This is a genomic window from Streptomyces sp. NPDC059679 (assembly GCF_042734105.1).
Lineage (GTDB): Bacteria > Actinomycetota > Actinomycetes > Streptomycetales > Streptomycetaceae > Streptomyces.
Genome location: NZ_JBHWES010000063.1, coordinates 1 through 54860, shown reverse-complemented (window position 1 = coordinate 54860; position 54860 = coordinate 1). Strand labels below are relative to the sequence as shown.

At 68.0% G+C, this 54860-nt stretch carries 60 protein-coding genes; 44 read left to right on the top strand and 16 right to left on the bottom strand.

Translation table 11 applies throughout. From position 1 onward, the window contains the following. The first annotated feature begins 700 nt into the window (after positions 1–700). From ACFV2X_RS43140 to ACFV2X_RS43115, 6 genes are all read left to right on the top strand, one after another. Complete coding sequence (locus ACFV2X_RS43140; RefSeq protein ID WP_385626942.1) at positions 701–1030, top strand: hypothetical protein; 330 nt, start codon at positions 701–703, stop codon at positions 1028–1030. 197 nt (positions 1031–1227) lie between these two features. After that, a complete protein-coding gene (locus tag ACFV2X_RS43135) occupies positions 1228–1533 on the top strand; it encodes a hypothetical protein (RefSeq protein ID WP_385626940.1) in 306 nt (101 codons plus the stop codon). Positions 1534–1645: 112 nt separating this feature from the next. Continuing rightward, positions 1646–1936: a hypothetical protein gene (locus ACFV2X_RS43130; RefSeq protein WP_385626938.1), complete on the top strand. Its 291-nt coding sequence runs from the start codon at positions 1646–1648 to the stop codon at positions 1934–1936. Positions 1937–2190: 254 nt separating this feature from the next. Further along, entirely contained in the window at positions 2191–3393 is a 1203-nt protein-coding gene (locus ACFV2X_RS43125; RefSeq protein WP_385626936.1) for an AAA family ATPase, read from the top strand. A 21-nt stretch (positions 3394–3414) separates the two neighbouring features. Continuing rightward, positions 3415–5046 carry a VWA domain-containing protein gene (locus ACFV2X_RS43120; RefSeq protein WP_385626934.1) on the top strand — a complete coding sequence of 544 codons (1632 nt, stop codon included), beginning with the start codon at positions 3415–3417 and terminating at the stop codon, positions 5044–5046. Positions 5047–5111: 65 nt separating this feature from the next. After that, positions 5112–6200, top strand: coding sequence for a DUF6744 family protein (locus ACFV2X_RS43115; RefSeq protein WP_385626933.1), 1089 nt, complete (start codon positions 5112–5114; stop codon positions 6198–6200). Between the two features lie 183 nt (positions 6201–6383). Here the strand turns inward: ACFV2X_RS43115 and ACFV2X_RS43110 are convergent, their stop codons facing one another. Both ACFV2X_RS43110 and ACFV2X_RS43105 read right to left on the bottom strand, forming a co-directional pair. After that, on the bottom strand, positions 6384–6716 hold the full coding sequence (locus tag ACFV2X_RS43110) for a hypothetical protein (protein ID WP_385626931.1): 333 nt from the start codon (positions 6714–6716) through the stop codon (positions 6384–6386). A gap of 112 nt (positions 6717–6828) precedes the next feature. Beyond that, positions 6829–8100 carry a hypothetical protein gene (locus ACFV2X_RS43105; RefSeq protein ID WP_385626929.1) on the bottom strand — a complete coding sequence of 424 codons (1272 nt, stop codon included), beginning with the start codon at positions 8098–8100 and terminating at the stop codon, positions 6829–6831. 339 nt (positions 8101–8439) lie between these two features. Here ACFV2X_RS43105 and ACFV2X_RS43100 point away from each other — a divergent pair, with 339 nt between their 5' ends. Together ACFV2X_RS43100 and ACFV2X_RS43095 are read left to right on the top strand one after the other, a co-directional pair. Continuing rightward, complete coding sequence (locus ACFV2X_RS43100) at positions 8440–8859, top strand: hypothetical protein (RefSeq protein WP_385626927.1); 420 nt, start codon at positions 8440–8442, stop codon at positions 8857–8859. Between the two features lie 266 nt (positions 8860–9125). Beyond that, on the top strand, positions 9126–10307 hold the full coding sequence (locus ACFV2X_RS43095) for a hypothetical protein (protein WP_385626926.1): 1182 nt from the start codon (positions 9126–9128) through the stop codon (positions 10305–10307). Positions 10308–10470: 163 nt separating this feature from the next. Here the strand turns inward: ACFV2X_RS43095 and ACFV2X_RS43090 are convergent, their stop codons facing one another. After that, on the bottom strand, positions 10471–10695 hold the full coding sequence (locus tag ACFV2X_RS43090; protein ID WP_385626925.1) for a DUF397 domain-containing protein: 225 nt from the start codon (positions 10693–10695) through the stop codon (positions 10471–10473). Next, on the bottom strand, positions 10685–11518 hold the full coding sequence (locus ACFV2X_RS43085; RefSeq protein WP_385626924.1) for a helix-turn-helix domain-containing protein: 834 nt from the start codon (positions 11516–11518) through the stop codon (positions 10685–10687). The genes ACFV2X_RS43090 and ACFV2X_RS43085 overlap by 11 nt, the downstream gene beginning before the upstream one ends. Positions 11519–11781: 263 nt before the next feature. On the opposite strand from ACFV2X_RS43085, the gene ACFV2X_RS43080 reads away from it, so the two are divergent. The 4 genes from ACFV2X_RS43080 to ACFV2X_RS43065 all read left to right on the top strand — a co-directional run bounded on the left by ACFV2X_RS43080 (position 11782) and on the right by ACFV2X_RS43065 (position 13492). After that, positions 11782–12192: a hypothetical protein gene (locus ACFV2X_RS43080; RefSeq protein WP_385626923.1), complete on the top strand. Its 411-nt coding sequence runs from the start codon at positions 11782–11784 to the stop codon at positions 12190–12192. Between the two features lie 385 nt (positions 12193–12577). After that, positions 12578–12781: a hypothetical protein gene (locus ACFV2X_RS43075; RefSeq protein ID WP_385626922.1), complete on the top strand. Its 204-nt coding sequence runs from the start codon at positions 12578–12580 to the stop codon at positions 12779–12781. Beyond that, positions 12778–13029, top strand: coding sequence for a hypothetical protein (locus ACFV2X_RS43070; RefSeq protein ID WP_385626920.1), 252 nt, complete (start codon positions 12778–12780; stop codon positions 13027–13029). Before ACFV2X_RS43075 ends, ACFV2X_RS43070 begins: the two co-directional genes overlap by 4 nt. Before the next feature lie 172 nt (positions 13030–13201). Further along, positions 13202–13492, top strand: a complete 291-nt coding sequence (locus ACFV2X_RS43065; RefSeq protein WP_385626918.1) for a hypothetical protein — start codon at positions 13202–13204, stop codon at positions 13490–13492. Between the two features lie 146 nt (positions 13493–13638). Here the strand turns inward: ACFV2X_RS43065 and ACFV2X_RS43060 are convergent, their stop codons facing one another. From ACFV2X_RS43060 to ACFV2X_RS43045, 4 genes are all read right to left on the bottom strand, one after another. Beyond that, the gene (locus tag ACFV2X_RS43060) at positions 13639–13974 is read right to left on the bottom strand and encodes a hypothetical protein (RefSeq protein ID WP_385626916.1); all 336 of its coding nucleotides are present in this window, start codon (positions 13972–13974) and stop codon (positions 13639–13641) included. A 69-nt stretch (positions 13975–14043) separates the two neighbouring features. Beyond that, positions 14044–15141, bottom strand: coding sequence for a tyrosine-type recombinase/integrase (locus ACFV2X_RS43055; RefSeq protein WP_385626914.1), 1098 nt, complete (start codon positions 15139–15141; stop codon positions 14044–14046). Further along, complete coding sequence (locus ACFV2X_RS43050; RefSeq protein WP_385626912.1) at positions 15141–15455, bottom strand: hypothetical protein; 315 nt, start codon at positions 15453–15455, stop codon at positions 15141–15143. The genes ACFV2X_RS43055 and ACFV2X_RS43050 overlap by 1 nt, the downstream gene beginning before the upstream one ends. 181 nt (positions 15456–15636) lie before the next feature. Continuing rightward, complete coding sequence (locus ACFV2X_RS43045; RefSeq protein WP_385626910.1) at positions 15637–17091, bottom strand: transcriptional regulator; 1455 nt, start codon at positions 17089–17091, stop codon at positions 15637–15639. Between the two features lie 531 nt (positions 17092–17622). On the opposite strand from ACFV2X_RS43045, the gene ACFV2X_RS43040 reads away from it, so the two are divergent. The 7 genes from ACFV2X_RS43040 to eis are packed head-to-tail and all read left to right on the top strand — an operon-like array spanning position 17623 to position 23708. Beyond that, positions 17623–18387, top strand: coding sequence for an NUDIX domain-containing protein (locus ACFV2X_RS43040; RefSeq protein WP_385626908.1), 765 nt, complete (start codon positions 17623–17625; stop codon positions 18385–18387). A 3-nt stretch (positions 18388–18390) separates the two neighbouring features. Then, entirely contained in the window at positions 18391–19227 is an 837-nt protein-coding gene (locus ACFV2X_RS43035; protein ID WP_385626906.1) for a 2-keto-4-pentenoate hydratase, read from the top strand. Positions 19228–19245: 18 nt separating this feature from the next. Continuing rightward, on the top strand, positions 19246–20121 hold the full coding sequence (locus ACFV2X_RS43030; RefSeq protein ID WP_385626905.1) for an acetylating acetaldehyde dehydrogenase: 876 nt from the start codon (positions 19246–19248) through the stop codon (positions 20119–20121). Further along, complete coding sequence (gene dmpG, locus ACFV2X_RS43025) at positions 20121–21137, top strand: 4-hydroxy-2-oxovalerate aldolase (protein ID WP_385626903.1); 1017 nt, start codon at positions 20121–20123, stop codon at positions 21135–21137. Before ACFV2X_RS43030 ends, dmpG begins: the two co-directional genes overlap by 1 nt. Then, positions 21134–21994 carry an HpcH/HpaI aldolase/citrate lyase family protein gene (locus tag ACFV2X_RS43020; protein ID WP_385626901.1) on the top strand — a complete coding sequence of 287 codons (861 nt, stop codon included), beginning with the start codon at positions 21134–21136 and terminating at the stop codon, positions 21992–21994. The genes dmpG and ACFV2X_RS43020 overlap by 4 nt, the downstream gene beginning before the upstream one ends. Continuing rightward, positions 21991–22527, top strand: coding sequence for a MaoC family dehydratase (locus tag ACFV2X_RS43015; protein ID WP_385626900.1), 537 nt, complete (start codon positions 21991–21993; stop codon positions 22525–22527). Before ACFV2X_RS43020 ends, ACFV2X_RS43015 begins: the two co-directional genes overlap by 4 nt. 11 nt (positions 22528–22538) lie before the next feature. Continuing rightward, positions 22539–23708 carry an enhanced intracellular survival protein Eis gene (gene eis, locus ACFV2X_RS43010; protein ID WP_385626899.1) on the top strand — a complete coding sequence of 390 codons (1170 nt, stop codon included), beginning with the start codon at positions 22539–22541 and terminating at the stop codon, positions 23706–23708. A 32-nt stretch (positions 23709–23740) separates the two neighbouring features. Here eis and ACFV2X_RS43005 read toward each other — a convergent pair whose 3' ends face one another. Further along, positions 23741–24067: a hypothetical protein gene (locus ACFV2X_RS43005; protein ID WP_385626897.1), complete on the bottom strand. Its 327-nt coding sequence runs from the start codon at positions 24065–24067 to the stop codon at positions 23741–23743. 167 nt (positions 24068–24234) lie between these two features. On the opposite strand from ACFV2X_RS43005, the gene ACFV2X_RS43000 reads away from it, so the two are divergent. Further along, positions 24235–24681, top strand: coding sequence for a hypothetical protein (locus ACFV2X_RS43000; protein WP_385626895.1), 447 nt, complete (start codon positions 24235–24237; stop codon positions 24679–24681). 224 nt (positions 24682–24905) lie between these two features. Then, complete coding sequence (locus ACFV2X_RS42995; RefSeq protein ID WP_385626893.1) at positions 24906–25259, top strand: hypothetical protein; 354 nt, start codon at positions 24906–24908, stop codon at positions 25257–25259. A gap of 129 nt (positions 25260–25388) precedes the next feature. On the opposite strand, the gene ACFV2X_RS42990 is transcribed toward ACFV2X_RS42995, so the two are convergent. Beyond that, a complete protein-coding gene (locus tag ACFV2X_RS42990) occupies positions 25389–25928 on the bottom strand; it encodes a hypothetical protein (RefSeq protein WP_385626892.1) in 540 nt (179 codons plus the stop codon). A 210-nt stretch (positions 25929–26138) separates the two neighbouring features. Between ACFV2X_RS42990 and ACFV2X_RS42985 the strand changes: the two genes are divergently transcribed. Together ACFV2X_RS42985 and casA are read left to right on the top strand one after the other, a co-directional pair. Beyond that, positions 26139–26465: a hypothetical protein gene (locus tag ACFV2X_RS42985; RefSeq protein WP_385626890.1), complete on the top strand. Its 327-nt coding sequence runs from the start codon at positions 26139–26141 to the stop codon at positions 26463–26465. A gap of 27 nt (positions 26466–26492) precedes the next feature. After that, a complete protein-coding gene (gene casA, locus ACFV2X_RS42980; RefSeq protein ID WP_385626888.1) occupies positions 26493–28679 on the top strand; it encodes a type I-E CRISPR-associated protein Cse1/CasA in 2187 nt (728 codons plus the stop codon). 189 nt (positions 28680–28868) lie between these two features. On the opposite strand, the gene ACFV2X_RS42975 is transcribed toward casA, so the two are convergent. Beyond that, positions 28869–29039 carry a hypothetical protein gene (locus tag ACFV2X_RS42975; RefSeq protein WP_385626886.1) on the bottom strand — a complete coding sequence of 57 codons (171 nt, stop codon included), beginning with the start codon at positions 29037–29039 and terminating at the stop codon, positions 28869–28871. Between the two features lie 31 nt (positions 29040–29070). On the opposite strand from ACFV2X_RS42975, the gene ACFV2X_RS42970 reads away from it, so the two are divergent. After that, the gene (locus tag ACFV2X_RS42970; RefSeq protein ID WP_385626884.1) at positions 29071–29373 is read left to right on the top strand and encodes a hypothetical protein; all 303 of its coding nucleotides are present in this window, start codon (positions 29071–29073) and stop codon (positions 29371–29373) included. 148 nt (positions 29374–29521) lie between these two features. On the opposite strand, the gene ACFV2X_RS42965 is transcribed toward ACFV2X_RS42970, so the two are convergent. Further along, the gene (locus ACFV2X_RS42965) at positions 29522–29746 is read right to left on the bottom strand and encodes a hypothetical protein (RefSeq protein WP_385626882.1); all 225 of its coding nucleotides are present in this window, start codon (positions 29744–29746) and stop codon (positions 29522–29524) included. Between the two features lie 526 nt (positions 29747–30272). Here ACFV2X_RS42965 and ACFV2X_RS42960 point away from each other — a divergent pair. From ACFV2X_RS42960 to ACFV2X_RS42905, 12 genes are all read left to right on the top strand, one after another. Beyond that, positions 30273–31016 carry a hypothetical protein gene (locus tag ACFV2X_RS42960; protein ID WP_385626880.1) on the top strand — a complete coding sequence of 248 codons (744 nt, stop codon included), beginning with the start codon at positions 30273–30275 and terminating at the stop codon, positions 31014–31016. 464 nt (positions 31017–31480) lie between these two features. Then, positions 31481–31756 carry a hypothetical protein gene (locus ACFV2X_RS42955; RefSeq protein WP_385626878.1) on the top strand — a complete coding sequence of 92 codons (276 nt, stop codon included), beginning with the start codon at positions 31481–31483 and terminating at the stop codon, positions 31754–31756. Next, positions 31753–32145, top strand: coding sequence for a hypothetical protein (locus ACFV2X_RS42950; RefSeq protein WP_385626876.1), 393 nt, complete (start codon positions 31753–31755; stop codon positions 32143–32145). The genes ACFV2X_RS42955 and ACFV2X_RS42950 overlap by 4 nt, the downstream gene beginning before the upstream one ends. A 203-nt stretch (positions 32146–32348) precedes the next feature. Beyond that, positions 32349–33032 (top strand): plasmid partition protein, encoded by a 684-nt coding sequence (locus ACFV2X_RS42945; RefSeq protein WP_385626874.1) that lies wholly within the window; start codon positions 32349–32351, stop codon positions 33030–33032. Next, the gene (locus ACFV2X_RS42940; RefSeq protein WP_385626873.1) at positions 33029–33943 is read left to right on the top strand and encodes a hypothetical protein; all 915 of its coding nucleotides are present in this window, start codon (positions 33029–33031) and stop codon (positions 33941–33943) included. Before ACFV2X_RS42945 ends, ACFV2X_RS42940 begins: the two co-directional genes overlap by 4 nt. Before the next feature lie 348 nt (positions 33944–34291). Beyond that, the gene (locus ACFV2X_RS42935; protein ID WP_385626871.1) at positions 34292–35863 is read left to right on the top strand and encodes a DUF2637 domain-containing protein; all 1572 of its coding nucleotides are present in this window, start codon (positions 34292–34294) and stop codon (positions 35861–35863) included. Positions 35864–36135: 272 nt separating this feature from the next. After that, positions 36136–37380, top strand: coding sequence for a helix-turn-helix domain-containing protein (locus ACFV2X_RS42930; RefSeq protein ID WP_385626869.1), 1245 nt, complete (start codon positions 36136–36138; stop codon positions 37378–37380). Positions 37381–37705: 325 nt separating this feature from the next. Beyond that, a complete protein-coding gene (locus ACFV2X_RS42925) occupies positions 37706–38143 on the top strand; it encodes an ATP-binding protein (protein ID WP_385626983.1) in 438 nt (145 codons plus the stop codon). Further along, the gene (locus ACFV2X_RS42920) at positions 38113–39006 is read left to right on the top strand and encodes a helix-turn-helix domain-containing protein (RefSeq protein ID WP_385626868.1); all 894 of its coding nucleotides are present in this window, start codon (positions 38113–38115) and stop codon (positions 39004–39006) included. Before ACFV2X_RS42925 ends, ACFV2X_RS42920 begins: the two co-directional genes overlap by 31 nt. Then, entirely contained in the window at positions 39003–39890 is an 888-nt protein-coding gene (locus ACFV2X_RS42915; RefSeq protein ID WP_385626866.1) for a Scr1 family TA system antitoxin-like transcriptional regulator, read from the top strand. Before ACFV2X_RS42920 ends, ACFV2X_RS42915 begins: the two co-directional genes overlap by 4 nt. 634 nt (positions 39891–40524) lie before the next feature. Further along, a complete protein-coding gene (locus tag ACFV2X_RS42910; protein ID WP_385626864.1) occupies positions 40525–40962 on the top strand; it encodes a hypothetical protein in 438 nt (145 codons plus the stop codon). 204 nt (positions 40963–41166) lie between these two features. After that, the gene (locus ACFV2X_RS42905; RefSeq protein ID WP_385626862.1) at positions 41167–41532 is read left to right on the top strand and encodes a hypothetical protein; all 366 of its coding nucleotides are present in this window, start codon (positions 41167–41169) and stop codon (positions 41530–41532) included. A gap of 80 nt (positions 41533–41612) precedes the next feature. Here ACFV2X_RS42905 and ACFV2X_RS42900 read toward each other — a convergent pair whose 3' ends face one another. The 4 genes from ACFV2X_RS42900 to ACFV2X_RS42885 form a co-directional block, all read right to left on the bottom strand. Next, positions 41613–41975, bottom strand: coding sequence for a hypothetical protein (locus ACFV2X_RS42900; RefSeq protein WP_385626861.1), 363 nt, complete (start codon positions 41973–41975; stop codon positions 41613–41615). Between the two features lie 134 nt (positions 41976–42109). Further along, entirely contained in the window at positions 42110–43312 is a 1203-nt protein-coding gene (locus tag ACFV2X_RS42895; protein WP_385626859.1) for a hypothetical protein, read from the bottom strand. A 323-nt stretch (positions 43313–43635) separates the two neighbouring features. Continuing rightward, positions 43636–44253 (bottom strand): hypothetical protein, encoded by a 618-nt coding sequence (locus tag ACFV2X_RS42890; protein ID WP_385626857.1) that lies wholly within the window; start codon positions 44251–44253, stop codon positions 43636–43638. Between the two features lie 10 nt (positions 44254–44263). Next, positions 44264–45331, bottom strand: coding sequence for an NlpC/P60 family protein (locus ACFV2X_RS42885; RefSeq protein WP_385626856.1), 1068 nt, complete (start codon positions 45329–45331; stop codon positions 44264–44266). 606 nt (positions 45332–45937) lie between these two features. On the opposite strand from ACFV2X_RS42885, the gene ACFV2X_RS42880 reads away from it, so the two are divergent. Genes ACFV2X_RS42880 through ACFV2X_RS42845 form a run of 8 tightly spaced genes read left to right on the top strand, consistent with a single transcriptional unit; the run spans position 45938 to position 54802 of the window. Continuing rightward, the gene (locus ACFV2X_RS42880; RefSeq protein ID WP_385626854.1) at positions 45938–46561 is read left to right on the top strand and encodes a hypothetical protein; all 624 of its coding nucleotides are present in this window, start codon (positions 45938–45940) and stop codon (positions 46559–46561) included. A gap of 50 nt (positions 46562–46611) precedes the next feature. Next, entirely contained in the window at positions 46612–46944 is a 333-nt protein-coding gene (locus ACFV2X_RS42875; RefSeq protein WP_385626852.1) for a hypothetical protein, read from the top strand. 10 nt (positions 46945–46954) lie between these two features. Beyond that, positions 46955–47719, top strand: a complete 765-nt coding sequence (locus ACFV2X_RS42870; RefSeq protein WP_385626850.1) for a hypothetical protein — start codon at positions 46955–46957, stop codon at positions 47717–47719. Beyond that, positions 47712–49487 carry a hypothetical protein gene (locus ACFV2X_RS42865; protein ID WP_385626848.1) on the top strand — a complete coding sequence of 592 codons (1776 nt, stop codon included), beginning with the start codon at positions 47712–47714 and terminating at the stop codon, positions 49485–49487. Before ACFV2X_RS42870 ends, ACFV2X_RS42865 begins: the two co-directional genes overlap by 8 nt. Before the next feature lie 3 nt (positions 49488–49490). Then, a complete protein-coding gene (locus ACFV2X_RS42860) occupies positions 49491–51023 on the top strand; it encodes an SCO6880 family protein (protein WP_385626846.1) in 1533 nt (510 codons plus the stop codon). Beyond that, positions 51023–52567, top strand: a complete 1545-nt coding sequence (locus ACFV2X_RS42855; RefSeq protein WP_385626845.1) for a type VI secretion protein — start codon at positions 51023–51025, stop codon at positions 52565–52567. The genes ACFV2X_RS42860 and ACFV2X_RS42855 overlap by 1 nt, the downstream gene beginning before the upstream one ends. Next, a complete protein-coding gene (locus tag ACFV2X_RS42850) occupies positions 52567–54270 on the top strand; it encodes a type IV secretory system conjugative DNA transfer family protein (protein ID WP_385626843.1) in 1704 nt (567 codons plus the stop codon). Before ACFV2X_RS42855 ends, ACFV2X_RS42850 begins: the two co-directional genes overlap by 1 nt. Continuing rightward, positions 54263–54802, top strand: a complete 540-nt coding sequence (locus ACFV2X_RS42845) for a hypothetical protein (protein WP_385626841.1) — start codon at positions 54263–54265, stop codon at positions 54800–54802. The genes ACFV2X_RS42850 and ACFV2X_RS42845 overlap by 8 nt, the downstream gene beginning before the upstream one ends. The last annotated feature ends 58 nt before the right edge of the window (positions 54803–54860 follow it).

Here is a 54860-nt window from a genome sequence, read left to right as displayed (position 1 = left end):
TCGAGGTGCGCAGCGGCGGGCCGGGGCGATTTTCGGTGGTGCGAGGACTCGTTATCCCCCTCAGGAGAGAGAGCGCGCCGGAGGCGCGGAAGAGGGGCGGATGGGTGGGGCGGGGCTGGGCAACGCCCGTGGGCACCCCTCCCCGCCATACGGGGCTGAGCAGGCCCCGCCCCACCCATCCGCACTGCATCTCGTCCGTGCTCCCCCACCCCACCGTCGGCAGCTTCCCCCCGTGGAAGGGATACAGAAAGGGCGCGCTTCGCGCGGCGACCTACAAGAACAAGGCGCCTAGCTCTGAAGGCAGTACGGCATCCTCGGGCCTCAAACCCCCAAGAAGGGTCCTGGCATGGGCATTCGCGGACGCTCAGCGCCTCCGGGCCCGATTCCTCGCACCACCGCCTGCCGGGCGCTCAGCGGGGCTTGTGCGGCTTCTGGCTATGGTGGGGCGGGAGTTGACCTCTTTGGCCTGTCCCGGGAGCGGGGAGGGACGACTGGACATCGCCCCGGGCACCGTCGCCAGGCGGCCGCGTCTCGACCAGGCTCGCGGGTACCGTCAAGCGTCAGGCTGGCCAGACGGTCGGCCTGGTCACCAGCGCCACCGTCCAGAACTGACGAAGGAGGAATGCCGTGCTCGACCAGTTCGCCATCGACGATGGACGTCACCTGCCGGCGGTCGTCATCGACGAGGACGCCTCCACCGTTGCCGGAACGGCCCGTTTCCGGGCCACCTCGCCCAGGCGGGCCTGCCGGCCAGGCCCTGGCCGCCCACATCGCCCACGTCAACACCAAGATCGGCCCCTCCAAGGGAGCGGAATGGCTCCCCGTCGGCGCACGCGTCGTCATCCTGGCCGTGACCATGCTGATCATCTGGGGCGCCTGCTACGCCACCGGTCAGACCATCACCCACAGCCAGGACCTCACCGGCACCACCGCCATGGCGGTCGTCGGCGGCTCCCACATTGCCGGGCTCTTGCTGGCCTTCGCCCTCATGGTCGGCATGCGCCGCTACATCGCACCCACCCGCACCTGACAACGACGACTACCGCGCCCTGCCCCCGCTGATTTGTGCGACATCCCGAAGCTACAGCGAGGTGACCAGTAGCCGAGGGTGACGCTCTGGGGATGATTCCCCTGGAGGGGTCGGGTCCCGATAACGTGCCGCCGGACTGCGTAATGCGAAGGGCGGGGCTGGTGGCAAAACGGTGGGTCCGGTACGTGATGCCGATCATGGTCGAAGTCGACTGCGACGACGACAGGGTGACCCGGGTGGTCACCCTGCCCGAGGAGGTCCGCGAGGACCGCGACGACATGGGCCACTTCCTCATCTACGACGAGGAATTCGTCCGCCGGAACAGCGACGACCAGCCCGAGGTGCACGCGTTCTGCGTGGGCGAGCCGCGCTGGGAGTCCCAGTTCCGGGCTGGCGGCCCGGTGAACTGGCTGAAGACCGAGGAGTGGGAAGAGGGTTTCGACCTGACAGAGGCCGACGACCAGTACGGGGAGATCAATCCGTACGAGCTGCGCGAGCGGTAGACCCCGTCAAGGACCCCGTGCTCCCAAAGCTGCGGCGAAGTGCGGCTCAACATGAACAACTGCCTGAAGTTCATCCAGGCTCGTGCAGCAACAGAGAAACCAGGAGTCCGCTGTGCCCACCACGTACCCGGTGACCCTCCCGTCAGTCCCCAACGATCCCGAGACTGCCTGGAGCGCCGAGCGCGTCGGCGAGACGGTTCTCGAGCATCCGGATGAGGGCTGGGCCTCGGCAACCACCACCTACGCGATCGACGCCGGCAGCAGGTCCGAGGCCGAGCTGCGGGTCCTCGCCTGGATCGACCACAGTTACGAGGACGACCTTCGCCAGGCCACAGCCACAGCAGTGGAGCAGGTAGACCCCAACCGCTGGCATGTCTCCCTCCGGATCCTCGGTGAGTTCTGAGGACCCACCCGAACCGCGTACCTGACGCAGGGCTCGGCAGCGATCGGCCTCTCGCAGACGCGGCCGCGGTGGCCCTACTGGATGTGCACCCGGCCGTACGCAGGATCCCTCTGCGGGACGATTTCCATGGACGTAAGTTGACATGCTCGATCTGGACACGGCACGGTCCAAGCAAAAACGTCCGTTTTTGTTTCTCTCCCATTACTGTGCTGTCCCTCACCGTGAGTCTGGATTGTGTGACGGAGGAGTTGGCGATGGCCGCAGAGACCGACGCGCTCGATACGGCGAAGCGGCTGCGCGCGATCACGGAGGAGGTCACCGGGCGCTTCTACGAGCGTGATGATGTCGTGCGGACGCTGGTCGTGGCGATGCTGGCTGGCCAGCACTCTTTGGTGCTCGGTCCTCCGGGGACGGCCAAGAGCGAGCTCGCGCGGGAGCTGACGGGCCGGATCGAGGGCGCGAACCTGTGGGAGATCCTGCTGAGCAAGTTCACGGCGCCGACGCGCATGTTCGGCCCGATCGATGTCGCGGCGCTGAGCCAGGGAGAGTACCGCCAGGTCTACGACGGCCGCGCGACGACGGCGCATGTCGCGTTCATCGACGAGATTTTCAAGTGCTCCGCCGCCGCGCTGAATGAGACCTTGGGCCTGCTGAACGAGCGGCTCTACCACCCGGAGAACGGCGGCGCCCCGATCTGCTGCCCGCTGATCAGCGCCATCACTGCGTCCAACGAACTGCCCTCCGGCGAGGAGTCCGCGGCCATCTACGACCGGCTCCTGGTGCGTATGGAGGTGGGCTACCTGGCCGACCCGTCGAACTTCGCCGCCCTCATCCGCTCCGCCGTCGCCGCAGAGGCCGCGCTGTCACGGACCACGATCACTCTGCCGGAGCTCCAGCACGCGGTGACCGCGGACGTCCCCGCCGTGGACGTCCCCGACCTGATCGTGGATGCCCTGTGCACCCTGCGGGCCGCCCTGCGCCGCAAGGAACTGGTCTCCTCAGACCGGCGATGGCGTCAGTCCGTCCGGCTGCTCCAGGCATCGGCGTTCCTCGACGGCCGGGACGCGGTCGGCGAGAGCGACCTCACCGTGCTGACCCACGTGCTGTGGGACTCCCCCGCCCAGCGCCCGCTTGTCGAGCGCGAAGTCCTCCAGATGGTCAACCCCGATGCCCGGGAGGCACTCGACCTCGCCGACGCCATCGAGGAGCTGGAGGCACAGCTGGACGCGAAGGCAGGCCAGTCCAAAGAGGCCCTGTCCAACTGGGCGATCAAGGAGGCCAACGGCAAACTCGCGCGGGCCGGCAAGAAGCTGGCGAAGCTCCACAAGGAGGCACAGGCCAGCGGGCGCTCCACCATCTCGATCGACCGGGTCATCACCCGGCAGCGCGCCGTCCACGCCCGCGTGCTGACCGAGGCGCTCGGGGTCGACGCATCCATGGTCCAGGCCCAGCTCTGAGCAGCGGAAGGAACGAGCACCATGGGCAAGACCCTGAGCAAGCTCAAAGACCTGGCGAGCAGGGCCGGGAGGTGGCTGGGCCTGGCCCAGTCTCCCCCCGAGCCGAAGGCGACCGGCGCGGTCGTCGCCGACCGCTTCGATCAGATGGCCTGGCACGAGACACACGACCAGGCGCCCGCACTGCAGGAACTCGCTGAGGAGCTGAACGAGCGGTACGACTACACCGACGACCTGCTGCGCGATGTGTTCCTCGCCGCCTACAAGGTCACCCCCCAGGTCCGCGGCCGCGCGGAGATGGCCCCCTCCCGGCGGGTCAACCACCAGGTCATCACCTCGATCATGACCAGCCCCGAGTTCGAAGAGCTGCACCGCGAGACCGCCGGCAACCCGTACGCCGCAGCCATGGCCGTCCTCGCCCAGGCCGACGCCCTACGCCGGACGCTGGAGGACTCCCGCACCGCCCGCGAGCAGGCCCAGCAGGCCAAGGAAACCGAGGACGCCGCACAGGAAGCGGCGCACGCCGTGGCCGAGGCGCTCCAGCAGGCCACCGAGGCCGCGGACGAGGAGGGCGCCGTGCCCGACGAGGAAGCCGACGCCGTGGGGCAGGCCATCGGCCGGGCCGAGGACGCCGACCGGGAAGCCGAGCAGGCCGCCCAGAAGGCAGCGCAGGCCCTCGCCGCGGCCGCCCCCGGAATCCGTGGGGCGGTCCGCCGGGCCCTGGCCGAGGCCGCCGACGCCACGCGCGAGGAAGCCGCGCTGATGCGGGCGTGGGGCGTGGAGCCCGGCCAGCTGGAGCGGATGCCGTTCGAGCAGCGCGCCCAGCTCGCCCAGCGGCTGCGCTCGGGACGGCTCGGGCGGTTCGCGGAGCTGATCGGCCGCTTCCGGCAGATGGCCTTCGGCGAGCGGGCCCGCCGCGTGGAAAACGCGCCCGGCGAGCTCGTCGGGATCACGCTGGGCGACGATCTTTCACGCGTCATCCCCTCCGAGCTGATCCACCTCGGCATCCCGGCCATGCGCCCGGTGTTCGCCGCCCGGTATGCCGAGGCCCGGCTGATGCTGTACGACAGCCGCGGCGAACAGCCCACCGGGCAGGGCGCGATCATCGCCTGCGTGGACTGCTCCTACTCCATGGACACCCCCGCCGACGGACAGCCAGGCGGCATCACCGGCGAAGCATGGGCCAAAGCGGCCGCCCTGGCGCTCCTGGACCAGGCCCGGCAAACCAAGCGCGACTTCGTCGGCATCCTGTTCGCCTCGCAGGACGAAGTCAGCGTCCACCGCTTCCCCGCCGACCAACCCGCCCCCATCGCCGATGTGATCGAGTTCGCCGAACACTTCTACGGCGGAGGCACGGACTACCAGGCCCCCCTCTCGGCCGCCGTCGAGCTGCTGGAAGCCGAGTTCAACGACGCGGGACGCCAGCGCGGCGACATCGTCATGATCACCGATGGGCAGTGCGACATCACCGAGGAGTGGATGCGCACCTGGACCGCGGCCAAGCACGCACTGGACTTCCGATGCTTCGGCATCGCCATCGGCAACGGACCCGCCACCGGGCCCGGCTCCGTGCTCGACGCACTGTGCGACAACCTCCGCAGCCTCGACGACCTGACAGACCCGCACGCCGTCGCCGACATCTTCCGCATGATCTGAGCGCCCGCACCCTCCCGCCCCGCACCTCCCCATCTAAAACGCCCGTTTTCGCTCTGGAGCCGTTCATGTCCGTACCCCAGCCCTCAACAGCGCAGGATGCCGAACTCAAGACCGGTGACGCGGTGTTCGACAGCTATGCCGAGTCGATGGACGCGGAAGGGGCTCCGCTCCTCGGCCACCTGGTGCTCTACTCGATCTTCGACGGCCAGGTCACGCGGGACGACCTTGCACGCTGGTTCCGCGAGCTGGACCTGGACGAGGCGCTCCTGCCGCCCCCGCTCCGCAACGTCGACGCCTTCGAGCGGGTCACCGGCCCCGACGGGGTCCGCGTGGCCTACCCCCTGGACGATCCCAGAGCCACCGGCCCCGCCAGCCGCCACGGACGCCGCCGCGGACGCAACCAGCTGGTCAACTCCGCCACGCTGATGGTCCGCCCGGTCCGGCGCGACGGCGGGCAGATCGTCCGGCACGTCGTACGGGAAGTCCGCGACGAGGAAGCAACCAGCCTGGAGTACGACACCCGCCTCGCCACCTGCATCTTCCACCGGGACAACACCGAGGGCAGCCCTGAGGGGGCCGGCACACTGGAGATCCAGCCGAACAATGCGGCCATCGCCCGCCTCCCCGAGGCCGAGCAGACCACCGTGCGGCAGATGCTCACAGACCTCCACGACACATATCAGCGCCGCTGCACCTACCTCACCAGCGACAAGCTGCGCTCCGTCGTCCGGCGGTACGTCGAGCACCTGAGCGCGATCCGCGTGCGTCCCACCGGAGGGGTCTACTTCGTCCACCGCCAGCACGCCCAGACCCTGGGAGCCCTGCGCACCCTCATCAAACGCTTCGGCCAGGACAGCCACCTGGTGCGCGTCCCGCTCCCGGACCAGGACGAGATGCGTGAAATGATCATCACCGCCTTCACGACCAAAGCAAAGGACGAACTCGACCAGCTCGCCCAGGACATCGCCGCGGCCCAGCGCAGCGGCAAGGCGAAGGAAGCGGCCAAGCTGTACGAGCGGTTCACAGCCCTGAAGCAGGCGACCGATGAGCACTCCGACCTGCTCTCGATCTCACTGGACGACACCCGCGCCGCCCTGGAACTCGTCAAAATCCAGCTCGGCGGCCTGCTCGCCACGGCAGCAGACGACGAGTAGACCGCTCCAGCAAGCCCCGACCAGCCCACCGTTTGCCTAAACGGCCGTTTTGGCAAACGGGCCGACGCCGCCGTGACGGTATCGGGCCTAGATCGTTGAGCAGAGCGAGCCGTGTGTGCCGGCCTGGCTCTGGCTGTAAACACTCGTGTCGTGGGCGTCAGTCCTAGTAGGCGATCGGGGTGGTCAGTTCTCCCGGGGGTCGCCCAGCGGGAAGGCCAGCTTCGTGCCGCAGTACTCGCACGTCTCGCCTTGGGGCAGGTGGGTGGTCCGGCCGGTGCAGGTCGGGCATTCGCCCAGCTCCAGGACCGGGCCGCGTCCGGCGGCGCAGGCCGGGCAGAGGTGCCCGAGCACGTCCGGCGCGTCCGGGTGACCGGGCAGCACCAGGACCGCCGGGCGGGAGACCCACCCGGCCGCCTCGATGGCGTCCTCGAACTCGGTGCCCTCCGGCATGTCGTCGCGCTCCAGATAGACGGCCATGCAGCCGTCGCGGTCGCAGGTCACGGCGTCGCGAATCATCGGTTCCCCTCACGGTTCTCGCGGTTGCTGAGTTGAGACGACTCGGTGTAACCAGGCCCCTGAGCTGGGCCGCTTAGCGTTGTCTTTTTCCGCGAGCAGTATGGGACCCCTCTCAGGACCGCTCCAGGGCGTCCAGCAGCTCCTCCTGGTATCCAGCGGCCGCCAGATCATCGGTGGCCAGCTTGGCCTGGCGCAGCAGCTTCAGGACAGTGGCGTGGTCCGACCGCGCCCAGGCGGCCCGGGTTGCCTCCCGTAGGGTGCGCCGGGCACGTGTCACCTTCGGGTCGGTCTCGTCCCCGGCCGCCGTGCGGGCCTGGTGGAGAGCATCGACGGCCTGGACGGCCTTGGCGAACGCGGCCGCCGTCTTCTTCCCGTCATGGAGCGGCCCGAGTACTACGGCCGGCCCCCACTTAGGGGTCTTGGCTCCCTCGCGCCGTCCGGTGGCGTACTGGCTGCGGCGCTCCTGAACGCCGCGGCGAAGCTGCTCCATCCGCTGCGGAAGCTCCCAGCCTGCCTCTCCTCGGTTCGTCACCTCGGCCTTCAGCGCCTTGACGTGGGCCCGGTAGGCGTCGGCGAGGCCGTGGGGCCGCAGCGGCATTCCCTTCTTGTAGATGCCGTGGCCGTTGGGGCCCCGATTGCCGGTCAGCACGACCAGCAGAGCCCGCGCACCGCCTTCCAGTTCCTCGGTCAGGCGCGCGCGAATGGGCAGCCAGTTCGCCACGGCGGCCTGCGTGATAGGCGACAGGGGCCAGACCTCGGTCGCCCGCGCGTCGGAGGCATCCGCCTGCGGGTTGCGGGTGATCTTCACCCAGGACAGATCCGGCGCCAGGTCCTCGATGTCCACGGAGCACAGCTCTCCGGCGCGGGCGGCGGTGTCCAGCACCAGCCCGATGACTACCAGGAGGCGGGCTCGGCCCGGGTCGGAGGGACGGGCCTCGACCTCCTTCTCCAGGCGGCTGTGCAACTCGCTGCGGGCCCAGGACGGCAGGGTCGGCTTCGGCGGCGGCTTCGGGTAGGACTTCGCGCCGCTGGGTACGTCAGCCGCGGCGGCGAGCCGCCGCAGGATGCTCGACCTGCGGCGCTGAGACGAGAGCACGTTCTTCGGGTCGGTGTCCAACTGCGCCAGCCGCAGCTCACCTTCCTCGGTCAGGCGACAGACCGCGGCCGCTCCGGGGCCGAGCAGGTCCCGCAGCGACTGCCCGTAATACGTACGGAAGTCCTCGCGGGCCAGGGCCAACATCAGGGTCTTCTCGACCCACCGGACCTGATTCGTCAGACTCTTGCTCCTGCTGATCTCTGGGTCGGCCAGAACCTTTTTCACCAGCAAATGCAGCTGTCCGACGGCCGGACAACGTGCGTCATCGACGGCGCTCGCAGGCAGCATCCGCTCTCCTTCACCTGTAGGACTCGTTATCCCCAATCCTCCCATCCTCGGAGCTGTCCCGTGCGGAGCTGGACCAGAACCAACTCAGGCACATCCCGATATCTCGTCACGCAGGATCTACATCAACTGAGATTTCCAGCTTGCCCATGTCTCAACTGGTCTGGCCGCCGCAGGTCACAGGTACGGGCCAGGGCCAGATGGTTTCAGAGGGAACAGTCGCGATAGCGCGCGAATGCGGGTCCCATACGCCGAATCAGGCCGGTTCTCGCGCATCACGGCCACGGCAGCCCCGGGGCGGTCTACGCTCGTGGAGGATCATTGAGACAAGGGGGCCCGAAGATGAAGTTGCCGGACATCTACGAGACTCGGCAGGCGAGGGCACTCCTGGTGGCTCTCCAAGCCGGAGACACGGAGCAGGCCCGGAAGATCGAGGATCATCTGCTCGCCGAGGCGGCCGACGGCCCCGGAGACCGCGAGGCTCTCAGGGAGGAACTGCGCGCCGCGTTGCTGTTCCGGGCCCATGTCGACGCCTCTGCCGCGGGGAACGAGCCGACGGCTCAGCTGTTCCAGAGCCTCCTCCTGGCCACCTGTTCGGAGCAGGTGATCAAGGCCACTATCGCGGGCGCCTACCTGCAGGTCGGGCTCGAGCACGGCAGCCTGCCCGCACAGAGCCACGACTTCCTGGCGGAGCACATGGCCGGGGCCAACGTCGGTGAAGAGATGAGGGAGCTCGCGGCCGGCATCAAACGCGTGCCGTAGACGTCTCAAAGACGCTGGCGCCCGGACAGCTGAACGTCAGCGTTTCGGCGACACTCGGGCGGCTTGTCTGCTGCTCACACTGCAACCATCGCCCTCCACCCGAGTCACGGCCCAGGACAAGCAGACCATCCCAGCAGTCCCTTGGCCTGCCCATTGCTTGCCAAAACGGCCGTTTTGGCGAAAGTCCGATGCCGGGCCGCGGGCCGGGCAGGCACGGTGCCAGGCACGCCATCCGCCCACCCCACATCGCCCTCGTGATCGCCTTCATGCCCCGGCTCTCCGGCGCACTGCTGCCACACACCGAAGATCTCGGCGTCGAACTGCTCAGCGTCGAAGGGGAGACACAGGGCGGTGCAGCATTCCGCATCGAGGCTCGCGAGGACCGGGGGCGGGGTGAACACCCCGGCCACGGCGAGGGCCGCCCTCACCATCTCCTCGGCCATCCCGTGGTCCACGTCGGGCCGGGGCCGGAACCGGTCCGCCTCGCGGCGGGCGGCGTGCACCGCGGCGTTGAACTCGGTCCAGTCGTCAAGGATGCGGGCAGGCGGGTCGAGCGGTACCGGCCCGAGGGGCCTCGACGCGGTACAAGTACCGGTATGCGGGTGCGCTGGTCTGAGGTAGAGGAACGGGCTCGGGCCGTGGTCGCCGAGTACGACGGCGGGGTCACGCTCCGCCAGGTCTGGTACCGGCTGATCTCGGCGGGAGCGCTGCCCAACCGGGCCTCGATGTACCGGCGCCTGTCCTCCCACTTGGCGCGTGCTCGCCGAGAGGGGCGGTTCCCGGACCTGGTGGACGCGATGCGGGAGATCCACCAGCCGTCGGCTTACGCGGACGTGGGCAAGCTGCTGGCGGCGGTGCCCGACCTCTTCCGCCTCGACCGCACGGCCGGCCAGGCGGAAGCCCTGTGGGTCTGCGCGGAAAAGGACACGCTGAGGGTTCAACTCGCCGGTTGGCTTGGACCGTTGGGCATCCCCGTCCTGGTGGTGCGCGGTTTTGCCTCGGAGTCGTACGCCGCGCTGGTGAGGGAGCGTGCTGCCCTTGATCCTCGGCCGGCGCGGTTGCTTTACGTCGGCGACCTGGACGCCTCCGGGGAGGCCATTGAACGAGACTGGGTGGACCGTACGGCGGGCTGCTGGGAGGTGGTGGAACGAGTGGCGCTGACCGTTGATCAGGTGAACCGGTACGGACTTCTGCCGGCGGTGGGCAAGGGCACCGATCCGAGGTGGCCGGCCTTCGCCGAGCGGCACGGGCTCGATCCGGCCCGGCCGGTGCAATGGGAGGTGGAGGCGCTGGAGCCGGCCGACCTGCGGAGCCTGGTCATGGCGGCGGTCCGGTCGCACCTCGACCGTGAGCGGCTGCGTGAGGTGCTGGCCGAGGAAGCCCGGCAGAGGGAGGCCCTGGCCGCGTTCCTGGCGACCTGGCGGCCGCCGGGCGGCCGGGAGGTGTGACGGCCCGGGTCCCGCACCGGAGAGGGCCTGACGCTGTCGAGTCCGCCCGCGTAGTCTGGTGAGGCACCGAGCGTCGCCGGACGCGGGCGGCGCGGCAGCATGCCGACACGACGACGGCCCCCGATCGGGGGCCGCTCGCTTCGGTGGCTGGTTGCTGCGTGGGTCAGGTGTCGGGGAACTCCCCGCGCTTGATGGCCGACACGAACGACGACCATTCGGACGACTCGAAAACGAGCGCTGGGCCGTGCGGGTCCTTGCTGTCACGTACAGGGACGGCGCCAGGAAAACCGTCGGCGACCTCGACACAATCCCCGTTCTCTGAACCGCTGTATGTGGACTTGCGCCACGTGCCCAGAATAGACGCTTCAGGAATACGCCTAACCTTCATTTCTGTACTCTTTCAGATATTGGTGGATTAGATCGAGAGATTCATTCTCAGGCAACGCCTTTGAGCACGCGATTTCAAAGTGCTGCACAAGCTCAGCTACCCTCTTAGGTGATTCTACCGATTCACCATTTTTGAAGCTCTCGACCAGGCCGACCGTCCCGCCCTCCTTCAAGGCCAGGAGAATCAGACTACCTCCTAGCATGGAATGCGCCCCTTGAGCAAACGGAAGTACCTGAACCGTAATATGGGGGTTTTCGCTGGCTTGGATGACAGATTCCAGTTGCGCGGACATGTGCCGACTACTCCCTATAGGGCGCTTTAGTGCCGCTTCATCCATGATCGCCCAATAAAAGGGTGGCTCTTGCGCCTCGAAAATACGCTGCCGCTTCATACGGGCATCAACGCTTGCCCTCAGCTCGTCCTCTGATTTTCCAGGCATACCGGTGCGGAACAGCTCCAGCGCGTAATCTTCAGTCTGGAGCAATCCAGGGATTACGCTACTTGTGAAAACCTGGATGCGAACGGCATCCCGTTCTTTCGTCACAACCGCTCGGCTGTAGTCCTGGATCACGCTATCCCGCGCCGCGTCCAGCAGGTCAGCCAGCACTCCATCAGTGTCGAAGAATTTATCTAATGCTTCTACCAAGGCGTCAGAGGGAAGCTGTTCCCCTAGCTCTACTCGGCCAAGGTAGCTGTGTGAGTAGCCGCCCACCCGTTCGGAGAGTTGGCGGAGAGATAGACCCTTCCGCTCCCGTAGGCGACGCAACCGATTTCCCAGCCGCACCCGTGGTGTGAGCTTTCCGCCCTCGTTGTTCAGCTCCACTCCGGTCGAACCTACTTTCGCTTAACTCGCTGTCTACACAGGTCTTTTGGTGACAGCTCAGATGTGTACCCAGTGTTCCCGACCGGGGATGGTGGTAACCACTCCCGCCCCGGGCCGGGCGACACGGTATGAGCCATCCCCACGGCTTCAACACCACCTGACGCGGCGCGGGTTCTCATACCCGACTGACCACATGCAAGACCCCCGCAACCCGCCTGCAACGGGCCCGGGGGCGTGGCCCCAACCCCGTGGAGGTTGCGAGCATGGATCACGCTATCGCGTGGATCTTCGAAAAGCTGCTGCGGCTGCTGTTGCCGTCGACCGGTCGTCACCGTGCGGCCGACGCTGCCGACGGCCGTCCTGCCGTGCGGCACCAGGACGCGCCGACGATACGCCCGGTGGGGGTGCCCGACGCGCCCACAGTGGCAGTGTCGGCGGCGCATGTGGATTCCTCCACCATCCAGTTCCGGGCGATCTCGGGGCCGTCGGACGGCCACGGGGCGGCCATGGTCCGGCCCTACCTCGTCGCGCACGAGCGGCAGCGGGGGCAGCAGCAGCGGCAGGAGCGTGCGGGGCGTCGGCTGAGGCGGCAGCGGCGGCGGGCGTTGTGGCTGGCCATGCACGGGGTCGATGTCGGACCGCGCCTGATCCATGGCGTGAGGGTGGTGGCGTAGATGAGCACGCCGACGACGCCCCCGCCACCGCAGCAGGGACAAGCGGGCGGGCAGGGCGGGCAGCAGCAGGGCAGCGACGACGGCCCTACTCTTGAGGAACTGTTGCAGCAGTCTGCCGCCCTCAGCGAACAGATCGATAAGCATCTGGGGCGGGGGTCGAGGTGAGCCACGCACCAGCCACCGGGGTCGATGCCCTGAGCCCTTGGGGGGCGGTGAACACGTCCGCAAGCGGGGCCCTTGAACCCACACCGGTCGAAGGCTGCCATATCTGTGGGGCGCTGGCGAGGCAGCGGGAAGCGGCCCGCAAGACGGGCAGCCCGGTGACGGTCCGCAGCTGCAGCCGGGAGTTGCAGAATCACCCGCACCGACGGGCAGGTGGTCGGAAGTGAACCCAGTCGAGATGGCCACGGATACGGAGGCGGCCGACCCGTACGCGGGCACCCCGTACGAGGGTTCCCCCGGAGGATGGTGGACGGAGTACGGCGGGGCGCTGGACGTGCGCTCTGGGGTCGTGTTCATCCCGCCGGGGGCCGACCTGCCGCCATGCCCCTTCCCGTGCGCCCGATGCCGCGCCAAGGGGAAGCAGTGAACGGCGCGGAGCAGGCCAGGGACCTGCCCCGTCTTGCCGTCGGCATGGTGGTCTACGACTCGCATTACGAAATGCCCGCGACCATCGCCGACTTCGACGGGCCGATGGTGTGCCTCACCCGTCCCACGGGCCTCGCATGGCGGTCGCGCTGTGTCTCGGTGCGCCCCGCTACGGAGTACGAGCGGCGGCAGCTGCGGGCCATCGCCCGGCTTCACGCCCAGCGCCAACGAGGCATAGCCCCCGCATAGGTCCCCGCCCCCGTTGCCGGATGAGCCCATGGGTTCTTGGTCTGTTCCCGTGTGGGTTCCGGCATCAGGGGGCGGGAAGTCCCCGCCTGTCTGCGCTCTCTCGCCCCCGGGCGCGGGCAGGCGGGGCATAGACGGATTTCTCAGAGCACTTCGCCGGATCGGATTCTTGCCCATGGCTGACGGACCCTGGCACGCCGAATGGACGTTCATCAGCACATCCGGCGTCACCACAGGAAAAGCCGACCACACACGGTATTTCGATATCCGCACCGCCATCTTCAAGGCGGCTGACAAGTCGCTACGCGACCTGGCGCACGATGAAGCGGCCGAAAGAGATGAGCCCTGGAAGCTCTTGGTCAGCGCCCTGTACTCCGAGGCGATGCTAACGGCCGATGAAGTCGGCGAATGGCAGTACGTGAGTGCGGACGGCTGGGCGAACGTGACGGTTCGCTTCGCCCCGTAGCGGCCACAACCGCGCCCGGAAACGTCGGCTGAACTCTGCTTCAGCACACTCCACCACCATGTGTGAAACGACTCCTGACGCTGCGTCTTGGAAGGCTCCCCAGCGAGACCTGCCTCGCTCCCACGGCTGCCGCTGAACGCAGGCGCTCAAACTGTGGCGGCCTGGGAGACGCGCGGGGCTCTATCCGAAAGAGGGACAGCCGTCTGGTCCGCGACCGCGACGGCCAGCCGGGTGTAGTCGAACGCAGTGGCCCACAGCCAGCGCGCGCTGTGGTTGTCCTGGGCTGTCATGGCGCAGGCGGCGTTGCCCGCTGCGTGGCCCCACAGGTCGCGTTGGCCAGCGCCGTGATCGGCTTCGGCGGCCCGCAGTGCAGCTGTGATCGCGGCGGTCGGTGGAGGTTCGCCGGTGTCCTTGGCCAGCCATGGGCGTACCGCTTCGGCGATGGCTACCGCGGTCTCGCACGAGAAGGCGTTCTCACTCATGACGGCACCATGCCGGAGAGCGCGCGCTCGGCGCCGCCGCTCGGCCGGGTGAGGGCGCGGCGCGGGGCATCACGCGGTGAGCGCGAGCCAGCGCCCCAGCTGGGTGCTGAACTTGTCGACTCCGTCGGCTGCGTGTCGGGCGCGGCGTGCCTGGTCGCCGCGGCGGCGGATGTAAGAGAGCGTCGTCGCTGGATCGCGGTGACCGGCGTATTCCTGGATCTCCTCCAGAGGTACCCCGTCGTCGTGCATGTGGGTCAGGCGGCTGACCCTGAGCACATGCGGGGTCAGGTCACGGCCGGGCAGGACTCCAGCCCGCTTCCCCACACGGGTCAGGATGCGGTCGACGTCGTGGCGGTCCAGGCGCCGCCCTTCGGAATCCAGGAGCAGCGGCCCCTCGGTCCTCCCGTCGATGAGGAGGACCAGGAGCTCGGCGAGCCGGGGCGGGACGCCCCACTGCCGGCCCTGGTTGCCCTTGCGGGTCAGGTCGATCACTGGGGCGCGGCCGTCACGGAAGTCAGTGACATCGGCTTCGCACCATTCGCTGACGCGGCCGGCGAAGGTGTAGACGAGGGACATCACCACGACGTCGCGCAGACACTCCGCCCAGTCGAAAAGGGCGGCAAACTCGTCGACCTCCAGCATGGGGGTGGCAGTGGTCTCGTCGTGTCGGTCGATCTTCGGCCGGTTGTGGCGGGTGACGGGGTTGGGGATGTAGGTCTGCGACTCCTCGGCGGCGAAGACGGTCAGGGAGGAGAGGGCGGACAGGCGGCGCGCGATGCTGCGGTCTGCCCGCTCGCGCTTCTCCTCGCTCAGCCGCCAGGTGGTGACATCCCCACGGGTGATGCAGCCGATGTAAAAGCGCTCGTGCCCGAGTTCCTTCGCGAACTGGTGCCAGAACCGCAGATCGTCGGCGTAGTTCCTCTTGCTGTTGATGCTGGGGATCGTGGAAGACGCCAGCCAGTTCATGACAGTGGTGAACGCTTCGGCCGTGCAGATGTCGCGCAGGATGTCCATGCGGTACCGGCGCTGGCCCAGCTCGCGGGTCACGGGATCGCGTGGGGCCACCTGGCCGAGGTCTTCCCTGATCTTCTCGAAGGCGTCTTCCGCCCTGGTCTGGGGGCGCGCAATCTCGCCGCCGGGACGTTCGGCGAGAGCTTGCCGGGGCATCACGGCTTGAAGTCCATCCGGAAATCCGGGTGCCCGGAGAAGGCCGCGAAGGCCGTGCAGCGCAGCGACCAGCCGAGCGCGTCAGCATACTCGGGAACCCCGTCCGCGCGCTGGGCCTGCGCTGCGTGCTCGAACTGGGCATCGAACGCATCCAAAACGCGCTGCACGCCGACGAGGAGCAAATGCTCGTGCTTGTCGGCGGCTTCCGCGCGTTCGGCAATGCGGGCCCGCATGAAGGCCACCAGCGCGCGGTCGCGGTCCAGTCTGGCCTCGTTCTGCACGATCATCTGAAACTTCAGGGACGGATCTTCCACTTGCCCTCTCCTCGGCTCTGGGTCACCACAAGCTACCCGCAGTCCCAGGCCTGGCAGGCCCAGGTCATTGAGCGTGTGACCGCCTTCCTCGGCTAGACAGATACAGCTGCCAGTGCCTGGCGCAGTTCCTGTACTGCCGACCGTCGGCCGCCAGTACGAGCGCGGTCAGGTCGTGGGCGCTTCATCGTCGTGGGCCTTCCGCACTGATGGCGAGGAGCTGTTCACGCAGGTCGCGCACGGCTGGAGCGGCTTCGTGGGGCGCTGCTTCGCGGGCCAGGTCCAGGAAGCGGCGGCGGACCCGGGTGGAATCCACTGCGCTGCCCACGTCGAGGGCTCGGCGGCCCGCGTCACAGGCGGCGTCGATGTCGCCGACGACGAGCAAGGCTCGCGCCGCTCCGACGGCGTCGAACGCTCGGGACCGCGCCCGGTCCGGGTCTCTTTCTGCGGCGGCTATGCCGAGCAGTTCGAGCGCTGTTGTCGCGTGCTGGTGGTGGTTGCTGGTGCGGGCGAGGAACAGCAGGACTTCGCCGAGGGTGGAGGAGAGTTCCGCGTGGTTGAGGTAAGCGACGTAGGCCGGTAGTTCGTCAGAGGTCTCCTCGTTGAAGATCTCCTGTGCGTGGCGTACGTTGCGCAACGCTTCTCTGCTCTCGTTGCGCATGGCGGCGAAGCGGGCAGCGAGGGAGTACAGGCCGGCGCGGAGTACGGGGTGGGCGCAGTTCCGTGTGCCGTACAGGGCGAGGGCGATGCAGTCGGCGGCGGTGTCGGGGTGGCCGAGGTAGCCCCAGATGCGGGCGAGGCATTGCAGGAGGTGGGCGGTGAGGTTGGCGTCGCCGCTCTCGCGGGCTGCGTGCACGGCCAGGGTCAGGTTTCGGATGGCGGCGGGCCACTGGGCGACGTCGTGGGACATCCAGCCGACGCATCCGGCGAGGTCTGCGAGTTCGCGGAAAAGGGCCCGGCCTGCGGCTTCGGTGTAGCGGCCGTCGCGGATCGTGCGGGTGGCCCAGGCCAGTTGACCAGTAGCGGAGTGCAGGGTGGAGCCGCCCCCGTGCCGGTTGTCCATGGTCCGGAACACTCGGGTGTAGTCAGCGATGAGGGCCGCGTCAGCGGCGCCCAGCCGCCGGCCGGGCGCGTCGGTCGCAGTGCCGGGGAGGCCATGGGGCTGTACGTACGCCCAGGAGTGCAGCCCGGTCAGCAGCCGCTCCGGGTCGTACGGAATCTCGAAGCGATACTGCTCGCTGTCCGGTACGGGCGGATCCGCTGGCGGGGACTCGTGTACGAGCCCGGCTGAGGCGGTACGGGCCAGGTCACCCAGGAGCTCGGCCGGGCCCCGGTAGCGGGTGAGGTCATCCAGAGAGGCCCCGGCGAACCCGAGGTCGGCCGGGGTGAGGTGGCGGCCGCAGCGGGCGGAGAAGACCTCGGCCAGCAGCTGGGGCACCGGTTCGCGCGGCTGCTCGCCGCCCAGCCAGCCGCGCACCCGGGAACCATCAGGGCGGACATGCGGAAAGCCGACGACACGAGCCCGTTCTGTGACGGCGGCCGCCAGCCCCTTCTTGGAGAAGCCGCAGATACGGAACCAGTAGCAGAACGCGGACTCCCCGGACTGCGGGAGCTGGTCGGGCACGGACTCGGACGGCATGGACAGCCTCCACCGCAGGCGAATTCTCGCTGTGAAAATGCCATAACCGACAGTAGTGCACCGGCTGGGGGCCAGGGAGCGCTTCCACGGTCCCGCCCCCTCGCGCTCCCCTCTTCCCAACCCCTCACGCTCCCCGCGACGCGCCGCGCCACACGCCGGGCAAGTACCACCGGTGCGCCCCCTGATGACACCCGCCGCCCCGGGCCCAGACTGCCGTCCCTGACTCCAGAGCGCTTCGGAGGGAGACCCGGGATGGGTGTGATGCCGCGACTGTCGTGGTGGCACTCCATGACGGCTTTACGGATACGGCCCTCGCAGCACGGCGGGCGGCGCTACCCGAGGCCCCTGGGCACGACGCGGCTGGCCCGGCCTGAGCCCTGCACACCTTCACTCGCCCCAGCCTTCGCGCCTTGCCCGTCCCGCGCCGCCGAAGCGGTAGCTTCCGGGCTCCGCGCCTCACCGGCCGCGGCCCCGATGCCGAGCGATCGAATGGTCCGCGAGTGCGGGCCCGAAGTGGAGATCACGTTGAACATGAGCCTGTCCAACCCCGCCGTTGAACTCCTCGGCGTCCCCGACCTCCACCTGGTGGAGACGGCACCGCCGGAACTCACCGGCGCCCAGAGGGCTGCGATGAACCGCAGGTGGGAGGAGATGGCCTCGGCCAACCCCACGCTTTTCGACGGGCCGGTGGTGGTGTGCACCAAAGTGGAGTGGAAGGACCCGGGGACGATGGTCCTGTCGTGGTGCCGCGCCACCTACCGGCTCCTGGTCCTGCGCCTGGACCCTGACCACGCTGTGCCGGCGCCCTCGCTGTTCGTCTCCGTCGCCCAGCCGACGAACGACGGTCACCTGTTGGTGGGGCGTATGGCGGCGTCGACCGCCGGCTCCGGGCGCTGGCAGCTGCCCGGCGGCACGATCGAGCCGCCCACCGGCAGTGCCGGGTTGGACGCGGACGCGCTGGCCCGGCATGCCGCCCGGGAGCTCGCCGAGGAAATCGGACTCGAGGTGCCGCACCGCGACCTGGAGTTGTGGGCGGTGACCCGCGGGAACCGGGGCAACATCGGCTTCCACTTCCGAGCGCCAGCCCGGCCGGCTGACACGCTCAAGGACGCTCACGCGGCGCTCGCCTCCTGCGAGGTCGAGCAGGGCCGCATCCCCGAGCTGGACAGGATCGGCTTCATCCGTTCGGAGGCTGACATCGCCGGGCTCGGCGGTCCGACGGCCGACTTCCTGCCGGTGCTCGCCGCCCTGCACGCCAAGGCAAATGCGGCCACTCGGCCCACCGGCGGGAGGTAGCCGATGCCCGCGAGCCAAGGCGCCGCCGGACGTCCGACCGCCCCGGGCGCGAGCGAAGAGGTCCTCATCCGGCTGGCCGAGGAACTGGCCCAGGCAGCACGGACCCGCATTCCCGTCCCGATGCTGTCGAGGCGCTTCCCGGAGCTGACCCTGGCGGACGCCTACCGCATCCAGCAGATCAGCACGGTGTGGCGCCTGCGGGCCGGGGCCCGGATCGCCGGCCACAAGGTCGGGTTGACCTCGGCCGCGATGCAGGAGCAGATGGGCATCCACGAGCCCGACTCCGGCGTCGTGCTGGACCACATGGTCGCGGCCAGCGGGAGCAGCTTGCGCACGGGCGACTTCATGAACCCGAGGATCGAGACCGAGATCGCCTTCCGGCTCGGGCACGATCTGACCGGGCCCGCCAACCTGGATGCCGTGCGGGCGGCGGTGGCCGAGGTGTTCCTCGCCTTCGAGATCCTCGACACCTGCTTCACCGGCTGGGACATCACGCTGATCGACAGCATCGCCGACAACGCCGCCTGCGCGGGCGTGATCACCGGCAGGCCTGCCCCGTTCGACCCGGCCTGGGACCTTGCCGCCGAGCAGATCACAACGACAGCCAACGGCACCCTCGCCGGGGCCGGGCGGGGCCGCGACATCCTCGGCGACCCGCTCCAGGCCCTGGTCTGGCTGACACACCGCCTATCCCGGCTCGGTACCGGCCTGCGGGCCGGAGACATCGTCCTGGCCGGATCGGTACACGCCAGCTTCCCCCTGACCCCGGGCACGAACTTCCGCGCCACCTCCACCTGCCTTCCCGCCATCCACCTGCACGTCTTACCCGCTGATCTTTGACCTTGGATCGGAGCACTCATGCTGACCACTGCCGTCCTGGGGACCGGACTCCTCGGTCTCGACCTGATCGAGCGGATACAGAACTCGCCGTCCTTCACGTGCGGGCTCGTCGTCGGTCGCACGCCGGGCAGCCGCGGGCTGGCCCAAGCCGTCGAGCTCGGCTGCACCACGGCGACGGGCGGCATCGACGCCCTGCTGGAAGCGGGACACTTCGACGTCGTCTTCGACGCGACCAACGCCTTCGACCACCCGGAGCACGCGCAGAAGCTCGCCGACACCGGGGCGGTGCTGGTCGACCTGACACCGACCGGCGCCGGGGCCCTGATCGTGCCGACCGTCAACGGTCACCAGGCCGCCGCGCACCAGCACATCGGGCTCGTCTCCTGCGGCGGCCAGGCCTCGATCCCCGTCCTGCACGCTCTCGCGCAGCGCTACCGGCCCTCGTACGTGGAAATGGTGGCCACGGCCGCGACCGCCAGCGTGGGCCGGGCAAGTCGGCTCAACCTCGACGAGTACGTCTCCACGACCCAGGCCGCGATCGGCCAGTTCACCGGCACCGAGCGGGCCAAAGCCATCCTGAACATCTCCGCCGCCCGGCCGGCGCCGCCGTTCCGAATCGCCATGACGCTGGTGGCAGCCGACGACGTCGAACAGGGCCCGGTCCGGACACTGGTGGAAGCCGCCGAGACGGCCGTGCGGGCCGTCATCCCGGGCTACCGGGTCACCTCGTGCACCGTCACCGAGACCACGGTGCGCGTGATCGTGGAGGTGGCCGCGACCCGCAGCCGGATCCCGGTGCACGCCGGAAACCTCGAAGTGATCAGCGCCGCCGCCATCCACGCGGCCGAACAGCACGCCGCCGCCACGATCTCCGGACTGAAGGAGCTGGCCTGATGACCGAGCCTGCCGTGATCGTGCACGACCCCACCCTGCGGGATGGCCAGCACGCCGTCCGTCACCAGCTCAACGCCCAGCAGATCCGCACCTATGCCGCAGCAGCCGACGCCGCCGGCGTCCCCGTGGTCGAGATCGGGCACGGCAACGGGCTGGGCGCCTCCTCTCACCAGGTCGGTCACGGCCGGCTCAGCGACGACGAGATGCTCACCACCGTCCGCCAGGCCCTCCCGCGCAGCAGAATGGCCGCCCTGATGCTGCCCGGCTGGGCCACCAGCCGCGACCTGCGCAACGCTGTCCGCCGCGGCGTGGATGTGGTCCGCGTCGCCGCGCACTGCACCGAGGCAACCGTCACCGAACGCCACCTCGGCGTGATCCGTGAACTCGGTGCCGAGGCCCAGGGCGTGCTGCTGATGAGCCACATGGCCAGCCCCGAGGAACTGGCCGAGCAGTGCGCGCTGATGGTCGGCTACGGCGCGCAAGGAGTCTGCATTTTCGACAGCGCTGGCCACTACCTGCCCCAGGACGTGACCGCCCGCATCACCGCCATCACCGCGGCGGTGGACATGCCGGTCGCCTTCCACGGACACAACAATCTGGGGCTGGCCGTGGCGAACTCGATCGCGGCCATCGAGGCCGGAGCTCGGGTGATCGACGCGTGTGCCCGGGGGTTCGGCGCGGGTGCGGGCAACACGCAGTTGGAGGTCCTGGTGGCCGTGCTGGAGCGCCTGGGTCACCACACCGGCATCGACCTGCGGCTGCTGGCCGACGCCGCCGATCTCGCGGAGCGGACCCTCATGCCGGCCCCGCCGACGATCGACTCCATCAGCCTGGTCTCCGGGCTGTCGGGGGTGTTCTCCGGGTTCAAGAAGCCCGTGCTCGCGGCCGCCGAGCAGGAGGGCGTGCACCCCTGGGACCTGTTCGTCGAGCTGGGCAGGCTCCGGGTCACCGCCGGGCAGGAGGACATGATCCCCGACGCAGCCCGCGATCTGGCAGCACAAGGGGCTCTGCAGTGACCCAGACCCCTGGCCCCGCCGGAACATGGATCATCACCCCCGGCCACATGTGCGCCCGGTTCCCTGCCGCGCACGGCTGCGGTGCGGATGTCGCCCTGGTCGACCTGGAGGACTCCGTACCGGCCACGGCCAAGCCGGAAGCCCGCCAGATGGCGCGCGCCTTCTTCACCAACCCGCCCACCCGTTCCGCGCTCGGCGTGCGGATCAGCTCGCCCACCACCCGCGACGGCATCCGCGACCTTGCCGCCCTCCACGGCTACCCCGCCAAGCCTCAGATCGTCCTGATCCCCAAGGTCGAATCCGCCCGCGACATCGAAGTCGTCGCCGGCGCCCTCGACACTCTCGGCTACGCCCCGCTCCTGTATGCGCTGGTCGAGACGCCCCGAGCGCTGGAGGAGCTGCCCTTGGTCGTGCGGGCCGACCGCATCGCCGGCGTCCTGTTCGGCACCGCCGACTACGCCACCGCCGCAGGGTGCGGCCGCGCCTGGGAGCCCCTCCTGCACGCCAGGGCCGCGCTGGTGACCAGCGCCGCCGCCGCGGGCATCCCCGCCATCGACTCGCCGTTCTTCGACCTGGACGACCTCGACGGACTGCGGCACGAAGCTGAGAAGGCCAAGGCCCTCGGCTTCACCGGCAAGAGCTGCGTCCACCCGGCACACCTCCCGGTCATCGACGAGGTGTTCCGGCCTTCCGAGGAGGAGATCGCCGCGGCCCGCGCCATCGTTTCCGCCGCCGAGAACGCTGGCGGGAGCATCGTCCGCGTCGACGGGCGCATGGCCGGCCCGCCCATGGTCGCCGCCGCCCGAGCCCTGCTGGCCCGCGAAGAGGCCCGCACTCCGAGCGAGGTGCGCGCATGACGGCCAGCATCCCCATGCCCGCGGGGTACCGACAGATCGCCAAGGGCCGCTACCGGGAAGTCGTCGGGCACGGCTACCACGAGCTGACGGTGGGCCTCGTCATCGAGCATCGGCCCGGACGCACCGTCACCGACGCCGATAACACCTGGCTGACCCTGCTCGGCGGTAACACGGCCCCGATCCACACCGACGCCCACTACAGCAGTCGCACCGCGTGGGGACGACCCCTGGTGTGCAGCAGCATCACCCTCCACCTCGTCGGCGGGATGACCGTCCGCAGCACCAGCGCTCTCACCACCGGCAACCTTGGCTTCGAAGAAGTCCGCTTTCGCGACCCGGTGTTCGTGGGCGACACCCTCTATGCGGAGACGGAGATCACCGGACGCCGCCTGTCCAAGAGCCGGCCGGACACCGGGATCGTCACCTGCCGCACCACCGGCCACAACCAGGACGGCAGCACCGTCATCACCTTCACCCGCAGCTTCTTCGTCCCCGTCGACGCCGACACCGTCCGCGACCACACCAACTATTAGGGGGACGCAGCATGCCCGATCCCGTCCGGATCGTGAAAGCCGACGAGACGCTGTGGCAGGAGTACAACGAACTCGCCACCCGCTCCTACGGCCATACCGTGGGAGACATCACCCGCCTGCGCGACTACGCCGACATCCGCGTCGCGGTCCGCGACGGCCGCGTCATCGCCGGGGGCCTCAGCTTCCTTCTCTCCCAGTTCTTCGGCGGCGCCCCCGTGCCATCGGCCATCATCAGCGCCGGGGCCGTCGCCCCCGAGGAACGCGGCGACCGCCTCGCCAGCCGCCTCCTCACCGAACGACTCCGCCCGCTGCGCGAGAACGGCGCGGTGATCTCCACCGTCTGGACGACCTCCAACGGCCACCTGCGCCGCCTCGGCTGGCAAGCACCGGTCCCCGTCTTCGCGTGGTCGATCGCCACCGAGGACCTCAAGCGGGCCTTCACCCGATCCGGCATGGACATTGAGCACGGTCGGGCCCAGGAAGGTGAGGAGCTGCAGCGGCGCTTGGCCCGGCAGTGGAACGGGCCCATCCTGCGCCCGGACTGGTGGCCGGCCTGGCTGGATGACAAACGAGAGCTGACCACTTACCGGTTCGGACCGTCTCGGACACCAACCGGGCTGCTGTCCATCGCCATGACGCGGCACCCGCGGCACGGCATGGACCTGGCCGTTCATGACTTCTGGGCCGCCGACACGGAAACCGTCAGCGAGATGATGGCCTTCCTCGGCGGCCACCACACCCGGGCCTCCGCCATCCACTTCCGGCGCTCCACCCTGCCCCCGTACCCCACCCTCCTCCACCACCTGCACCGATACCGGCTAACAGCGGAGGCATGGCACCCCTGGATGCTCCGCATCCTCGACCTCCACGAAGCCATCCGGCTACGCGGCTGGCCGACCGGCCTGGACATCTCCGTGCCCGTGGAGATCGAGAGCGAGACCGGCGGCACCTGGCAGTCGTACCTGCTGGAAGTGAAGGACGGCACCGGACGGATCGCCGCGGCCCCCGGCCACGGCGACGTCCGGCTCACCCGAGGACAGCTGGCCGTCTGGTACGCGGGCGGCTACCGAACAGCGGCCGCAGCGGACCTCGCTGGCGTCGCCGCCAAATCCGAGGACGCCCTGGCCCAGCTAATCCGGGCCACGGCGGACGTTGAGCCGTGGCTGCCGGACCACATCTGACGCCAACAGAACCGGCCAGGCCGGCCAGGGCGTCATCGCCTCTGCTCCCGATCGGTGTACTCCATGGCACCGTCGAGGATGGCCAGGAATGCGTCGGCATGACCAGCTCCGATACGGAACTGGTCGGCAAGATCCTTCGCCTGCTCATCACGCTGCGCGGACGTGAGGTTGGTGCGGAGCGTCTCGGCGATCTGACGATAGGCAGTAGCGGCCTGCGAAGCTTCCTCCGTCAGGGGATCCCCATCCTCGGCGCGCCGGTTGGTACGCCCCTGCCCTGTCCGCCCGGCATTTTCCGGAACGGCCTCCAGGGACTCCTGGGTGGAACGCGGTGTTCGTGCGGTGGTGTACTGCTCAGTCACTTGTTCAGCTCTCCCTTGCTTACTTCCGCCATTATTCGATCAGGTTGCATTCCAGCGCGCGACCCGATTGCATTCGAACGGCGGGCCCGCCTGTACAGCGGCGGCAAATGGTGTGCGCTGCAGGCGGCCGGGAACGACTGATATGAACTGTGGCCTACGCTTCCGCCATGGCCATCCACTTCACAGCGTTCGTCCTCCCAGCCGCTACCAGTGGTCTTTCTCACGACATGCCCGTTCTGGCTGTGGGAGCGGATACGGCCGAAGAAACGGAAGAAATCTCCCTCGTCCTGTCAATCCATCAGGCCAGAGGTATAGCCGTTCCGCTCTCGCCAGCGTTGAAGGCGCTTGCTGAGATCCCCGTATCCCAGGCATGGGTCACGGCTGTCGAGCAGCACAACCGCCGAGCCAGGGCCGTCCTACTCCGCGAAGCCATATCCGCCGATATCCCGTCCAGATACAAGGAATTCGCGGAGGAGCTGGGGCCCGATGTGCCGTCATGGGCGGGGATGCTTCTGTCGGGCCGGATCCTCGTCGCTACGCGCGACGTGCCGGTCACGTCAGGAGAGGATCCGCTGCTGATGAGCCTCGTCGACGCCAGCCGGAACAGTGCCTGAAAAGAGGGCACCAACGGCGGAGAACTAGGGCGGCGCCTCGCCGGGTCACTACTGCGTCGCCATCGGTGTGCTGCCGGCGCCGAGGACCGAAGCGTCGTTCTGGAGCAGCCAGCGACGGCGGCGTCCCGCCCGGGGAGCGGCAGTAACGGCGGGGCCCGGAAACCGGGTTCGTCTGAGTAGGCCAGCTCATGCATCCTGCGGTTCGGCGGCGTTGGATACCTGGCATGACCGAGGAGAGCCTGGAGACCCGCACCTACCGAGGGTGGAGCGCACCGCTGATGTCCACCCTGGTCACCCTGCCCATGGCGCTCTACGCCACCGCCCTTGTCGGGCTCTCGCCCATGTCCTGCGATCCCTGCGGTGATGCCGAGCACGACCGCTTCGAGAAGGACTGGGAGGCCGCTTGGACCATCTACCGGCTCGGCCTTGCCCTCCCGGTCGGCCTGCTGCTCGCCGACTACGTGGCGACGTGGCAGCGGCGCGAGGGCGCCCGGCTGTGGCTGGCCTTCATCGCCCCGATCACGGTGGTCCTCAACTACCTCCTCTTCGCTGGCATCCTCGAGGAGCCCGAGGTCTGATCACCCGGCTGGCGCTGTGCGGGGGGGACCGGCCGCACGGCGCGCGCGTGAAGCAGCCCTGTTATCTGCGGTATCGCACCGATCTGCCGTTGCCACACAATCCGGTTCGCGGGGCCCTGGAGAGGCCCCTCACCTGGAGGCTTCGGGGTTGGTTCCGGGCTCGAACTCCACAGCGCCGCCCTTGCGGTGCTGCCTGAAGCCCATGACCAGCATGCGGCTTCCGAGGCCGAACCGCTTGGGGCCGATCCACTCACGCATGCCCTTCCAGTCGTCCGCTTCGACGAGCTGGCGGCAGCGCGGACAGGCATAGAACCGGTCGCCGGACAAGAAGGTGCCGCCGGGGCCCTGGACGCCGAATTCGGTGACCTCGAAGTAGACCGTGGGGTTCAAAGCGGCGCAGAAGTCGCACTCGAGCTGTCCCTCCGCGGCCGCGCTGATGGCGAAGGGGGGCATCGTCTCCCCGCGTGCATGGGCGGCGTCACGCTCGTCGAGGGACGCCATGATCTGGTCGAACAGACGGGTCAGGGCGTCTCCGCCCTCGGCGCGGCCGTACTCCACCAGGCGGGAGGCTTCCTCGTCGTCTCCGTCGGCACGGGCGGAGCGGACACGCTGCACCAGCGTGTGTAGCCAAGGGGCGTCGGCAGGGTCAAGGTCGATGCGTTCAGTCACCTCCCCACTATGGCGCGCCGGGGTCTCCCCAAACGGTCAGGCGTACGACCGAGCGCGGACGCGTCGGCCGTCACAGCGGGGCCGACATCCGATCACATCTCGTCGGCCCACCCCACATGTTTTCGAAACAACGAACTTGTTGTGTGACTTCTTAAAGTTTGGCATGCTCGGGCGCACACAAGAGTCCGTGACCAATAGGGGAGCACAAGCATGTCGGAGATCACGCACTACACGGCGTGGCTCGTCAACGATCCGTCCTGCCTCGATCAGGGCTGCATGGACGTCACGGTCCTGCAAGACAAGCTCATTGGTGAGGACCCCTCCAAGGGCGGTGACTGGTCGACCGACAGCAGCAAGCCGCGGGCGTTCTATGCCGTGACCACGGTGGACGCTCGTGAGGGAAGCGTCGAGGATGCCATGAGCGAGGCCGAGGAGCTGATGGTGCGGGCCGGGTGGCAGACCGTCGGCAGTTGGGACGCCGTCGCCAACGCCTACATCGTGACCGTCGCCCGAGACGGCGACCGAGCCGCCAACTGACCCGCCAGCTCCTGGAGGCCCTTGCCCATGCCCCTGTTCCCATTGACGACCAGCCCGTGGATTCCCGTCTACGACCTGGACGCGCAGGCGTCCCGCAGCGTCGGCATCACCGATGCCCTGCTGCGCGCACATCGGTTGGTCTTGCCCGACAGCGCCCAGGACGGGCCGGTCCTGCTGCGGCTGCTCGCCGCGGTGTTCGATGCCGCCGCGGGCCCCACCAACTACGACGACTGGACCACCGCGTGGACGAGCCCGGCCCTGGACGCCGAGCGCATCACCGCCTACCTCGACCGGTGGCAGCACCGGCTGGACCTGTTCCACCCGGATGAGCCCGCCTTCCAAAGCGGCGCTCTCACTGAGTACCCGCGCGACGCGCGGGTATTGCACCCCTCCTACCTCGGCGGCGCCGGCGGAGCCCACTTCAATCACATTCTGTACGCCGCGGAGGAGGAGTTTCCCGCATGGGAACCCGCCGAGGCCGCCCGGAACCTCCTGATCCTCAATGGCTATGACGTGGCCGGCATCAAGAGGGCGGCGCCCGGTGATCCTGCCGCCAAGCAGAGCAAGGTCTACGGAGCGCAACTCGCCCACATCGCGCAGATCACCCATGTCAACGTACGCGGCCGAACCCTGAAGGACACTCTGCTGCTGAACCTGCCGCCGCAGCCGCGCCGCGCTGGCGACGCCCCAGTCTGGGAACGTCCCACGCCGGACGCTGCCATGGTCTCGCGGAAACCGACCGGCCGACTCGACATGCTGACCTGGCCCTCCCGCCGGATGCGTCTGCACGCCAACCCTCAGGGACAGGTCGACGTCGTCGCCTGGCACGACGGCGACCGCCTCACCGACGGCTGGCAGCAGATCGCACAGCTCGATCCGATGAGCATGTGGCGGACCGGCAAGGACGACCGGTGGATACCGCAGAACGTGACGGACCAGCAGGGCCTGATCATCCCCTGGCAGGTCGCCCAACTGGTCCTCGACCCGTCCGGCGACGAGAGCGGATGGGCGATGCACTCCGGAGCGGCTCAGCACCTCGCCCGCCTCCTGGATGACGGCGTGCTCGCCGACTACGGCCCGCTGTCCGTCGCCGTCTCCTGCGTACAGCACACCAACCCGCACAAGTCCGTCATCAGCGACGTCCCCAGCGCAACGGTGCCCCTGGCCACCGGTGAATTCCTCACCAGCCCCGAAGACCGGGCTGACCTGGCCGCGAGCGCCCGCACCGCGAGCGCCTACCTTGCCCGCATCCGCCACATCATCCGCGAGATCGCCCCACCACACACCCCCTACGACGCCCGCCTGACCTTCATGACCCTGTACGACCGCTGGCCGGAGGTTGCTTCCCTGCTGTTCGGGGAACCAGTTGACGGCCGACGGGCATGGCGGTCCATGCTCCGCGAGCACGCCGATCACATCGTCCAGGCGCTGCCCCTGCGCTCCTGGGACAAGGAGCAGGCTCTCGCCGAGATCCGGCATGCCCTGGATACCACCCGCTTCGTCGGCGAGGCCAGCCGGACCGAACGGGAATGGAAGACCGCCCCGGCCAGGAAGAAGAAGACCCGCACCGGCCGCCCGACCAGCCGCACCCTCACTGCGTTCGGCCAGACCAAGACCATCGCGCAATGGGTGAAAGACCCCCGCTGCCCCGTCTCCTACGTCACCTTGCGCCGTCGAGCCGCCGCCCTGCTCGACGGAGACGACGCCACGCACATCATCACCACTCCAGGCACCCGCGGCATGCAGCCCGCCCCTATCACACCCGATCCCGCCATAGCGCCCGAGCCCATCCCGGCACGGGAGGAGTCCCCGGCCCGGCCGCAACGCTGCGTCAACTGCGGCCGGTCTCTGTCCGAGAACGACTACCGATCCCGGTGCGAGAAGTGCCGCACCGAACGAGTCAGCCAGGACTGGGGCTACCGCAAGGAGCTCGCCGAAGCGATCTTCACCATCGACAAGCGCGGAGAGGTTCTACGACGTCTCGCCGCCGGCGACGAACTCGCAGACGTGTGCACCGACCTCGACCTCACCCCGCACCGGGTCCACGGTTTCCGCGCTTACGACGACGAGTGGGGCCAGGCCCTCGACCAAGCCCTCATGGCTGGCCGCGACCCCGACCTCGACCACGGCTCGGAACAGGCTTACCGTCACGGCCGCTGCCGGTGCCCCGAGTGCCGCGAAGCCCACGACGCCAGACGAGGTCCCCGACAGTGAATACCGCGTATGTGGCTAACGTTGTCCGCGCTGCCCCTCTCCACCGGGGCTCCGAGCCGACAAGCGCGCTCAGCGCCCTGGGCCGACCCAGGCCCGCAGCATCTACGTGACCATGCGGCCGTCTCTCCGGCACGCTTGAACCCTGTCACCAGCCGCAAATGGCGATGATCGGGCCTTTCCGTGCGGGGCTCAGAGGACGCCGCCCTTTGTGCGGAGCCGCCGGGTCTCCGCGAGGGCGATGCTCAGCGCGGAGCCGAGTTGGTCGGCCTCTTCGCCGGTGAGGTCGGCCTGCTTCTCGGCGCGGCGGAGCCGGTCCTCCAGGAGCGCGCCGCGCAGGGCCGAGGAGGCACCCGCGGGCATCACTGAGCGCGACGACCGTGCCGTAGAAGCCGTGCATCAGGTCGTCCGTGCTCTGCTGGCCGTCCGGGTCGCCCGGGACGGACACCGTCGTGCGGGCGAGGATTTCGGCGGCCGCGAGAAGGCGTCCGGCCGCGATGGCGGGGCGCTCGATGGCGCCGCCCCCTTCGGGGTCGATGTGGAGCGCCCGCAGCGCGTTGCCGATCATCTGGACCGCGCCGGGCCGCTCCGGGGCCTCGCCGGTCGCGTCGAAGGTGTCGTCCTGGTGCGTCATGGGCGGCAGCGTAGTGGCCCGGACCGGGCCGGTGAGCAGGTTCCCGGGTGTGCGGGTAAATAGATGACTTACCCGCACGCTTCGTCACAACGGCCCCAGGTTGCGGCTGGTGGCAGGGGTTCTTACCAGCACACATCGAGGTGTCGGGCCGCACCGAAGATTTCAGTCGGCACGGCTGTGACCTGGGCACTGAAATCTTCGGTGCGGTGGGTCACCTTGATCGGCATCCGGCCGTCGTTCCGATCGCGCCAGCGGGGATGAGTCCGGCGTTGATCGCCGATTCCAAGTAATTGCGGGCTTCGGGCAGCCCGGCGGCCTGCTCCTCGTCGGTCAGCTCCTCCCACGTCGGGAGGTGGGTGCAGTCGTGGGCGAACTGCTGGCGGGCCTTGGCCAGGGCCAGCACGCGGGGATCGTCGAGTGGGATCTGGGGCAGCACGGCGTTCTCCTCGGCGAGGCGGGGGCTGGTCGATGGTGCTTCGTCTTGAGGTACTGAAGTCTTCACTGCGGCAGTGAAGAAGCTACTGAAGTCTTCCTGGCGGCACTGAAGTCTTCGGTGCGGTCCGATACGAGTCTCATTTTCAAGATCATCAGAGCCGCGCATAATTCCGGTTATGCGCGAGTCTCAAAATGGCGTGGCCATGCCATTTCCTAGTAGGAAAAAATCGCGGAGAAGTAGGTAAGCTACCGAATGTGACCACCCGGCAACCTGATCAAGACCGGAAAGTCGCAGGTCAGAGCCCACTTCTCAGAAGTACGACGCGCGGGACGGCCCCCCGCGTCGCCGACACCGGAGGGCGTACGAGTGCACGCCAGCGACGAACTGCCCCAGTCCGCCCTCGCGCACAAGCCCCTGTGATCCGCTGACGGAACGACGACCGATGCGACGCCCCCGCAAGACCATGCCGCCACCGACATCACGGGAAACGCGCCCCGCGCGGCAGGCCCCAGTGGAGCCGCCGCGCGTGCTGGCCTCCCAGTTGTACGACCTGCACCGCAAGGTCAGCAGGGGCGAGCAGTATCTGGAGCGCTGGCCCGGCGATGCGGAGCTGTTCGGGGTGCTCCAGTTCGCCCAAGAGCACGCTGACCGGCTGAACGGCGAGGCGTACCAGGAGGCGGCGGTTCTCCGGATGCAGCTGGCCGAGTGGCTGCGCCTCGCCGCCGACCCCTTCCAGCTGTCCGCGATCGACGATGCCCGTGCTGGCGGCACCTCCTGGAGGGAGATCGCCCTCAAGCTCCGGTACCTCGACCGGCTGGGGGAGCCGAACCCCGGCAGTGCGATGAACCTGCGCAAGCGGCTGTACGTCGCCGTCAACGGCCGCCCCGGCGACAGGCGGCAGCCGCAGGTCGCGCACCTCATCGACAGGCGGGCCATGGAGGCACGGATCGCAGAAGCTCGCCTCATCGAGGTCGGAGAGGCGCACTACCCGGAGGCAGATGTGGCCGCGCGGGCCTTGCTGGAGTACTACAGATCCGGGGAGATCCCCGTCGACCCCGACGACGATGGGTTCTGGTGGGAGGAGCTCGCCGGGGCGGTTGACGACCGCCGAGATGCCTCCGAGCGCGCCAACCTTCTGGTGTACGTTCGCGGCGTGGTACGCGAGACGTACGCGTACGCCAAGCGCTCCGGTCAGCCCCCAGCAGTCACCGATCGAGCAAGGCAGGTCCTGAAAGAGGCAGCCTCGCTCGTCAATCTCGACGCTGGTTGACGCGCAGGCAATCCCCGCCGAGGCTGGCTGCGGCCAGATCGAGCCGCCAGCACAGGAATGAGGCACCTCACCACGCCTCAGGTCCGCCACCGCGCCACTCGATCATCGGCCCTTCCAAGTCCACATCGTCCGGGTTCAGGCCAGCCCGGCGCAGGAACTCCAACAGGTCAGCCGCACCGTAGGCGACCCCCAGAGCTTCCCCGCTTACGCGCACTCTTCGCCCACCGCCCTCCGCGGGCGGGTACACGACGACCGGGGCACGAGCCATGGAACCAGGCTCCGACGCGCCGCTCGTGGCCGCATCTCGGCCCGGCTCACCAGTTCTACCTGCGCGACCAACATCCACCCTGCGCCCGACAGCTGCGACCCGGGCCCGTGGTCGCACAGCCACATCGCCAGAAGGCACACCAACGAGTGCACCCAAACACCTCGCATGCCACACCGGAATGCGGTATGACTCTGGTATGACCGAACCCAAGGCGTCATCCAAGGCAGCAAAGATCGGTATCTCTCTCCCGCCCGAGGTGCTTGAACAGCTCAAAGCCCGAGAGACCGCAGGTGAGATCCCGAGCGTCTCCGGGCACATCACGACCCTGCTCCAGCGTGAGCAGGAAGCCGCCGAGGTGGACGCCGTACTGGCGCGCCTCTTCCCTGCCGGGCGCCCCGGGGATGAGCACCTGGAGTGGGCCGCCAAAGCGCTCGGCGTCGGCGACAGCACCGGACAGAGCAGCGCCGCGTGATCGGCGGCCGCATCCTCGACACCACGGCGCTCACGGCCGCCGCCCGCGGCAGCCTCTACATGCAGGCCCTGCTGTCCATCGCCCACCAGCGTGTGATCCCGCTCCTGGTACCGACGACCGCGCTGTCCGACGCGTACGCCGACCTGAAGCCGGACGCCGCTCACGCCCTGTCGACCATCGTCCAGTTCCCGCTGCTGACCGTCGCCTCACTGGATGAGGCAGATGCACGAGGGGCGGGGATCCTGCGCGCGAACGTCAACAACGAGGCCAGCACCACGGCCGGCCACGTCGCCTACCTGGCGGCTGCCCGGCAATGGCCCGTGATCACGGGCCATCCCGAGAGACTGCGCGCCCTGTACCCGGACATCGAGACCGAGGCGCTGCCGTGAAGGTAAGGCCCGACCACCCCAAGGGGTTACGCGGTCAACGCGGCATCGTGCCCATCCAGGCGGCCCTTCCGTGACAACCAGACCGCGAAACGAGGAGGACCAGCGGGAACTCCCATGGAGCTTCTCCACCTTTCCTCCGGACTACCTTGCTGCCGGTGTTTGGTCATCGACCGGCTGGGGGAGCCGGGCATATGGTGGCGCGCATGCTGATTGCCAGCCTAAAGCCGCGAACTATGGGCGGTACAACCAACACGGGGCTACTGGCTTATGCGCTGGCACGGGCTGGCCACCCCGTCACCTGCTACGACGCAGACGAATCCCTCCAGCTGGCCGCGTGGGCCCGCGACGTCGACGACTTCCCGTGCAAGGTGTACGAGGCCGACACCCCCGCCTTTGCCGAAACCGTCTACTCCACCATGGACCACAGCCGCATCAACCTGGTCGACGCCGGCCACGCTGAGAATCACCCGGACATCGTGGACAGCGTCCTCGAAGTCGCGGACCTTGCCATCGTGACGGTATCTCCGACGAAACCTGACTACGATCGCCTCACGCGCCCGGAACGGGGAACACCCCTCGCAAAGCTGATCAAGCGCAGTGCTGCCCTTCGTGATTCCGGGCAGCCGCCCACGACCGTCGTCCTCCTGAACCGCTGCCAGGCCAGCTCCGCCAGCCCGGCCAAGTACGCCGAGCTCCTGCGCAGCGGAGGCGAGACCGGCGCAGAGCCCCGGTGGGTCGTACTGACGACCCGCATCCCCCGGCGAGAGGGCATCGCCTCCGCAGTCGGAGCTCTCTGTGACAAACCTGAGCGTAGGGCGCCGTACGACACCCTGGTCACCGAACTTGCCCAGATGGGACACCTGCCCGGCCTGCAGAGCACCTCATGACCTCCGGAGATGTCGGCCGGCGGCGGGACCGGGCCCATGCTTTCGTACCCGAACTCATCCCCGAGCCCGCGGACCTCGACCGTACGGGCCCCCTGGACACCCGCGAACAGCGGGATCTGGAGCGTATCCACGCCGCCCGCGACAACCACCAGAACGCGCGGTGGATGCGCGGCAAGGCGCTGGAGGCCGCCTTCCGTCGGCGCCTGTTCCGAGGCGAGGACGGGACCCGCACACGCCAGGAGTATCTGAACGACGAGTGGGACGGCATCAGCGAGTCCGCCGCCTACCTGGAGATCAAGGAATGGCGTCTGGCCGCGCAGATCGCCCAGACTTGCGACCGTCCTGCCCCGGATTCCCACGTCCGCGCCCTGGTCGACGTCGCCCAGCAACGAGGCCACGAAGTGGCAGCGCTGCAGTACCACGAGCTACGCCTGTACGGGGCTGAGCGCGGGCTCAAGGTCACGGCCATCGTTGTCCAGAACCTCGCCACATACCTCGCCACGGGCGAAACTCCCGCCACAAAGGCGCCAGAGCTGCAAACCCTCTTCACGCCCCGGCAACTACTGCCACCGGCCAAGCGGAAGGACCCCATCGAGCCCACGGACTCATCCCCCAGGGAGGGAGTCCTCACCGGGGAGGCATCCGATAGTGCCCCCGAGGACGGATTCCAAAATTTTGGAATCCCTGAGAGCCGCCAAGCGTCCGCGGCAACAGACGGCGACCAGGGCCAGAGCACCCTCGACCTGTCCGCCGAGCAGGCAGCCCAGGCATCCGACATGCTCGACGGAATGTGCGTGGGTTTCGTGGAGGGTGGCCTGCTGCCTCACGCTCGCACGGACACGCTCAGGGCCATCCTTGCTTCGGCGCAGGCCATCGCCACGGCCGCTGAGGAAGAACTGAAGAAGCGGTAGCTCGTGTTGACGTGCGGAGGGGAGTCACGCAGATTGGCGTGCCTCCCCTCCGCGTCACTTGCGTGATGCGCTTGCATCTAGCCGGTCGGGTCAGTTCAGACCTGTCTCCGTTCTCCTCCGAAGGAGCCAGAGGTCGACGAAGCGATCCGCCTCGGGGCTGGTGGGGGTACAGAGCTGGAAGAGGATGCTGCGGTATCGGAGGCTGGAGGTGCGACCTCCTAGGGTTATGACACCTGAGCTCCAGAGACCGATGATCGGAGAGTCCATGCGTCACCAGGCGGCGGCCGCCAGTCGCAAGCCCAGCAGGCCCGAAGGCGCGGCCGCATGCTGGGGGAAGGGGCCCCGCTGATGAGCGTCGAGAAGTTCATGCTCCCCGCCGGCATCGGGTTTGCCGCGCTCTGCGTCCTCGCCACAGTGGGGCTCGTCCTGCGCTCACGCCGCAGCCGCGAACAGGACAAGATGTCCGTCGAGGATCGCGAACGGCTGGCCGAGGAACGACGCAAGACCTGGCGTCGGCGCCTGGCCGTGATCAGCCTTGCGGTGGCCTTCGTCATCATCTTCTGTATCGCAGGGATCGCGGCGTGGCTGAGTTTCGGCGCGCAGAAGGCATACGCCTTCGACCGCAACGGCGGTTCGTGGTCTGCTGCGACCGGCTTCGCCCTTCTCCTGGACGCAGGAGCGCTCGGCCTGTCGCTGCTGCGACTTTTCGAGGCGCTGACAGCCAGGTCCAGCCAGCTGACGCGCTTCTATCTGGTCGCGTTCATCGTGGCGAGCGCGACGATGAACCTGCTGCACGCCCCGCATGCCCCGGGTGAGACCGCCTCGCTCGGCGGGCGGCTCGTCGCGGTCATCCCGCCGCTGGTGTACGCGGTGTTCCTCGAGACGCTGTTGAAGAAGGTGGAGCAGCTGGTCCTCGGGAAGTACCCGAAGCGGAAGGAAAAGAAGAGCGTCGAGCGCGGGTACAGCCTGCTCCTGTGGGTGCCGTTCGTCGGCTACCCCTGGCAGATGTGGAAGAAGTGGCGTGCCGACCTGCATGGCACTCTCCAGTACGTGCGGGCCCCCGGCTCCAGGGCCCCACTCCCTCCGCTCCCCCAGCGGCAGGAGTTGCCTGCCGCCCAGCCGAGTGCCCCCGCACCGGACTCGGCCACTGCGGAGAGGCTGACGGTCCCGACCGCCGCCGATTCACCGCCCCCCGCCCCTGCGATACCCACCCCCGCGGCACCGGCCCCTGCTCCAACCCTGGACGCCGCGACCGCCCCGCCGTCGGTTGGAGGCCTGGTGCCTCGGCAGGTCCCAACTCCCACCGCCGCACTGCGGCAATCAGTCCAGCCGGTGCCGGCCGCCGCTGCGGCGGCTCTCACCCTTTCGGAGTCGGTCGCCGCTCCTACCCCGGACGCTGCAGCTGCTCCGGCTCCGATCGCCGATCCAGTTCCGCAGCCAGCAGCACCCGCCACTGCAGCGACTCCCGTCTCCTCGGGGCCAGTCTCCGCTCCAAATCCCGCCGCCCAGCCTCGCACCAAAAAGGAGCAGCTGTTCCTCGCACTCGCCGAGCAGATCCGTCAGGGTGACCTCCGGGTCCTCTCCGACAGCGCTCAGACCAGCAACGCAGCGGCCTACCAGGCGAACCAGAAGCTCGGTCGGCAAGCCGGGCAGCGGAATGGGGAAGGGCTGATGAAGGATGGAGCGGTGCGCACTGCGGTCAAGCAGTTGCTGCCCGCGTTGCGTCAGGTGAGAGATGAGACCGAGCGGCAGCGTGCGGCTGAGCCCGGGTTGGCTTCCGCTCCTGCGACGGCTTCCACTTCTCCTAGTGACGACGTCCAGGGGCCGGAGACGCCAGCAGCGGCCATCAGGCGGCAGGGCACGGCTGAGGAGGCAGACGCCGAAGCGGCCACAGAGCCGAAGGAGCCCTCATACGCATAGCAGCCAGCTTCTACATGGGCCGTGCGGTCGGCCCAGTACATGGGCAAGCCGCTGTGCATTCCGAGGCTCCCGGTTCCATGAGGTTCAGGTTGGCGGAGGAGCTCACGGACAAACCTGCTCTTGAGGCACAGGTGCCCTGGGCAGCCTTCCGGATCTGGGTGCCGAACAGCCGTACAACACGACGACCCCCGCCGGATGGTCGGGGGTCGTTCGCTGTAATCCCGAGTGCGCCGGGAGTACCGTCTGAGTGTCGAGTTCAGAACGGAGTCAGTATGCCGCACACTTCATCAGGCTTGGGAGACAACGTGCGTGCGCATCGGCGCGCCGCGGGCATGAGTCAGGAGCAGCTCGCCCACGACGCCGGCCTGTCGGTGTCGGTCATCCGTAAAATCGAGCAGGGCGGCCAGGCCCGAGTGGAGACACTTCACAACGTCGCCCAAGCATTGGGCGTCTCCACCTCCACCCTCTTCGCCGTTGATGCCCCGAACCCTGTGGTGGGGGATGAGGCCAACCGTCAGATGCTCGCACAACTCCGGCGCGCCCTGATGCCGCCGGTTGGCATCGACGAGACTCTGGCCGACCCCGGCGAGGCCGAGGATCTGTCGGAGCTTCGCCGACGCATCGATGACGGGCACGCCCTCTACCATGCCGATCGCTACGACTCGGTCGCGCGGCTGCTGCCCGGACTGCTGCGCGGCGCAGAGGCCGCCACCGCCGCGGCGCAGGGTGAGGAACAGCAGCAGGCATCCACCGTGCATGCTCAAGCTCTACTGCTCACCGGCAAGTACCTGACCCAGGTACGGCAGTACGACATGGCGTATCAGGCGCTCGCCGAGGGCATCCGGCTGGCTCGGGAAGCAGGACAGACGCTCAGTGCTGCGACGGGGGTAATCGGCATGTGCTGGCTCCTCCTACGCCAGGACCGGTTCGATGAGAGCGAGCACTTGGCCACCGTCACCGCGGGACAGATCGAGCCTCGGATCTCCTCCGCCGCCCCAGGGCAGCTCGCGGCCTGGGGGGAGCTGTCGCTCCGGATTGCTTCCGCTGCCGTTCGGAACAACCGGCCCGATGAGGCGACCGAAGCTCGGCGCATGGCCGCCACTGCCGCAAGTGCCCTCGACCAGGAACACGTCGACTACCGGACGCACTGGACCACGTTCGGCCCCGTGACAGCTGAGTTGAAGGCTGTCGAGGACCTATCGATCGCCGGGGACGCGCGGGGGGTGCTCCGCCGCGCGGACGAAGGTCTACTCTCCCAGAAGGCGCTGCGGAAGTTCGGCAAGCCCAGTGCGAACAACTGGGACCGGCACCGCCTGGATGTCGCTCAAGCACATGCCAAGCTGGGATCCACGCAGGATGCCATGGATGAACTGAACCGCATCAAAAGGTCGTCCGGCCACTGGCTCAAGCATCAGCCGATGGCGCGGTACGTCATGCGCGACCTGCTGAAATCACGAAAGCGGACGTTGACGCGTGACATGCGTGTGATGGCCGCTCACCTCGAAGTTCGCGCGTAGGTGACACGCTCCGTGGCAGTTCCATCTCAACCGGTGGCGAACTGCCACGCTACGCACATGGCTTGAAACACTACGTCCTCGTACGGTCCCTCACACACCATCGTGAAGACCTACGCCGGGGACGGGCCATGCGTAGAACCGCCAACGATCGTAAGCGACGTCAGGCGCTTGCCGACGCCTCCGTTACCGCAACCACGCCAGTGACCAGCCCGGGGCTCATAGCACCCGAGCCCCGCGAACTCCTGAACCGGCATGGCGGCCCGCGCGGCTTGGCGGTTGGGGCCTGGAAGACATACGTCGAACAGGGCGGGGCGGCGTGAACGCCATGGCCGGGCCGTCACCTGCTATCACTCGACCCTCTGCAATCGGAGCGCCGGCCTACACCGAAGTCCTGACCCGTGAGCCAGATTCCGCCGCCCGTGCCCGACGGCTGGTGCGGACCGTGCTGGAGACCTGGCACCTGCCCCACCTCGTCAACGACGCAATGCTCATCACCTCCGAGCTCGTCTCCAACACCATCAACCATGCCCGCGGCTCCTCTATTCGCTTCACCGTCACCCGCATCGGGGAATGCCGGGTGCGCATCGCGGTCGTCGACAAGAGTCACGCCAAGCCGGTCCTGAGGACTACCACTTCGAGCGAGGAGCGCGGTCGTGGCCTGGCCATCGTGGACGCGCTTGCCGTGAAGTGGGGCGTTGATCCGCTCCCTTGGGGGAAGCGGGTCTGGGCAGAATGCGCGCTCCCCTCGGAGGATGTCCAGTGATTCGTCGGACCGTGCCCCGAGCCTCCGGCGCGCCCGAGGCTCTGCCTGGAGCCACCCCTGAGAGCGTGGGCTCTGGCGTGGGTGCCCTCGACAGGGTGTCAGCCCTATTCGACGTCTTAGGGCGAGGCTCCGCCTCCCCGTCCGAGATCGCCGCTGCTACCGGTATCCCGCGCGGTACCGTGGCTCGGCTGATCCGGGCCATGACTGGTCATGGATTTGTCGCCCGGCTGGAAGACGGCCGGATCACCCTGGGGCCACGCATTGCCCAACTGGCGGCTGCGGCCGGAGGCGTTCCCCTGGCGGACTCAGGGGCCGAAAGGCTCGCCGCCCTACGAGATGCGACCGGCGCGTCTACCGTCCGTCTCTTCCGGCGCTGCGGTCCCACCGGGACCGTGCGGGTCTGCATCGCGGAGGTCCTAGACCTCCATGCACCGCACCAGTTGCAGCTCGGCGTACCCATTCCACTCCGAGTCGATCCCGTCACACAGACGTTCCTCGCCTGGCAGCGCCCGACGGACCGGCCCAGTCGCCCCTCGCGCGGCACCATCCCCTACACGGCCGACACGCTCGCCTGGACGCGCCGCCGGGGTTGGGCGCAGGGCTTCAGCGGCCAGGGCCACTGTGTCGCCACCGTTGCGGCACCGGTATTGGACCAGCGTCGCAGGCGGCTTGTGGGAGTCCTGGCGATCTCAGGTCCGGTCGCGGCTCTGACGAAAACCCCGGGCCGGGTCCATGGCAGAACCCTGATCGAAGCGGCGTCGGCCAGTGAAGTGATCAGCGAATGCCTGTACCGCAGCGGTGAGTCGGGGCAGCCCGTGAGCAGCCTGCATCTGCTGACGAGTACACGGCGGGGGAACGCGTGAGCCCGCGGTCCAAGACCAGCATCCGCCTCCCGCGTGAGGGCGAGGCTCCCGCCGCGGCGGCGCTGGTCGTGGGGGCCTACCTGCGGGCCCTCCGCCTCTCCCTCGGGCTTTCCGGCCAGGAAGCCGGGGAGGCCATCCGCTGCTCAGCTGCCACAGTGTCCCGCCTTGAGACGGGCCGCCTGCACCAGCCCGCGCATGCAATCGGGCTCATGGGGCGCTACGGCATCGATGAGCCACTCAGTCTTGCCGTGGTGCAGCAATTGCTCCAGGACTCCCAGACACACCGACACGTGATGTTCGACCCGGCGCCGGGGTGGCTGGACCGGCTCCACGCCTGCCAGCGTCAGGCGGAGAGCATGGTCATCCACACCGCGTACGCCATACCTGAGATAGCGCGAGTCCCGAGCTATCCGGTGGACGCGCTGACGCAACGCCTACGAGCTGACGTGCCGGTCCGCATCCCGCCACCTGGACCGCTGACCGGTGACACCGGCCAGACCGTGACACTGCTGCTCGACGAGATGGTGTTGCACCGACCCCTCGGCGACCCCTCGGTGATGGCGGACCAGCTCGCCCACCTCCAGCACCTCGCGAGCTCGGTAGGAGGCCCGCGAATCCTGCTGGTGCCTTTGCAGGCGCCGGTCATACCCCCCGCTGGCTTCCTGTCCCAGGTGACGCTCCACGGCCACGACCTGATCATCGAAGAGGGGCCGGCCTTCGCCTTCTACTACACCGGCGCGGAGATCTCGCCCCGGCGGCCCGGTCTCGAAGCTGCCCTTGCCGCCGGTGTGCCTGTCGAGCAGGTTGCGGTCTGCCTGGAGGGGGCGCGAGCCCGGTTCGCGGAGGAAGCTGCCGAGTGCGTCAGCGGCCACCGGCGGGCCTGAGAGATTCCGGCCACCTATCCGACAACGCCCCTGAAGGAGGGGAACCCTGTGAACACTCAAATTCTCCGGACTGGGGACGACCGCAAGTGGATCAGCCTCGGCATGCTGTTCGGAGGTCACTCCTACGAGGTCCGTAGCGGCCCGTTGACTGGTCCGGCTCCTGGCGAGGAGTTGCCCCCTCCCTTGGACGAGGGCGCGCAGGCCGAGTCGGCCGAGTGGGAGATGAGACAGGCCGGATACGACCTGGACGAGGATTACCCCGGCTCGCCCTCCATTCGATGGTCCGTCACGTGTTCAGCGTGCGGTGCCCCTCGCAAGGTGAGCTTGCAGTCCGTACGCCGCGGCGCGCGGTGCCGCTGCGGGTACGTGCCCTCACCCCGATAGCCGGCGGGCTGCTGTCTGTCCGGCCCCGACGGACGCACCCCTGACAGCGGCCCGCCCCCGGTCGCGAGCTTCGGCGGTCGGAAACCAGGCGAACGAAGGGAAACGTATGAGTGGGGCCGTGCCCGCCAGCCTCCTGCCGGATGCTCCGATTGGCATACGCAGAGCTGACGACACCTGGAATGCCGTCGCGACGCCGGATGACTGGGGCCACCAGGTCCTCAAGACTCTCGGTCATCACAGTGGCGCTGTCTTGCAGGACCCCGCACTCGGACATCTGGTGTGGTTCATCCCGCCGGGCGGCGCTGACATCTGGCCGGATGCGCAACAGATGAGCGTGGTCGTCTACCGGGCCGGGGACGTGCTGACCGTGCCCGGATTCAGCGGGTGGCGCGACGGCACCAGTTGGATCCACCGGCCGTCAGCCAGCCGGATGTTCACTGACCCGGGCACGCTGCGCATGGCCGTGGAGCACGTCGCCGGACCACTGGCTGAAGCCGAGGCGCTCGGCCCGGCGTGGGTGTGCTGCCGCTGCGGCAGACTCACGCGGGACCCTGTGCCGGTCGACAGTTGGGAGTCATTCAGCAACGGCCTGTGCAGGACCAGCTGGGCTTGCCGGCCGTGCTGGAGCGGCACCACCCAGGGTGGCGACGGCCGGCACCTTCACCTCGTACGCGAGGCACCGCAATGACCCCCGGTGCCGCACAAGTGCTGTACGTGGTGGTCCTGGCCGTGCTGCTGGTCGTGCTCGGCTACGGCATCACGCACCCATGACCGCCCACCAGGTCGGCGCCCGACGCCGGCCGAAGTGGGCCCAGGGCTCCGGCCGTCCGTCCGACCCCCGCGGGAGGGCGGCCGGAGCCGTCATGACACGACATGTAAAGGGGGCTCCTCCATGCCGAGGCGATGGACCACAGGCGAGTGCTGGCTGTGCGAGCGCACCGCGGTCCGGGTGCTCTGGCTCGGACCGGTCCAGTGGGATGGGGTCGGGCATGCTCCGTTGTACGCATGCGAGCCATGTCTCCGGCGGCTGGAGGCCAAACACCTGGCCGCCCTCATACGTGGCGGAGGATCGACGCCCCGGCGGCGGAGCTGGGCCCGCGCCGACTGCTGGCTGTGGTGCGAGCGCATCGACGTACCGACGCTGTTGCTTGGCGTGGTAGAGCGAGCCGGCCAAGAGGCCGCGCTCACCGTCTGCGACTCATGCATCCGCCATCTTGAGGACAAGGTGCGCGCCACTTTGGAGTACGTCCCCGCCTGACAGGCCCCCACCTCCCCGGTCGCGCTGACCCGAGCTTCGCCCGGCCGGGGCACGGGGCACCACACCGTCACCCAATGGACTCATTCCTTCGGCTTCTGAGTCCGTTCCGCTTCGACAGCCTCCTGACGGACGTACTCGCGCACGTTGGTGATGTTCCACGCCAGGTCGGTCGCCTGAATCGGGCCGCCCGTGCTGCCGTGAAGCGCGTCGTGCTCCCACAGCGTCAGCGCCGTCCGCTGGGCGTCCGATGCGGCGTCGGCGGGGTCGCTCCCAGTGAGCTCTGCCGCCGCAAGATGCCGTTGGGCGAGCACGGCGCGGCGCAGTAGATATTCGCGCTCCTGCTCCGGCGTGGTGGTGCCGGCCTGGTCACTGTGGCGCAGCGCCTCGATCATGCGCTGCACTTCGGCGGTCTCCCGTAGCAACTTCCACAGCTCATCGGACATCGACTGCACCTTCCTCATGGTGGGTGAATGTCAGGGTGCCGCCCAGGCCCCGGGCGGTAAGGGCTCGGTCGAGCAGCGCGTTCATCTGTCCTGGCGCGGTTGGTGGCGCGTCGTGACCGGCGCCAGGGCTCGGGTTAGGCACGGGCGATCTCCTCATCGGTGCCAGCCTCGCCGGGCGGTTCGTGGAGCTTATTGACGGCTTGGCGGGTCATGCGGGCAAGCCTGCCCAACGCGGCGTCACTGAGGTCAAGGCCATGCTGGCTCTCCCACGCGAACGCCCGGTACAAGCGGGCGTAGACCGCGGCCCGGCTGGCCTTCACCTGTTTCTCGGCGGCCGCGCGGGCTTCTCCGTAGGCGGCCAGCTCGTCGAGCACCTCCTGGCGGAGCCGGGTCCGGCGCTCGTGCGCGGCGGTCTTGGCGTCGCCGACCAACACGACGCCCTCGGCGGCCGCGGCCGCATGGGCCTTGGCGGGCATGGCCTCCAGCTCGGTGTCGGTGGTGTCGGCGGTCACGTGCACGGGATGCGTCGCGAGCCAATCGGCGGCGCTCAGCATGCGGCGGCCCTCGGCGGCCTGGGCGCGGTGCACGTACAGCCATGCCCGGGTGCCGACGAGTGAGGCGTCGCGGGCGTCGGGGGCGATGCCGAGGGCTTCGACGATGGCTCGGTTGTGACTCAGACCGGAGCGGTTGAGGTGCTCGGCCTCCCGGTCGAGCTGCTTGTCGTCGAGGGTGACCCACCTGGCGGAGGTGAGTTCGGGGTAGGCCGACACTGCCTCGGCCATGTCCACCAGTTCCGGGCGACAGCCCTTGGGCGGATGCTGGTGACGGCTGCACGCGGCTTTGATGTCCATGCCTGCGCTGGCGGCTTCCGGGCTCCAGTCGTAGCTGTCGGTGCCGGGCACAGGCCGCAGGTTCTCCAACAGCGTCTGGGCGAGCGGGGCGACCTTGCGGGCGAACGCGTTGCCCTCGTCGAGAGTGAGGAACGGGCGCTCAGCGATGTGAAAGTGCGCGTCAATCACCCACCAGATGACGTCCGGGACCTTCAACCAGTGGAAAGGGGCCCACAGGCCCTCGGACGGAGGGAAGTGCTCCTCAGCCGGGTTGCGGGCGACGCGCCAGTCGTCGCAGTGGAAATAGAACTCCCCGGTGCGCACGTGCAGCACGAGCTGTTGGTACTTCCCGGCGCCAGCGTGGATGCCGCCCTCCGCGTACCGGCCCTCGGTGTCGAGGTAGCGACGGGCCTTCAGCGGGTCCGGCAAGGGCGGCACCTGGTCGGGGGTGGTCTCGCGGACGGTCAGCCGGGCCGGCAGGGCAACGTCTTCCTGATCCTTCATCATGTCAATCAGATTGACATTTATAAGAGGGATGCGTCAACTCTGTTGACATGATTGGGTACCGGACCTCGTACGTGGTCGGATCCGCTGCTTCCGGTCCGCTCGCGCCACAGTTCCCCTAGCTGCTGTTTGAACTTTCGTGGCACTTCTCTGCTCGCGACGTTCGTCTCGCGCCCGGTCGTCCAACGGCTCGGCCGGCTCTACCTGCACGGTTCGTCTTCTCCTCCGCGGCCTTCCCCTTCCCCGCGCAGCTCCGTGCGCGGACAGCAAAAGCCCCCAGCACCGGGCCGAGGCGGATTCCAGCGCTGGGGCTTCCTCACCGAGTGCTATTGCCGTTTTGCTCCCATCCTGTCCAGGCGTGCGCGGACTTGCTGGGAGGCCTGGCTGTCCTCGCCGGTGACAACCGCCAACATGGCCACCAGTTCCGGGCCGAGCGCGATTGCCTCGGTGCGGTCCGTGATGCTTCTCCAGGTGTGGGCGGCACGCTGTGCGGATCCTTGCGTGATCGAGTGATCCGGTCCCCAGGCAGCCGTCTGCAATCCCGTGGTGTGCAGGTACCAGCGGGCGGCCACTGCCGATTGGCCCATCAGGTAGGCGATCCAACCGCGCAGTTCGCGGACGTTGATGGTATGCGTGTGGGCCGAGCCGAAACGAGCGGTGATTTCCTCGTCGAGCTTCTCTGCGTCGACGCCGGCCGAAGCGAGGAGCGCCTGATCCTCGGGGTCATTGAACGCGGCGGTGATGGCCGCGATCCGCTCTCCGTACTCCTCCGGGGGTGGTGGAGGCGCCGGCCGCTCCGCTGTGAGCGGGTGCTGTGGCTCGGCCTGAGCGGCGGCTTTCCCCTCGGTGCTTCTGGCGGCATCCTGCCCGGCGGCCCAGAAATCTGCTGTGACGATGCCCCACGGGCGCATCGGCTGATCGTCGTCGTGTATGGAGTGCCTCATCGTTTTGTGGTCACCAGTCCACTACCCGGATGACTTTGCTGATCCGGGTCATGTTGCTGGTGGAGTTGCGCCAGCTCTCGTACGTGACGATGCGGGTCCGTACTCCGGTCCGCGGTGCTTCGATGATCTTTCCATCACCGATGTACATGCCGACGTGGCCGGGCTCGGCGTCGGATCCGTCGGAGCCTGGATTGAAGACGAGGTCTCCGGGCTTGGGGTGGTCGATGTCCACCTCGCGGCCGATGTCTTCTTGGTCGAATGTGGTGCGGGGGATCGTTATTCCGGCGGCCTTGTATGCCTGTTGCATCAGCGAGGAGCAATCACACCAAAAGCGTTGGTCTTTGCCATGAGCGTTTGTGCAGTCCCCTCCCAGGTGATACCAGCCGCCCTTTTGTTCAAGTGCCCATGAAATGGCTTTGCGTATCTTGGCAGGGGCGTTGCCTGGAGTGTCTGCGGCGACTGTGTCGACGGTGGTAAGTTTGTCAACGTTCGCCATGATTATCTTGACGTAGTCGTAGGTCTGTCCCTGAGCGAAGGTTCTGGGAGGGACCCCGCTGTACTCGATGACACGCCCCCATCCGGCGTTGTATCCGGCGAGTGCGAGCTCGATCGGGCTGCCGTTGTATTCAGGGTGCTTCTTGGCTGTTTTCAGCAGACCGCACATCATCTTGCCCTGAGCCGGAATGGCATCCTCAGGATCCCAGACGTTCTTTTCTCCGTCACCATTTCCGTCTACGCCCGAACTCTTCCATGTGGCGGGCATGAACTGGGCTATTCCCTGGGCGCCTACTTCTGGCGATTCCGCGCGAGGGTTGAATTGTGATTCTTGCATGAGTTGGGCGGCAAGCACCGGCGCAGGAAGTCCGGCGTCACACTCTTCGGCAGCCTCGCTGATGAGTCCCGCGTATTGGGGAGGAACTGCTTCCTGGCCAATCCTCAGCGCCCCGGTGGTGAACTCAGGCCCGCTTGCCTCGTCCTCCTCGGTCGACGCCAGGAACACAATCACTCCGACCCCCAGCGCCAGCGGGGTTATCACGACCGCCGCAGCCCCGAACCTCAAGCCGCGCTTGATTCTCAAGTCCCCTCCGCCCCTTTGCCGTCCCTTGCCCCTCAGTGCAGCAGGCGCCCTTGGTGTTGCCGTTGGTTCTGGCCTGCAGACAGGGGCCCATTCTCACACCCCCGCCCTTCATCAAAGGCAGACCTCACGTACCGGTTCACCCGCCCCCGCAGATGCACCAATGTACCCCAATCGATCACTAATTATATGAAATCCTTGCCGCAGTCTCCGCATACTAAGCCAGTTGGCGTGACCCCACCACAAGGCGGCCCAAGTTAACGCATCTGTACCGGATTAGACTTCGACGGGCGCGCAACTTGATTGGCGCATGCCGCGGGGGTAGAAGCGGATACATATTTTTCTGGGGGAGCATTGGTCAAGAAGACTCAGCATGTCGTGATACCCCTGCCCGCAGAGGCACGTGTCACTGTTCCCGTGCTGGGTGCCGTCGGAGGAAGCGGCCGGTCAACAGTCGCCGGGCTGCTGGCCTACGCGCTGTCGCAACTGGGGTCAACAGCCGTACTGGATACAGGGCTGCGGCTCTCCTCACCATGGCCCTCGTGGCCCGCGGAGGCAGGGGCTGGCCTGGTCTCAATCCCTCCCGACCGCCCCGTCACACGCCGCCAAGTGCTGGCGGCAGCCTCACGCTGCGCGGGTCCCGAAGACCGTCACTGGTATGTGCTGACCGACCACCAGCAATGGAGCAGCTCCCCGCTGAACCTGCCCCATGCCCCGGAAGCCTGGTATCAGTTGGGCGCCGCCGGCGGCTGGCAGGCCCTCGTGGCAGACACCTCTCATCCCGTAGCCCATGACGTCGTATCCGCGCGCTGCGAGGGACACGGCGGCCTGACAGCGGCCTGGTGCTCGCTGCCGTTTTCGGTCCCGGTGCTGTGCACGGCCGCGACCGGCCAGGCTGTTCATGCGCTTCAAACCGCCGTCTCCGCGGCCGCAGCCGACGGATTGCCGCTGCAGCGCATGGTCTTGGCCGTGGTGGCGGTGAGCGAGGGGCGAATTCCTGCACCAGTCAGAGCTGCCATCACCATGCTTCAAGACCGCGTCTCCAGCGTTGTGATGGTGCCATTCGACCCGCATATCCGCGCCCACGGGATGACTCAGGTGGCTCGCCTCAAGCCTCGCACCCTCGGAGCCGGAACCCAGCTTGCACATAGGATCTTGGACTCCCTGCACAGCATGTGGGGCGATCCACTTCCTCCCGCCCCGGTCCCCGCTCTGGCGCCCAGCACCGACTGACCGCAAGTCCATCAATTTGTCCGAACCATCTGCAAAAGGGTATCTGCACTATGAGTCAGCTGCTTCACATCATGAACGAATTGCTCGCCGGGAAGGATCCGACGGAAACCCCGGATCCGATCGTGCCGGGTTACGAACCATCAGTCCCCGACCCTCTGAAGTCGTCGACCAGCACGATCCTGGGCTGGGCAGCGGGTCTCGGGATCGCAGCGGCTGTACTGGGCTCCTTGGTCGGCTGGCTGTGTGTTGCAGTCGGCCACAACACCGAGCGTGGAGCACTCGCGGCCCGCGGTAAGCAGGGCATCCTGTGGAGCCTCGTCTCCGGAGGTGGCATCGGAGTGACCAGCAGCCTGGTGCTCGCCTTCTACAACCTGACGAACTGAGCGAGTTCCCGTGGAATACAGCAGCAAGGCGCGCAAGGCACGGTTGCGGCTGGTGGGGATCAGCGTCCTGGCCGCGGCTGTAGTGGTCGGCGGGGGCGTTCTCGCAGTAGGCACCTTCGGAAGCTCCGAGAAGAAGGCGGACCATACTTCGCCGACCAAGGAGACAACCAGCCCCTCCCCTAGCCGGTCCAGCAGTCATCAGCAGAAGTTCACTCCTGCCACCGGTCCGCAGACTCCCCTACTGAAGCCCGCAACGACCAAGAATGGTATTGGCGTGGGCTTTGAGCACTCGTCACTCGGCGCCGAGTCCGCAGCGATTAACTACTGGCAGGACCTGGACATTCTCGATGACGGAATCACCCGGAGACAGCTGACCGCCGTCACGTCCCGCGACTCAATGGAATCCATTGACCAAGGGATATCCCAGGTGCGCAGTACGCGGGAGGACCTTGGCCTTCCTCCGTCAGGTGGAACTCCCGCCGGCATCACCATCTCCACTGTGGTCAAGGCATCCCTCAGCAGGTCTCTGGATGATGCCGGGGACGTTGTCGTGGTGTGGATGGTCTACGACCGGTACGCGACGGTTGCCGACAAGGGGGCGGACGATGCCCCCCTCAAGGACGAGGTGACCTCCGTCATCGTCAAGTGGCAAGACGGTGATTGGAAGCTGACCGAAGAGCCCAAGTACGTCAAGAAGAAGCGAGGCCCAAGCGCCTACGACCCGAACAGCACGTTCGCCTTCCAGGATGGATGGCGGGAGGTCGCGAGTGAATAGAGTCCTGGCCCGGCTCGGCACACTCTTGGCCGTCCTCCTGATCTTCCTGGCCAGCTCCACACCGGCAGCACTCGCGGCAGCGAAGCCTCCGAACCCTATCCCGGTGGAACTGACCGGAAAGAAGGTGGGGATCGACAAGAAGACCGGAGAATACTGCGATCGGTACGACCCGGATAAAAAAAAGCGCAGCCGGTGCCGTGCAGCCAAAGAATGTGAGGTGCCGGGGCAGACATGCAACGGGAAGGGCGCAGACTACAAGCGCGAAGTTGAGGCCCTTGAGAGGTGGCGGGCGAAGGCAAAGGTCGACTACACCCCCGCACGCTTCAGAGAGCTAGACATAGACATAACGAAGTGCGTCACAAAGAAAAAGAACAGCTTCAACCAGTGCCTGTCCCTAGCAATACTAGCTCACCCACACTTCAAAAGAATCGGCCCGATTGACTGGCTGACCGGCAAGATTTCCAAGGCCGCATCCGATGCTCTGGAAGAATCAGCGTCGCAGCTCGGGAAGTCGGTCATCTGGCTCCTCCAGGAGTTCGCATTCGAGTTCAACGAAGTCTCCACTATCTCCCTTGACAAGACCGGCATCGGCCGCGTCATGGGTATCACCACAGCCCTGTCGGCTCTGATTGCAACGTTCTTGCTTCTGATTCAGTTCGCCAAGCTCGCGGTCAGTCAGCGAGGCGGGCCTCTGGTAACAGCGGTCACCGGCCTCGCTAAGTGGGGTGTGATTCTGGGCGTCTACGTCCTGGCGACACAGGTGGCACTGACGTGGTCCGATACCTTCAGCACTGCGGTGATCAACCAGTCGTTTGGCGGGGATGGCAGTGATGACGCCGCCAAGGCTCTGCAGGAACGACTGGGGAATATGTTCGCCGGGCTGGTCGGCGGCAGCGCTGGAACTTCGCTGATCACCGGATCCGGGGTGGTAGCAGGGTCTATTGGATTCGTGATCGTTATCTCGATTCTGTGCATCCTGGCTGTGGGCGCCCTGTGGGTGGAGATGCTTGTCCGGCAGGCAGGGATCATGATCCTCGTTGTCACCATGCCGATCGCCCTGGCCGGTCAGATGTCGGATGCCACGCAAGAATGGTGGCCCAAGGCCCGGAACGCGCTCATCACGCTGATCTTGATGAAGCCGGTCATTGTTCTCGCCTTCGCTATCGGATTTGGTGCCATGTCCCAGGGCGAGGGTGTGCGCAACATCATCGTCGGCTTGATCATCTTTATCATCGCGGGATTCTCATGGCCTGCCCTGGCCAGGTTCATGACCTTCACCAGCAGCGGCGACGGCGGTAGTGCCGGCTCCGGGATGGTCAGCAGCCTGGGGTCAAGCGTGTCCTCGATGTTCGGCGGCAATCAGCCCTCGCTGGGAGGCCCTGGCATGGCCGGCGGCGGCACCTCCTACAGCAAGGCCCTGGAGGGCGAGAACGCCCGAAGCGCCAACGGCGCGGGATCCGGGGGCAAGTTCTGGACGCTTCGGTCCGGCCAGACCAAACACGACACCTTCGGGTCGCAGCTGAAGAACACCGTCGGAATGGGCCTGCAGCTGGCCGCGGTCGGCAAGGACACGCTGGAAAGCTCGGCAGTCAACACCGCCGCCAACGCCGGTCTCGGGCCCGGAACTCAAGGCGGCCGCCACGCGGTGGTACCCCAGCGCGACAGCGGCGGCGGCTCCGCGCCATCGGCACCCCCGCCCGCGCCGCCAAGTTCGCCGCAAGCGCCCCCGCCCGCCCCGGTCCAGCAGACATCCGAGGAGGGGAGCTAGCCCATGTCCGTATCGGCAGAACCGTCAGCCACCTACAGCGGGTGGCAGTCAGAGCGCTCCGGGTTCATGGGCAACCTCAGCGGCCTGGGATTCGTTCTCGTGGCCGCGGGTGCTCTCACCGCGATCGTCCCCATCTATCTCCGCTCCTGGGCGTCGGCGATCATCTGCCTCCCCGTGTCGGTTGTTCTTCTGCTCCTGGCGTACGGGCGGGTGCTGGGGCTGAGCGCAAACGAGTGGATCGTCCTCGCAGTTAGGCATCAGATTTCCGTGGCTACGAGAAAGAACCTTTTCCTCTCCGGCGTGTTCGCACCCCGGACCAAGGAGGGTGCCCAGCCGATGGACCTGCCGGGCACCCTGGCACGTCTGCACCTGCTGGATGCCCCCGACGGGCTCGGCGGTCAGCTCGGCGTCGTACACAACCCGGTCGCCAACACCTACACCGCCATCTGCCGGGTCACCTTCCCTGGCCTGGCGCTGATCGACACCGACCGCCAAAACACCCGCGTCCAGGCGTGGGAGACGCTCCTGCGCAGCCAGTGCAAGGAAGACGGTGCGATCACCCGCATCTCGGTGCACCAGCGCAGCCTGCCGGATGACGGCACAGCCCTCCGGTCGTGGACCGAGCGGCACATCTCCCCCGACGCGCCGGCGGCTGCGGTCGAGGCGCTGGATGAGCTGATGATGAGCGCAGGGCCTGCCGCGACCACACGCGAGACCTACCTGGCCATCACCCTGTCCTCCTCCCGTGCCCGCCTGGCGATCAAGGGGGCTGGCGGCGGGCAGGTGGGCGCGGCTGCGGTCTTGGTCCGCGAGCTGCATGCGATGCAGCCCACGATCGCCAGCGCGGGACTGAGCATCGTGGAGTGGCTGACTCCACGCGGAGTCGCGCAGGCGATCCGGACCGCCTACGACCCCGAGGCGCAACTGGCACTCGCCGGCCGCAATGCCGCGGCGGAGGATCCGGAGTGGAATGGCAGCAAGCCGGGCGTTGATCCCGAGCTGGCAGGGCCCGCGGCAGCGGAGACCAATTGGGGCGTCTACCGGCATGACGGTGCATGGACCGTCAGCTACCAGGTGCGCGGCCTGCCCAAGAGCGAGGTGTACGCCACGTTTCTCCAGCCGCTGCTCCGGCCCCGGCAGAACGCCCGCCGGTCGCTGAGTCTGGTCTACGAGCCGATCGGCCCGTCGCAGGCGCGCCAGACGCTGGCGCGGGAGAAGGCGAAGCGGGATGCCGCCCGGCAGTTGCGGGCGAAGACGGGCCGGGCCGAGTCGGAGGACGAGCGCCGGGAGGACGTCGCGGCACGAGACCAGGACGTGGCCCGCGCCGCGGGCCACGGTGTCCTGCGGTTGACGTGCCTGCTGGCGGTCACGGTCACCGATGCCACCGAGCTGGAAACGGCCTGCGCCGAGCTCCAGGCCGATGCCTCGCAAGCGGGCCTGGAACTGCGCCGGGCCTGGGGGGCGCAGGACGATGCGTTCGCCATCGCGGCCCTGCCGCTGGGGCAGGGGCTGCCCGACCGGAGGGTGGGTATCTGATGGCCTTGTTCTCCGGGCGCCGCGGCACCGACACCGCGCTGAAATCCGCGCCTCTGTCAGACCTGGTGGACGCTGCCGAGGCCCGCCCCGTCTCCCCTCAGCTCAGCGGCCGGGAGCTGCGCAGGGCCCGGCTTCTGGAAGACCCGAAGGCGGCGATGCGTATCGCCCCGCGGAAGGGCTGGCCTCAGCCCTTCGCCGGGCGTGCCGCCTCGCTCGCCAAGGCCGAGGTTTTCCGCGGCTCCAGCGAGCAGTTGTCCGGCGTCTACCCGTTCCTGCATGCCGCGAGCCTGCCGCCGATCGGCGTATACATCGGCTGGGACGTGATGACCATGCAGGCATTCAGCGCGCACCCGGCGGCCTGGGTCGGCGCTGGGCTGACCACGAATCCGAACGTGATGATCACCGGAATCCCGGGGTCGGGGAAGTCGGCGCACATCAAGGCGCTGTGCTTCCGCATGATGGCCCTGGGCACGCGCACCCTCATCGCCGGTGACGTCAAAGGCGAGTACCAGGCGCTGTGCAACCACCTCGGGGTGGAACCGGTCCGGCTCGGCCCTGGCCTCTCCGGCCGCCTCAATCCCCTGGACGCCGGCCCTCTGGGCCATGACCTGGACAAGATCACCGACAGTCGGGAGCTCACCGCCCGTCTGAAGGAGATCCATCGCCGCCGCCTGACACTCCTCAAAGCCCTCCTGGAGCTGCAGCTGCGGCGCAACCTCCAGCCGCAGGAAGAGGAGTGCCTGGACATCGCCGTCCGAGAGGTCACCGGCGAGCTGCACGGGCAGAGCCGTCTGCGGGTGCCGACCCTGCCGCTGGTCTACGACCGTCTCAAGGACCCCACCGAGACGATGGCGCGGGAGCTGCGCGTCCGCGGAGAGGACATCCAGCTGGCGCGGGAGCAGATGGCATCACTGCGCTCGGCTCTCGGCGGGATGATCACCGGTCACCTCGGCGGCATCTTCGATCAGGAAACCTCGATCGGCCTGGACTGGGACGCCCCGATTCAGAGCGTCGACATCTCTGCGCTGGAGCAGTACGGGGACGAGACCGTCGCCATGGTCCTGACGTGTGTGTCGTCCTGGGCCCAGTCGGCGATCGACCGGCCTGGTGAGCGCCCGTGGATGGTGGTCCGCGATGAGCTGTGGCGACAGATGCGCTCAGGCGGCAGCGCCATGGTCCGCAAGATCGACGCGGATCTGCGTCTGTCCCGGGCGACAGGCACCATCCAGCTTCTCGCGACCCATCGCCTCTCCGACTTCGAGGCGGTCGGCGCGGCCGGTTCCGAGGCCGTCGCCCTCGCCAAGGACCTGATCGCCAGCTGCGAGACCAGGATCCAGCTCGCTCAGGACACAAAGCCCCTGCACATGACCCGTGAGGCCATCGGCCTGACCGAGGCCGAATGCCAGCTGATCGGTTCATGGGGTGCTGGCGAGAGAGGCCGAGCCTTGTGGAAGGTCGGGCGAGGCGCCTCCCATGCGGTACAGCTGATCCTCTCCCACACCGAGCGGCGCCTGTTCGAGACGGACGAACGGATGGTGGTCTGATGTCCTCCAAGCCCGACAGCAGGGTGGATGACAGCACCTTCCTCGCAGGATTGGCCTTCGGCGTCGTGCTCCTCATGAGCGGCGTGATCCTCCTGGCCGCGCCCTTGGCCGGTCTACTCTCTGGACATGGGTGGCTGACGCCCAACCGCAGCGTGCCGGAAGCTGTGCTGCTATCCATCGCGAAAGGGCCATCAGCTGCCTACCGGCCAGCCCCTCCCGCGTGGCTGTTCTGGGCCCTGGTCACCGTCTTCATCGTGCTCCTGATCGTCGGCACCGTTCTCCTGCTACGCACCTTCGGTGGCAAGAAGAACCTGGGCGGCGCCCAGTGGGGCGGGGCGAAGACAGAACGGGAACTGACCGTCGACAGCGACCCCATCAACCGGCCCGACCGGATAACCGCTGGCCGGGGACAGCTCACGAAGAAGATCCTCGCCGCCGAACCGAACATCTCCGCCACGGTGTTCGGCACCCCGGGCTCGACGAAAACGACCGGGCTCGTGCTGGGAAACGCCGCAGAGTGGCGCGGGCCCCTCGTCGTGACCACGGTGAAAGCCGCCGACCTGGACGTGATCTACGAGAGCCGTCGCCATCTCGGACCGGTCTACGTCGTCGCGCCCGCGGGGCTCCCGGGCCACAGGACCGCCCGCTGGTCTCCCGTCGACTACGCCAAAGACCCCAGGTCAGCGGACCGGATGGCGGAGTGGCTGGCCAACGCGTCCACCTCCGGCCACGACAAGCGGGCCGCTCCCTGGATCGACCAGTCCCGCAGCATCCTCAAGGGCCTGCTGCTCGCGGCCAACCTGACCGGCGGCGGCATCACCTCATTCCGCCAGTGGCTCGCCCTGGGCAAGGACGCCGTTGAGAACGTCAAGGCGATCCTGGAACCGAAGTACCCCGAGGTCGCGCTGGACTACGCCCAGCCGTGGGTCACCCTGCACGAGGACGGCATCGGCTCCGTCCAGTTCACGCTGAACGTGATCGCATCCGTGTACCGGGACGAGGAGGTACGGGCAACCGCGTCGGGCACCGACTTCACAGTGGAGGACCTGCTCGATGAGAACGCCACCGTCTGCCTGGTCGCCGCGCCCAGCGATGCCGAGCGGTTCGCGCCGCTGCTGACCGCCATCATCGCGTCGATCATCCACGGCGCGGAGATGCGCTACAACCAGACCGGCAAGCCCCTCTCCCCCAGCCTGGGCGTCATGGTCGACGAGGCCGGCAACATGCTGCGCTACCCGCAGCTGCCCGGGGTCCTGACCACGGGCCGCGGCATGGGAATCACAGTTCTGACCGTCTGGCACGACCTGTCTCAGCTGCGTTCCCGCTTCGGGCACGACGCCGCCAACACGGTGCTGAGCGCCTCGGGTATGCGGATGCTGCTGCCGGGCTGCGGTGACCCGGAGACCCTGCGCCACTTCTCCGGCATCTACGGCAGGACCTACGTGGAGCGGACAACGAAGTCGACCGGCGGAGGGAAGAGCTCCTCGTCGACCACCCCGGTTGAGACGGACCTGGCCCCGGTGCACGAACTGATGCAGCTGCCGAAGTTCACGGCCATCGCCCAGTACAGCAACCTGCCGCCGGTGAAGGTGAACATGCGCCTGACCTGGCGGGACGAGGACCTGATCAAGTGGCTGGCGCGGATTGCTCCTCCGTCGCTGGCGAAGTCCGCCCCGTCAGCTGTGGAGGCTTTCGATGTCTGATCCCACCGACGTGGCGGAGCCGACCCCGGCGGCCGTGAACGGCCAGAAGCCCGAGCCGATCACCCGCTGGGTGTGGCGGGCCATGGAGTCCGACGAGCGCGAGACGCGGCTGATGGAGCTCACCGGCTGGGTCGACGAGTGGCTGATCAAGGCCCACCCCAAGGTGCATACGAAGATTCCCCGCTGCTGGCAGCAGCACGAGGACATCATCGAGCACTTGACCGCCCTCTTCCTGGGCTGGGTCCGCACCTACGCGGGCGACCCGGGCAAGCTCTCCCTCCGGGCCGAGATTGAGTGGATCACCTCGCTGCACGCACTTACCCCACACCTGAGCAGCCCCGGCTGTCAGACCAGCAACGTCCACCAGGATCCGCCACCGCGGGCCATGCCCGACGGCGAGGCCCTAGAGCAGTGGCTGGACAGCGAACCTGGGTTCCTCACCGCTGCACCACGCCATCCCGCGCAGGCCGAGCTGTCCCGGATGGTGGCCGCACAGCGGGCCGCAGATGCGGCTAAGGGCCAGAAGGGCTGACGAGCTCCCCAGCACAGGCGGCGGCGCCCCACCGGAAGAGATCGGTGGCTGTCTCTTA

What these genes read in the sequence shown, in the direction of transcription:
- ACFV2X_RS42925 (WP_385626983.1), top strand. Translation starts at nt 37,706, where the DNA reads ATGGCCGGGCCGTCACCTGCTATCACTCGACCCTCTGCAATCGGAGCG.
- ACFV2X_RS43120 (WP_385626934.1), top strand. Translation starts at nt 3,415, where the DNA reads ATGGGCAAGACCCTGAGCAAGCTCAAAGACCTGGCGAGCAGGGCCGGG.
- ACFV2X_RS42890 (WP_385626857.1), bottom strand. Translation starts at nt 44,253, where the DNA reads ATGAGGCACTCCATACACGACGACGATCAGCCGATGCGCCCGTGGGGC.
- ACFV2X_RS43080 (WP_385626923.1), top strand. Translation starts at nt 11,782, where the DNA reads ATGGATCACGCTATCGCGTGGATCTTCGAAAAGCTGCTGCGGCTGCTG.
- dmpG (WP_385626903.1), top strand. Translation starts at nt 20,121, where the DNA reads ATGACCGAGCCTGCCGTGATCGTGCACGACCCCACCCTGCGGGATGGC.
- ACFV2X_RS43125 (WP_385626936.1), top strand. Translation starts at nt 2,191, where the DNA reads ATGGCCGCAGAGACCGACGCGCTCGATACGGCGAAGCGGCTGCGCGCG.
- ACFV2X_RS42875 (WP_385626852.1), top strand. Translation starts at nt 46,612, where the DNA reads ATGAGTCAGCTGCTTCACATCATGAACGAATTGCTCGCCGGGAAGGAT.
- ACFV2X_RS42955 (WP_385626878.1), top strand. Translation starts at nt 31,481, where the DNA reads ATGACCGAACCCAAGGCGTCATCCAAGGCAGCAAAGATCGGTATCTCT.
- ACFV2X_RS43095 (WP_385626926.1), top strand. Translation starts at nt 9,126, where the DNA reads ATGCCCCGGCTCTCCGGCGCACTGCTGCCACACACCGAAGATCTCGGC.
- ACFV2X_RS43100 (WP_385626927.1), top strand. Translation starts at nt 8,440, where the DNA reads ATGAAGTTGCCGGACATCTACGAGACTCGGCAGGCGAGGGCACTCCTG.
- ACFV2X_RS43105 (WP_385626929.1), bottom strand. Translation starts at nt 8,100, where the DNA reads ATGCTGCCTGCGAGCGCCGTCGATGACGCACGTTGTCCGGCCGTCGGA.
- ACFV2X_RS42995 (WP_385626893.1), top strand. Translation starts at nt 24,906, where the DNA reads ATGACCGAGGAGAGCCTGGAGACCCGCACCTACCGAGGGTGGAGCGCA.
- casA (WP_385626888.1), top strand. Translation starts at nt 26,493, where the DNA reads ATGCCCCTGTTCCCATTGACGACCAGCCCGTGGATTCCCGTCTACGAC.
- ACFV2X_RS43030 (WP_385626905.1), top strand. Translation starts at nt 19,246, where the DNA reads ATGCTGACCACTGCCGTCCTGGGGACCGGACTCCTCGGTCTCGACCTG.
- ACFV2X_RS43000 (WP_385626895.1), top strand. Translation starts at nt 24,235, where the DNA reads ATGGCCATCCACTTCACAGCGTTCGTCCTCCCAGCCGCTACCAGTGGT.
- ACFV2X_RS43090 (WP_385626925.1), bottom strand. Translation starts at nt 10,695, where the DNA reads ATGAAGGTTAGGCGTATTCCTGAAGCGTCTATTCTGGGCACGTGGCGC.
- ACFV2X_RS42845 (WP_385626841.1), top strand. Translation starts at nt 54,263, where the DNA reads ATGTCTGATCCCACCGACGTGGCGGAGCCGACCCCGGCGGCCGTGAAC.
- ACFV2X_RS43110 (WP_385626931.1), bottom strand. Translation starts at nt 6,716, where the DNA reads ATGATTCGCGACGCCGTGACCTGCGACCGCGACGGCTGCATGGCCGTC.
- ACFV2X_RS42905 (WP_385626862.1), top strand. Translation starts at nt 41,167, where the DNA reads ATGCCGAGGCGATGGACCACAGGCGAGTGCTGGCTGTGCGAGCGCACC.
- ACFV2X_RS42855 (WP_385626845.1), top strand. Translation starts at nt 51,023, where the DNA reads ATGGCCTTGTTCTCCGGGCGCCGCGGCACCGACACCGCGCTGAAATCC.
- ACFV2X_RS42900 (WP_385626861.1), bottom strand. Translation starts at nt 41,975, where the DNA reads ATGTCCGATGAGCTGTGGAAGTTGCTACGGGAGACCGCCGAAGTGCAG.
- ACFV2X_RS42895 (WP_385626859.1), bottom strand. Translation starts at nt 43,312, where the DNA reads ATGATGAAGGATCAGGAAGACGTTGCCCTGCCGGCCCGGCTGACCGTC.
- ACFV2X_RS43135 (WP_385626940.1), top strand. Translation starts at nt 1,228, where the DNA reads ATGGTCGAAGTCGACTGCGACGACGACAGGGTGACCCGGGTGGTCACC.
- ACFV2X_RS42940 (WP_385626873.1), top strand. Translation starts at nt 33,029, where the DNA reads ATGACCTCCGGAGATGTCGGCCGGCGGCGGGACCGGGCCCATGCTTTC.
- eis (WP_385626899.1), top strand. Translation starts at nt 22,539, where the DNA reads ATGCCCGATCCCGTCCGGATCGTGAAAGCCGACGAGACGCTGTGGCAG.
- ACFV2X_RS42850 (WP_385626843.1), top strand. Translation starts at nt 52,567, where the DNA reads ATGTCCTCCAAGCCCGACAGCAGGGTGGATGACAGCACCTTCCTCGCA.
- ACFV2X_RS43055 (WP_385626914.1), bottom strand. Translation starts at nt 15,141, where the DNA reads ATGCCCCGGCAAGCTCTCGCCGAACGTCCCGGCGGCGAGATTGCGCGC.
- ACFV2X_RS42945 (WP_385626874.1), top strand. Translation starts at nt 32,349, where the DNA reads ATGCTGATTGCCAGCCTAAAGCCGCGAACTATGGGCGGTACAACCAAC.
- ACFV2X_RS43060 (WP_385626916.1), bottom strand. Translation starts at nt 13,974, where the DNA reads ATGAGTGAGAACGCCTTCTCGTGCGAGACCGCGGTAGCCATCGCCGAA.
- ACFV2X_RS43115 (WP_385626933.1), top strand. Translation starts at nt 5,112, where the DNA reads ATGTCCGTACCCCAGCCCTCAACAGCGCAGGATGCCGAACTCAAGACC.
- ACFV2X_RS42920 (WP_385626868.1), top strand. Translation starts at nt 38,113, where the DNA reads ATGCGCGCTCCCCTCGGAGGATGTCCAGTGATTCGTCGGACCGTGCCC.
- ACFV2X_RS42975 (WP_385626886.1), bottom strand. Translation starts at nt 29,039, where the DNA reads ATGCCCGCGGGTGCCTCCTCGGCCCTGCGCGGCGCGCTCCTGGAGGAC.
- ACFV2X_RS43045 (WP_385626910.1), bottom strand. Translation starts at nt 17,091, where the DNA reads ATGCCGTCCGAGTCCGTGCCCGACCAGCTCCCGCAGTCCGGGGAGTCC.
- ACFV2X_RS42860 (WP_385626846.1), top strand. Translation starts at nt 49,491, where the DNA reads ATGTCCGTATCGGCAGAACCGTCAGCCACCTACAGCGGGTGGCAGTCA.
- ACFV2X_RS42985 (WP_385626890.1), top strand. Translation starts at nt 26,139, where the DNA reads ATGTCGGAGATCACGCACTACACGGCGTGGCTCGTCAACGATCCGTCC.
- ACFV2X_RS42930 (WP_385626869.1), top strand. Translation starts at nt 36,136, where the DNA reads ATGCCGCACACTTCATCAGGCTTGGGAGACAACGTGCGTGCGCATCGG.
- ACFV2X_RS43065 (WP_385626918.1), top strand. Translation starts at nt 13,202, where the DNA reads ATGGCTGACGGACCCTGGCACGCCGAATGGACGTTCATCAGCACATCC.
- ACFV2X_RS43015 (WP_385626900.1), top strand. Translation starts at nt 21,991, where the DNA reads ATGACGGCCAGCATCCCCATGCCCGCGGGGTACCGACAGATCGCCAAG.
- ACFV2X_RS43040 (WP_385626908.1), top strand. Translation starts at nt 17,623, where the DNA reads ATGAGCCTGTCCAACCCCGCCGTTGAACTCCTCGGCGTCCCCGACCTC.
- ACFV2X_RS42935 (WP_385626871.1), top strand. Translation starts at nt 34,292, where the DNA reads ATGAGCGTCGAGAAGTTCATGCTCCCCGCCGGCATCGGGTTTGCCGCG.
- ACFV2X_RS43035 (WP_385626906.1), top strand. Translation starts at nt 18,391, where the DNA reads ATGCCCGCGAGCCAAGGCGCCGCCGGACGTCCGACCGCCCCGGGCGCG.